General features: G+C 45.5%; 40 protein-coding genes and 1 pseudogene (2 of these 41 cut by a window edge). 28 read left to right on the top strand and 13 right to left on the bottom strand.

The features are described 5' to 3' along the window. From MKY14_RS17210 to MKY14_RS17195, 4 genes are all read left to right on the top strand, one after another. Window positions 1-406, top strand: partial view of an alpha/beta fold hydrolase gene (locus MKY14_RS17210; protein WP_076130474.1) — the 3' portion only. The gene continues 404 nt to the left of window position 1, outside the view; the window shows 406 of its 810 coding nt (coding positions 405-810); its start codon lies beyond the left edge, outside the window; its stop codon occupies window positions 404-406. A gap of 592 nt (window positions 407-998) precedes the next feature. Beyond that, on the top strand, window positions 999-2,060 hold the full coding sequence (gene selD / locus MKY14_RS17205; protein WP_076184790.1) for a selenide, water dikinase SelD: 1,062 nt from the start codon (window positions 999-1,001) through the stop codon (window positions 2,058-2,060). Window positions 2,061-2,118: 58 nt separating this feature from the next. Further along, window positions 2,119-3,156, top strand: a complete 1,038-nt coding sequence (gene mnmH / locus MKY14_RS17200; protein ID WP_340392805.1) for a tRNA 2-selenouridine(34) synthase MnmH — start codon at window positions 2,119-2,121, stop codon at window positions 3,154-3,156. A 35-nt stretch (window positions 3,157-3,191) separates the two neighbouring features. After that, window positions 3,192-4,304 (top strand): cysteine desulfurase family protein, encoded by a 1,113-nt coding sequence (locus tag MKY14_RS17195; protein ID WP_076221014.1) that lies wholly within the window; start codon window positions 3,192-3,194, stop codon window positions 4,302-4,304. Between the two features lie 454 nt (window positions 4,305-4,758). Here the strand turns inward: MKY14_RS17195 and MKY14_RS17190 are convergent, their stop codons facing one another. Beyond that, window positions 4,759-6,627 (bottom strand): exosporium glycoprotein BclB-related protein, encoded by a 1,869-nt coding sequence (locus MKY14_RS17190; protein WP_340976952.1) that lies wholly within the window; start codon window positions 6,625-6,627, stop codon window positions 4,759-4,761. Between the two features lie 200 nt (window positions 6,628-6,827). After that, entirely contained in the window at window positions 6,828-7,820 is a 993-nt protein-coding gene (locus MKY14_RS17185) for a LacI family DNA-binding transcriptional regulator (RefSeq protein WP_076128039.1), read from the bottom strand. Window positions 7,821-8,182: 362 nt separating this feature from the next. Between MKY14_RS17185 and gtfA the strand changes: the two genes are divergently transcribed. After that, window positions 8,183-9,625, top strand: coding sequence for a sucrose phosphorylase (gene gtfA / locus MKY14_RS17180; protein WP_076302404.1), 1,443 nt, complete (start codon window positions 8,183-8,185; stop codon window positions 9,623-9,625). Between the two features lie 86 nt (window positions 9,626-9,711). Here gtfA and MKY14_RS17175 read toward each other — a convergent pair whose 3' ends face one another. Then, on the bottom strand, window positions 9,712-11,946 hold the full coding sequence (locus MKY14_RS17175) for an AraC family transcriptional regulator (protein WP_076128035.1): 2,235 nt from the start codon (window positions 11,944-11,946) through the stop codon (window positions 9,712-9,714). Window positions 11,947-12,449: 503 nt separating this feature from the next. On the opposite strand from MKY14_RS17175, the gene MKY14_RS17170 reads away from it, so the two are divergent. From MKY14_RS17170 to MKY14_RS17160, 3 genes are all read left to right on the top strand, one after another. Beyond that, a complete protein-coding gene (locus MKY14_RS17170; protein ID WP_094903677.1) occupies window positions 12,450-13,325 on the top strand; it encodes an ABC transporter permease in 876 nt (291 codons plus the stop codon). 11 nt (window positions 13,326-13,336) lie between these two features. After that, window positions 13,337-14,230, top strand: coding sequence for a carbohydrate ABC transporter permease (locus MKY14_RS17165; protein ID WP_036685379.1), 894 nt, complete (start codon window positions 13,337-13,339; stop codon window positions 14,228-14,230). 68 nt (window positions 14,231-14,298) lie between these two features. After that, window positions 14,299-15,909: an extracellular solute-binding protein gene (locus MKY14_RS17160; protein WP_139329889.1), complete on the top strand. Its 1,611-nt coding sequence runs from the start codon at window positions 14,299-14,301 to the stop codon at window positions 15,907-15,909. 76 nt (window positions 15,910-15,985) lie between these two features. On the opposite strand, the gene MKY14_RS17155 is transcribed toward MKY14_RS17160, so the two are convergent. After that, window positions 15,986-16,867, bottom strand: coding sequence for an AraC family transcriptional regulator (locus tag MKY14_RS17155; protein ID WP_076128032.1), 882 nt, complete (start codon window positions 16,865-16,867; stop codon window positions 15,986-15,988). A 159-nt stretch (window positions 16,868-17,026) separates the two neighbouring features. Here MKY14_RS17155 and MKY14_RS17150 point away from each other — a divergent pair, with 159 nt between their 5' ends. The 3 genes from MKY14_RS17150 to MKY14_RS17140 all read left to right on the top strand — a co-directional run bounded on the left by MKY14_RS17150 (window position 17,027) and on the right by MKY14_RS17140 (window position 22,091). Then, a complete protein-coding gene (locus MKY14_RS17150) occupies window positions 17,027-18,427 on the top strand; it encodes an MATE family efflux transporter (protein ID WP_445669874.1) in 1,401 nt (466 codons plus the stop codon). Between the two features lie 1,811 nt (window positions 18,428-20,238). Then, entirely contained in the window at window positions 20,239-20,949 is a 711-nt protein-coding gene (locus MKY14_RS17145) for a hypothetical protein (protein ID WP_179087024.1), read from the top strand. Window positions 20,950-21,080: 131 nt separating this feature from the next. Beyond that, window positions 21,081-22,091, top strand: a complete 1,011-nt coding sequence (locus tag MKY14_RS17140; RefSeq protein ID WP_076128027.1) for a ketoacyl-ACP synthase III — start codon at window positions 21,081-21,083, stop codon at window positions 22,089-22,091. Window positions 22,092-22,215: 124 nt separating this feature from the next. On the opposite strand, the gene MKY14_RS17135 is transcribed toward MKY14_RS17140, so the two are convergent. Beyond that, window positions 22,216-23,235 (bottom strand): LacI family DNA-binding transcriptional regulator, encoded by a 1,020-nt coding sequence (locus tag MKY14_RS17135; RefSeq protein ID WP_076128026.1) that lies wholly within the window; start codon window positions 23,233-23,235, stop codon window positions 22,216-22,218. 306 nt (window positions 23,236-23,541) lie between these two features. Between MKY14_RS17135 and MKY14_RS17130 the strand changes: the two genes are divergently transcribed. Beyond that, on the top strand, window positions 23,542-24,678 hold the full coding sequence (locus MKY14_RS17130) for an S-layer homology domain-containing protein (RefSeq protein ID WP_340976946.1): 1,137 nt from the start codon (window positions 23,542-23,544) through the stop codon (window positions 24,676-24,678). A 211-nt stretch (window positions 24,679-24,889) separates the two neighbouring features. Further along, a complete protein-coding gene (locus tag MKY14_RS17125; RefSeq protein ID WP_340976945.1) occupies window positions 24,890-28,729 on the top strand; it encodes a carbohydrate binding domain-containing protein in 3,840 nt (1,279 codons plus the stop codon). A 72-nt stretch (window positions 28,730-28,801) separates the two neighbouring features. On the opposite strand, the gene MKY14_RS17120 is transcribed toward MKY14_RS17125, so the two are convergent. Continuing rightward, window positions 28,802-29,359, bottom strand: coding sequence for a GbsR/MarR family transcriptional regulator (locus MKY14_RS17120; RefSeq protein ID WP_036685364.1), 558 nt, complete (start codon window positions 29,357-29,359; stop codon window positions 28,802-28,804). Between the two features lie 256 nt (window positions 29,360-29,615). On the opposite strand from MKY14_RS17120, the gene MKY14_RS17115 reads away from it, so the two are divergent. The 8 genes from MKY14_RS17115 to MKY14_RS17080 all read left to right on the top strand — a co-directional run bounded on the left by MKY14_RS17115 (window position 29,616) and on the right by MKY14_RS17080 (window position 38,144). Then, a complete protein-coding gene (locus tag MKY14_RS17115; RefSeq protein ID WP_036685362.1) occupies window positions 29,616-30,809 on the top strand; it encodes a quaternary amine ABC transporter ATP-binding protein in 1,194 nt (397 codons plus the stop codon). Beyond that, complete coding sequence (locus MKY14_RS17110) at window positions 30,809-31,642, top strand: ABC transporter permease (RefSeq protein WP_076099393.1); 834 nt, start codon at window positions 30,809-30,811, stop codon at window positions 31,640-31,642. The genes MKY14_RS17115 and MKY14_RS17110 overlap by 1 nt, the downstream gene beginning before the upstream one ends. A gap of 13 nt (window positions 31,643-31,655) precedes the next feature. Then, on the top strand, window positions 31,656-32,525 hold the full coding sequence (locus tag MKY14_RS17105; protein WP_038573223.1) for a glycine betaine ABC transporter substrate-binding protein: 870 nt from the start codon (window positions 31,656-31,658) through the stop codon (window positions 32,523-32,525). Between the two features lie 287 nt (window positions 32,526-32,812). Then, the gene (locus tag MKY14_RS17100; protein WP_076099392.1) at window positions 32,813-33,424 is read left to right on the top strand and encodes a TVP38/TMEM64 family protein; all 612 of its coding nucleotides are present in this window, start codon (window positions 32,813-32,815) and stop codon (window positions 33,422-33,424) included. 154 nt (window positions 33,425-33,578) lie between these two features. Continuing rightward, complete coding sequence (yunB, locus tag MKY14_RS17095; RefSeq protein WP_076099391.1) at window positions 33,579-34,658, top strand: sporulation protein YunB; 1,080 nt, start codon at window positions 33,579-33,581, stop codon at window positions 34,656-34,658. 69 nt (window positions 34,659-34,727) lie between these two features. Beyond that, window positions 34,728-36,212, top strand: a complete 1,485-nt coding sequence (locus MKY14_RS17090) for a hypothetical protein (protein ID WP_340976943.1) — start codon at window positions 34,728-34,730, stop codon at window positions 36,210-36,212. Beyond that, window positions 36,209-37,414, top strand: a complete 1,206-nt coding sequence (locus MKY14_RS17085; protein ID WP_340976941.1) for a hypothetical protein — start codon at window positions 36,209-36,211, stop codon at window positions 37,412-37,414. Before MKY14_RS17090 ends, MKY14_RS17085 begins: the two co-directional genes overlap by 4 nt. After that, window positions 37,407-38,144, top strand: coding sequence for a glycosyltransferase (locus tag MKY14_RS17080; RefSeq protein ID WP_076193397.1), 738 nt, complete (start codon window positions 37,407-37,409; stop codon window positions 38,142-38,144). Before MKY14_RS17085 ends, MKY14_RS17080 begins: the two co-directional genes overlap by 8 nt. Before the next feature lie 25 nt (window positions 38,145-38,169). On the opposite strand, the gene MKY14_RS17075 is transcribed toward MKY14_RS17080, so the two are convergent. The 5 genes from MKY14_RS17075 to MKY14_RS17055 form a co-directional block, all read right to left on the bottom strand. Beyond that, entirely contained in the window at window positions 38,170-40,119 is a 1,950-nt protein-coding gene (locus MKY14_RS17075; protein WP_340976939.1) for a tetratricopeptide repeat-containing glycosyltransferase family 2 protein, read from the bottom strand. 15 nt (window positions 40,120-40,134) lie between these two features. Next, window positions 40,135-41,556 (bottom strand): tetratricopeptide repeat-containing glycosyltransferase family 2 protein, encoded by a 1,422-nt coding sequence (locus tag MKY14_RS17070; protein ID WP_076128016.1) that lies wholly within the window; start codon window positions 41,554-41,556, stop codon window positions 40,135-40,137. Then, entirely contained in the window at window positions 41,553-43,598 is a 2,046-nt protein-coding gene (locus tag MKY14_RS17065; protein WP_340976937.1) for a glycosyltransferase, read from the bottom strand. The genes MKY14_RS17070 and MKY14_RS17065 overlap by 4 nt, the downstream gene beginning before the upstream one ends. 113 nt (window positions 43,599-43,711) lie before the next feature. Beyond that, on the bottom strand, window positions 43,712-45,169 hold the full coding sequence (locus MKY14_RS17060; RefSeq protein ID WP_340976936.1) for a DUF6385 domain-containing protein: 1,458 nt from the start codon (window positions 45,167-45,169) through the stop codon (window positions 43,712-43,714). 28 nt (window positions 45,170-45,197) lie between these two features. Then, a complete protein-coding gene (locus MKY14_RS17055) occupies window positions 45,198-45,536 on the bottom strand; it encodes a DUF6385 domain-containing protein (RefSeq protein WP_076128014.1) in 339 nt (112 codons plus the stop codon). A 383-nt stretch (window positions 45,537-45,919) separates the two neighbouring features. Between MKY14_RS17055 and MKY14_RS17050 the strand changes: the two genes are divergently transcribed. The 4 genes from MKY14_RS17050 to MKY14_RS17035 all read left to right on the top strand — a co-directional run bounded on the left by MKY14_RS17050 (window position 45,920) and on the right by MKY14_RS17035 (window position 51,129). Further along, entirely contained in the window at window positions 45,920-46,456 is a 537-nt protein-coding gene (locus tag MKY14_RS17050; RefSeq protein ID WP_076128012.1) for a hypothetical protein, read from the top strand. A gap of 18 nt (window positions 46,457-46,474) precedes the next feature. Beyond that, window positions 46,475-47,056 carry a hypothetical protein gene (locus MKY14_RS17045; RefSeq protein ID WP_036685335.1) on the top strand — a complete coding sequence of 194 codons (582 nt, stop codon included), beginning with the start codon at window positions 46,475-46,477 and terminating at the stop codon, window positions 47,054-47,056. A gap of 155 nt (window positions 47,057-47,211) precedes the next feature. Next, window positions 47,212-47,880, top strand: a complete 669-nt coding sequence (locus MKY14_RS17040) for an alpha/beta hydrolase (protein ID WP_036685332.1) — start codon at window positions 47,212-47,214, stop codon at window positions 47,878-47,880. A gap of 243 nt (window positions 47,881-48,123) precedes the next feature. Further along, window positions 48,124-51,129, top strand: coding sequence for a carbohydrate binding domain-containing protein (locus tag MKY14_RS17035; protein ID WP_340976934.1), 3,006 nt, complete (start codon window positions 48,124-48,126; stop codon window positions 51,127-51,129). A 533-nt stretch (window positions 51,130-51,662) separates the two neighbouring features. Here the strand turns inward: MKY14_RS17035 and MKY14_RS17030 are convergent. Next, window positions 51,663-52,691, bottom strand: a complete 1,029-nt coding sequence (locus tag MKY14_RS17030) for a LacI family DNA-binding transcriptional regulator (protein WP_076304913.1) — start codon at window positions 52,689-52,691, stop codon at window positions 51,663-51,665. Window positions 52,692-52,813: 122 nt separating this feature from the next. On the opposite strand from MKY14_RS17030, the gene MKY14_RS17025 reads away from it, so the two are divergent. Then, window positions 52,814-54,514, top strand: a complete 1,701-nt coding sequence (locus tag MKY14_RS17025; protein WP_340976932.1) for an alpha amylase N-terminal ig-like domain-containing protein — start codon at window positions 52,814-52,816, stop codon at window positions 54,512-54,514. A 37-nt stretch (window positions 54,515-54,551) separates the two neighbouring features. Here MKY14_RS17025 and MKY14_RS17020 read toward each other — a convergent pair. After that, window positions 54,552-55,677, bottom strand: a pseudogene (locus tag MKY14_RS17020) (M23 family metallopeptidase). Window positions 55,678-55,904: 227 nt separating this feature from the next. Here MKY14_RS17020 and lipA point away from each other — a divergent pair. Beyond that, complete coding sequence (lipA, locus tag MKY14_RS17015; protein ID WP_036685320.1) at window positions 55,905-56,810, top strand: lipoyl synthase; 906 nt, start codon at window positions 55,905-55,907, stop codon at window positions 56,808-56,810. Window positions 56,811-57,046: 236 nt separating this feature from the next. Beyond that, window positions 57,047-57,671: the 5' portion of a YutD family protein gene (locus MKY14_RS17010; RefSeq protein ID WP_081386415.1), read on the top strand. The gene runs 59 nt beyond the window's last position; only the first 625 of its 684 coding nucleotides appear in the window; its start codon is at window positions 57,047-57,049; its stop codon lies off the right edge, out of view.

The following is a 57,671-nucleotide window of genomic DNA, read 5'->3' as shown; positions in this document are numbered from 1 at the left end:
TATGGCAGCATATTGCAGTTTACTAATGTATTATCTCCCAAGCGAGCTGGTGTTGCCTTCGATTCGGATGATGTACCGAGAGCGCTGGAGTCTGGCCTACAATGAGATTAGAAGAGGACTGCTGGACAAACGCCCCCGGGAGTTATATCGGCAAAGGCTGGCTACGAGCCATGTTGATTACACCAGATGTTTAAAGGCTTTTAAACGTCCTGCATTATGTATTGTGGGGGACTTTAATGAATTTGGAGTGAATTGTATGAAGGAAATGGTGTCTCAGCTGCCGCAGGCGCAGTTGGCGATTATTCCGAACGCATTAGATCCAAGTAATCTGTGCCAGCCGGAGCAATTCAATGCGATTCTTCAGCGTTTCTTAGAGAAGCAGCAGGGCAGTCAGCAGATTAGCTGATCTATAGGGAGACCTTCACAAGCGAAGCGTTTAAGTGAGAAAATAGGCGTCCCATAGCCAGGGCGGAATGAGCTGGCTATGGGTCGTCTTTCTGGGAAGAACTTTAGGGGAATTCTCCCTAAAATGAAGGAGATTATGGCTCCTAGAACGTAGATTAGGGAAATCCTCCCTAATAATAGGATGTTTTTAGCCATAAATGGGTATTTGCATGAATTTTTAGGGAGGAATTCCCTAAAAACCTCATTTTAAAGCGATTATCGATGAACATTAGGGAGAATTTCCCTAATATAATGGATATCTAACTAAAGGCTGGCTCATCCGTAGTGAAATCTACGAATGAGCCAGCCTTTGGTTATTTTACTAACCGATGGATGTTGAACATTTACAAGCATATTGTACCTAGAACGCCACTTAATGTCCCTACCCTACCACAGCACCAAATATAGCTCACCAGACGTGGGAAAGAACAATAGACTCTAAATAGTTATAGAAGGAGGCGTAGTAAGCAACGCATCTGCTACTCTTGCATTTTGTACAATGCGATCTACTCGTGTAAGATTAAGATAATTCATACTAAAGGAGCTGAGTCATGATGTCTCAAGCTGAAACTATAAAACTGACTTCATTATCTTCAAAAGGGGGCTGCGGCTGCAAAATCGGTCCCGCCGATCTCATGCAGGTTATTCGTAGTCTGCCACCAACTGTTCCTAACCCGGATCTACTTGTAGGTCTTGATACTAGTGATGATGCAGGGGTGTATCGTTTAAGTGATGAATTAGCGTTAGTGCAAACTGTTGATTTTTTCACGCCGATCGTGGATGATCCCTATTCATTTGGTCAAATTGCAGCAGCCAATGCATTAAGCGATATTTATGCGATGGGTGGAAAGCCGCTTACGGTGCTTAATATTGTGGCCTTTCCTATTTCTGTTTTAGATAAAAGCATTCTCGGTGACATTTTGCGCGGTGCAGCGGATAAAGTACAGGAAGCAGGAGCTACTCTTGTGGGCGGACATTCCATCGACGATAAAGAGCCCAAATTCGGATTGGCCGTTACGGGCCTTGTGCATCCTGACAAAGTAAGAACGAATGCGGGCGCCAAGGTGGGAGACAAGCTGATTCTAACGAAGCCTATCGGTGTGGGGATCTTAACAACTTCCATTAAAAAGGATCAGCTATCTCCTGAAGAAACCACACGCCTTACGACAGTAATGTCTACTTTGAATAAAAAAGCGGCTGAAATCATGGAGCCTTATGATGTACATGCTTGTACAGATGTTACCGGATTTGGGCTACTGGGACATGCCTCGGAAATGGCTAAAGGGAGCGGCACGGGCCTGATCATTCGTCAAGGCGATGTACCGATGCTGCCAAGAGTAAGAGAGCTTGCGGAGCAGGGATTTGTTCCAGGAGGCACTAAGAATAACTTTGCCCATCTGGAAGGCAGCATTCTTTATCCGGAGGAGATGGACCAACTAAGCCGCTATATTCTATGTGACGCTGTGACTTCTGGCGGACTGCTGATCTCTGTGGCCCCTGAACAAAGCGAAGATTTGCTAAAAGAGTTAGTAGATGCAGGGGTAGAAGCGGCATTGATCGGAGAGGTAACGGAAGAGCATCCGGGTCAGATTACAGTTATAGCTGCTGTGGAATAACTGTTGTATATCAGCTTAGAGCAAATTATGAAGGTTAGCCACCAGAGGAGAGAGCATATTGTTTCAGGACATTACACTGGAAGAACTTAGAGTGTTAAAAAACAAGAAGCAGATCACCATTATTGATGTTAGATCTCCTTCTGAATATAAAGATGCAACGCTGCCGGATAGTTTGAATATTCCTTTTTTTGATGATCAGGAACGGGCTGAAGTAGGGACGTTGTATAAACAGACAAGTGTGCAGGCCGCGAAAGAACGTGGTTTGGAGATTGCTGCGGCAAAACTGCCTTCTTTTGTCAAAGAATTTGCAGCGATTCAAGGAGACAAAGCTGTATTCTGCTGGAGGGGAGGTATGCGCAGCCGTACAACTGCGACCGTACTCTCTTTAATGGATATTCATGCTTACCGGCTGATAGGCGGCTATAAGGCTTATCGTAAATGGGTGCTCGACGAATTGGAGTCCTATGAATGTAAGGCGAAGTCTTATGTGATTCACGGAAATACAGGCACAGGTAAAACCAATCTGTTACACCGCCTGAAAGCGCAAGGCTACCCCGTTCTGGATTTGGAAGGGATGGCAGGTCATCGCGGTTCTATTTTTGGTGAGATTGGCCTTCGTGCGAACAATCAAAAAACGTTCGATAGTCTTCTTTTAGAGGAGTTAATTAAGATCGGGGATTCTCCTTATGTACTATTTGAAGCGGAGAGCAAAAAGATTGGTAAGGTAGTAATGCCCCCATTTATGGCCGAGCAAAAAGAGAGCGGAACGCAGATCTGGATTGAGATGCCTTTGCATGCCAGAGTGGAGCAAATCCTTGAGGATTATCGGCCAGAAGAATACAAGGAGCAATGTATTTCTGCATTTCGGAGTATTAAATCCCGAATTCATATCCCTATTGCGGCAGAAATCGAGCGATGCTTGCAGGCAGATTTGTTCGGCGAAGCTGTGGCGCTGCTGTTAGAGTATTACTACGACCCTAGATACGATTATACGTCCACTCAGTATGAAGGCATTGAGAGAGTTACTTTTAAAGTGAATAATCTGGATGAAGCTGAGACTGCTGTGCGTTCTTTTTTTAAACATCAAGAAGTATAAGTTTCGCGTTATGGTTAAAGGGGGCTTTACTTAATATGATCTATTTAGATTACAACGCTACAACACCAGTAGATAAGGAAGTAGCAGAGGTTATGATCCCTTATCTTTACGGTCATTTTGGGAATCCTTCAAGCAGTCATTCTTTGGGGCGGGAAGCTAAACTCGGAATAGAGCAGGCAAGAACACAGGTGGCTGATTTCCTGAATTGTGCGCCGGGTGAGGTGCTTTTTACCAGTGGGGGTAGTGAGTCTAATAATACTGTCATTAAAGGAGTAGCCCAAACGTATCGCCATAAAGGTAATCACATTATCCTGTCTGCTATTGAGCATCCAGCGGTAATTAAACCTTGTCAGTACCTGGAGCAGATGGGATACAACCTGACTTATGTACCTGTTGACTCGTATGGAATGGTGCAGGTTGACGATGTGAAAAAGCAGCTCACGGACCAAACCATTCTGGTCTCCATCATGCACTCTAATAACGAAACGGGTACGATCCAGCCGATCAAGGAAATAGCTGAGGTCTGCCACCAACGGGGCATTCTTATTCATACAGATGCTTCACAATCTGCGGGAAAAGTAGACCTCGATGTAGCGGATTTGGGAGTGGATTTTCTAACGCTTGCAGGCCATAAATTATATGCGCCCAAAGGCATTGGAGCATTGTACATTCGGGACGGCATTCACATTGAGCCTTTGATACACGGTGCGGGCCATGAACAGGGGCGAAGAGCGGGGACAGAAAATACACCCTACATTATTGGCTTAGGAAAAGCCTGTGAGCTTGCTGCTGACTCTGATTCTAGAAAAAGAGTTAAGCAAGTTACGGAGTATTTCTATGGAAGACTGCAGGAGTCTTTTGGCGAAAAAATTCATTTGAATGGTCATAAACACAAGCGCTTGCCTAACACCCTTAACGTTAGTTTTCTTGGAGCAGTGGGTCATGAAATTATCGATTCCCTGGAAGCTGTGGCGGCTTCAACTGGCTCAGCGTGCCATTCCGGTGAAACGTTGATTTCGCCTGTTTTAAAGGCTATGCATGTGTCGGAGAATATTGGACGGGGAGCGGTTCGTTTTAGTGTGGGACGATATACGACTACAGCGGAAATCGATGAGGTCATCGATAAGCTGAAGGTGTATTTGTTATAAGCTGAAATCGTATTAGTTGTGAGGTTCGTTTTTGCAAACAGTGACAAAGTGTGAATCCTAGTGAACGGACTTTGACTTCCAGTGGACGGACTATGACTCTCAGTGAACGGAGTACGAATCTCACTAAACGGGCTATGAATCTCAGTGAATGGACTATGGTTCCCAGTGAACGGAGTAGCTATCGGACTCAGGCGCTCTTATTTGCAATATTTTCCTATTTTTGAGTTGCTATAGGACTCCATAGGCGTTATTAGTACAAAATAGACACTACTGAGCACCATTTCTGCCCAATAGCGCCTCTCAGGTCCGATAATCTCTCTAAACAGTGATAAATTAACGAATAGCGGCATCTGAGTCCGAAAGATCAAGAGTTGAATACGCATATTACAAAAAAAGCATCTGCCACCTCCTTCAAAAGGAATCGCAGATGCTTTTTTTAACTTTTTTTTAGTGATTATACAATCGTAAAGCCAGCACTTGCATAACCAGTGACTGTATTTACAAGGGTAAGACCTGTAGCGGTGGCTGAGAATACCATAAGCAAACGTGTCTGTGGTGTTACAGTAAAATTGATACCATTCGTAATTCCGCTGACAAAAGTTCCAAGATTAATAGTACCGGTGATAGGTGGAAGTGGGACTGTTGCGCCTGGAATAGGAGTAAATGTGTTATTTGGTGTGGCAGATTGGTACAATTGCGCTGTTACATTTATCGTAGTACCAAGCAGCGATAAAGCTATGGTATTACTGAAGTAAGCGGCAATGGAAGTTATTACTCCTGCTCGAGGAGTTGAGAATGCAAAATTGATAAGCGGTCCAAGGAGAGTACCTGTCAAATCAATATTACCGCCAACAAGCGAAATACCTGTGGCTGAACTTCCGAAGCCTACAAGGCTTGTTGTTCCAACCAAACCACCTAAAACCGTGGTCATAATAATAGGTCCTCCGGATGCCAGCGGAATAATTGCACCGTTACCGGTTGCACCAGTGACTCCGGTAATGCCAGTAGCTCCGACCGCGCCGGGATCACCGGTGGCACCCGTAGCTCCGGCAACGCCGACCGCCCCCGGATCACCCGTCGCCCCTGTGGCACCCGTAGCTCCGGCAACGCCGACCGCCCCCGGATCACCCGTCGCCCCTGTGGCACCCGTAGCTCCGGCAACGCCGACCGCCCCCGGATCACCCGTCACGCCCGTTGCCCCCGTAGCTCCGGCAACGCCGACCGCGCCAGGATCGCCCGTCGCGCCCGTTGCACCTGCAGGGCCCGCCAAGCCGGCAGCACCCGTCGAACCCGTCGCGCCCGTTGCTCCTAAGCCTGGACCCGCTGGTCCTTGCGCACCTGTTGGTCCTTGAATCCCTTGCACACCCTGTGGTCCTTGAGGTCCCATCGCACCACCAGCGATTAACAAGTAATCTGGTGAACTGCCAGGTATTCCAGTAGGTCCAGAAACAGTAGCAATATAGGTGCTGCCATTGAAGGTTACTACTTGACCTGCTGGATAAGTAGGACTTTGTGCAGGATTAAAGATTACAATTCCTTGCAGCCCTACCCCTTGCGGACCCTGAGGTCCTTGAAGTCCAGGCGTTCCTTGAGGGCCTTGTGGTCCTTGCGGTCCTTGGGGGCCTGTGGAGCCACCAGCAATTAATAAATAGTCTGGTGAACTTCCAGGTGTTCCCGTTGGTCCAGCAACAATAGCAATATAGGTACTGCCATTAAAGGTTACTACTTGACCTGCTGGATAAGTAGGGCTTAGTGCAGGATTAAAAGCAACAATTCCTTGCAGCCCTGCCCCTGTGGTTCCCTTTGCGCCCGGAACCCCTTGCGCTCCTTGCGGACCCTGGGGTCCCTGTGGCCCTTGAGGTCCAGTCACACCTTTAATAGGTAATCCAATTGCTTGTGTAATAGAAGCTTGAATATGTCTGATCTGAATAATCAACTGATCTTTACAATTAGAGTCAATCTTCGTGGCGAGAATAAAAGATAATAACTCAGTTAACAACAGTTGAAGATTAGTGCCCACGCTTACGACAGAGAAGGGACTGACTTCGGTCGATACAATGGTTATCTCTACTACAGAAAGTAGCTCAGTTCTAAAAGGGCTGCATAACTTAGAGGTATGCAAGAATTCCAATAGTTCTCTTAACACTCTTTGCAGATTGGCAATATGAAGTGTTGTGGGATTCGTAAGTACGGGGGGCACCACTGCAGAGAGATCAGTGACTATTTTTAATAGTGCGTTACACTCCCTCTTTCTAATAGGACTGCTGATCCTTCCATGCTTGTTTAGGATAGTATCGCCTTTAAATGGTCTGTAATCAGGCATATTTCTATATCTCCTCCTTGAACTTCTCCTGTTCATTCCTTTAAAAAATGGGAACCTGCCCAATCAGCATATTCTGAGAAGCGGAAGTGGTTACAAAAATTGCCCTAAAAGCCGTTATTCCTGAAAGTCGTTATTAATGAAGTAATACAAAAAAGGCAGGCCACCGCTAATTACGGTAGTCTACCTTTTTAATAGATACGTTAAGTAGTCTCTCCTTTAATGAGAGTTACGTCTACAGTAGTGTTGTTGATTAGCTCTCCGTCAGCACTTTCGATCATTTGCAGGAGAGTATTGGTCAGCATGACCCCGATCCGATCACTAGGTTGCATAATGGTAGTCAATTTAGGACTCTGAAGCATGCGGGTAAAGCTGTGGTAATCATAACCGATGATTTTCAGTTGCTCGGGCACTCGAATGCCTTGCTGTTCAGCATAAATGTATAAAGCATAAGCCACAATATCATTACTGCAAAATACTCCGTCATATTCTCGAAGTTGGGCCGGAGAGATATTTTCGGTGACGAAGGACCAAAAATAATCAAAGGTAAGCTTGTTGTGCGCGCCTTCGATAATATCGTAAGTTACACCATGTTTCATACTTGTGATGACAAAAGCATCCCGACGGCGATTCGCTAGAATATCCAGATCTAGCGGGCCGGAGATATGTAGCAACCGTTTACAGCCCAGCTGTATCAAATGTTCGGTAGCTAACTCACCACCGCGGTAATTATCCGAGCCCACACAAGGGATATTGGAAGAAATAAAACGGTCAAAAGAGACAATAGGGAAAGGGACCTTTTTATAGCTTTCAATATTCATAGTGTGGCTGCACATGATAATGCCATCTACTTGATTCTGGCGAAGCATGCTAATATAGTTGGCTTCCTTCTCAGGATCGTCAAGAGAATTGCATATTAGCAATTTATAGTTTTTTTCATTAGCACTCATTTCAACATACTTGATGAGATCGGAAAAGAAAGGGTGATTTGAATCTGGAACAATAATCCCAATAAAAAAGGATTGATTCTTCTGTAAGGCTCTGGCGATTTGATTAGGATGATAATCTAAGGCGTCCATCGCTTTTTCAACTTTTTTACGCGTCTCTTTGCTGATATATCCCCGGTTGTTCATTACTCTGGACACGGTAGCTACAGCAACGCCCGCCTCCTTGGCAACATCTTTAATACTTGCCATACCCTCATCCCCGTTTCATAAAATGCTCTAATCTATATTCTACAACTTTCTTGGATTGTTGACACTAATCGAGACTAACAATTGTAAAAGCATAGATAGTTATAATAGGTATGTTATACGTTACCACAAATATATGGATATAATATTAAATTCCAATAATTATAGCTTTATTTTATTGATTTAATTATATGAAAACGTTTGACATATTATTTGTGCATCTATAAAATTGGTTTTGAATAAACCTTCATCTAGGGAGGAACAAGATCGTTAGGAGAACGCTTTCATAAGTTGCATTAGTTTGATGATTTCTCAGACCTTATGAAGCAAGAGTGTATAAATTGAAATAGAAGGAGAACGCCAATATGCAGATTAAAAATGAAGCTATGCTTATCACTTACGCAGATAGCATGGGAAACAATTTAAAAGAACTAAACGAAGTACTGGATACACACTTGCAAGGAGTCGTGGGTGGGGTTCATTTATTGCCGTTTTACCCCTCTTCGGGCGACCGGGGATTTGCTCCGATGGATTATACGAAGGTTGATTCGGCTTTTGGCGACTGGGCGGAAATCGAAGAGATGAGCGAGAAGTTCTACATGATGTATGATTTCATGATCAATCACATTTCACAGCAGTCTCCATACTTTCAAGATTTCCTTGAGAAGAAGGATGCATCGCAGTACAAGGATTTATTTATTCGTTACAAGGATTTCTGGCCTAACGGTGAACCAACTGAGGTTGATGTGGATTTAATTTATAAACGTAAACCGCGGGCGCCATACGTAGAGGTTACCTTTAAAGATGGGACGAAGGAAAAGGTTTGGTGTACGTTTGATGAGCAGCAGATCGATCTGGACGTGACTACGGAAACTACGAAGAAATTTGTAAAAGACAATCTGACCTTCCTTGCTGATAAAGGAGCATCGATTATCCGGCTGGACGCTTTTGCCTATGCCAACAAAAAGATGGGTACCAACTGCTTTTTCGTAGAACCGGATATTTGGGAAATGTTGAATTTGTCTAAAGAAGTAGTGGAGCCTTATGGCGTAACTGTTCTTCCGGAAATCCATGAGCATTACAGCATTCAATTGAAGATTGCAGACAAGGATTATTATGTCTATGATTTCGCCCTGCCAATGTTGGTATTACATGCTCTATACAGTGGAAAAGTAAATCGGCTTGCGCATTGGCTGGAAATCTGTCCGAGAAAACAATTCACTACCCTGGATACACATGACGGCATTGGCGTAGTGGATGTTAAGGATCTGATGACCGACGAAGAAGCTGAGATGACCAGAGAAAGCCTATATAGTCAAGGAGCAAATGTTAAGAAAAAATATAGCTCCGCCGCTTATAATAATCTGGATATTTATCAAATTAACTGCACTTATTATTCTGCACTTGGCAATGATGATCAGGCATATCTTTTGGCCAGAGCTATTCAGTGCTTCGCCCCTGGTATTCCACAGATTTATTATGTAGGTCTATTCGCTGGCGAGAATGATATTGAGCTGCTCGAAAGCACAAAAGAAGGACGCAATATTAACCGCCATTATTATTCTAAAGATGAAATTGCTGCTGAGGTACAACGTCCTGTTGTTCAAAAGCTGTTCGCATTGTTGAAATTCAGAAATAGCTGTCCAGCTTTTAATGGTGAGATCAAGATTGAACAAGGTAGTGAGAATGAGCTGAACATCACTTGGAAAAATGAAAACAGTGTGGCGAAGCTTGAAGCTAATCTGTTGACCAAAGAATACACCATTCTTGCAGGTGAGAATGAAGCAAATATTGCGAAGGTATTTTAATATTTCCTTTGATATCGAAAGGTGTTCCAAAGGCCAATGTAATGGCTGCTGGAGCACCTTTCTTTTTGGGGGATAGGTGATTCATGTTATGAACTGTTTTTGGTCCGTCTGAATTCTATTGGTGTAAGGCTGAAGTTGCGTTTGAACATCCGGTGGAGATAAGAACTGCTGGTGAAGCCAGTTACTTCAGCAATATCCGATACCGATAAATCACTCTCTACAAGCAGGCGGCATACTTCCTTCATCCGTACCTCCATGATGACATCCACAATAGTGGTTAGGGTCTGCTGCTTATAAAGTCTGCTGACATAGATTGGAGACATATTAAGTTCATCGGCAATTTGGTTCAGACTTAAGCAAGGGTCCATGTAAGATTGCTGAATGGTTTGGTTAATTTGCCGGATTAGATCGCTTTGCTTGGAGCTGCGCTTATCCGCTTGGAATTCCTGAATATGATCAAAAAGCTGGTAAAAAGCTGCCTCAAATTCTTCTATTGTTTCATAATGTTCAAGCGAAGGCATCACCATCATCCCTTCGGTGGGGGTAGGACTAAGCTTCTTGATGTTATCGACAATTCGTTTAATCGTTAGCGTCACCCTTGAAACAGTAAGTTCCAGCACATGATAGGGATATTGCTCCATTTCACGTACCATTTCGGAGAAGTGACTGCGGGCTTCGTCTGTTCTGCCACTTGTGAGCGCATCGACCAGCTTTTTTTCGCTGTCAGCCGGGTAGGAGTAAAGATTGTTCTGAAGCTCGCTAATTCGCTCAGCATTGATCAGGCTGCCATGACCATAAAACAGTCTATGTTTGGAAGCTTCTCTGGCCTGACTGTACAGCCGGTTTAGTACATCTGGATTATCACTGATAGGGCTGTACACTAACGACAGTCCGATTTTTAAATAATCACAACAGGCCACACGGATCTGCCGCAGCAGCACTTCAATCAGCTCGGTATCCAGATGCTCAGTGGAGGTCATGCTGCTAAGCAACATGACCACACTATCGTCATTCATATCTACAGTTTCCACCTGATAAGTCTGTCCACAGATCTCTGAGGCAATATTCATGATGGCAAACTTGTACGGAAGGAGATAAGAGCCTCGTTCCTTTCGCAGAGCTTCGTACTCATCAATGCGTAGTAATACTAGCCGGTAGCCCTCGTTTAAATTAAAAGAAATACCCAGCTGTTGAACATCATTTTGCCGGCTGTTATGAGGAGATTTAATGCCAAGCACCAGATTGCGTAATGAGTTCTGCCTGATCGTAAACATACTGTTGCGTTTATCTGCCTCAAGGGTGTTCATTCGGCTTACGATCGAATCAATCGGCAGATAAAGCCGTTTGGACAGTACCCTAGAAATAACAAGACCGAACAATAAAATAATTAAAGAAATCAGAAGCGTAGTATTGCGGATATGATTGGTCTGTTCAGTAATTACCTCATAAGGAGTAATGCGCACATATTGCCAGCCAAGCGAATCGGGCGAAGTATAGGACACCAGTGATTTATTCCCTCTAAAAGGGGCAGTAAAATAGCCGGCAGAACGTGCTTTTACTTGATGCTCCAGCCAACTGTTTTCATCCCCGGAGAGCTTCTCCAATGTCAGCTTATTCCCCGACAGAAAACGGCCTTGGTCATCCAAAATGTAGGTACTGCCACTACCGGGTGTATTGCCGTTAGCCAGTTCTTTATTGATCCAAGCCGCGGATATGTTAACAATAACCGCAGAGTTAATAGAGCGGTCCCAATTGATCGCATCATAGCAAAGGTAAGTATAGACTGAGATGGTTTTTTTCTCAGGTTCATCTATGGAATAGGTTCGCGGAATCGGCGTAAATGTTTTGTAATCCTGATAATGATTCAGCATCTGAATAATTTCAGTGTCCACCAGTTCGCGGGTGGTGAATACGCCATTCTGGCCCTGTGCTGCCGAAATATAAACCGTGTCATTATTCGGATTATATACATAGATGGATTCAATATAAGGCATGGAATTTAAGTAGTTTCCGAGATCGGACATCGCCGCGGTTACCTCATAAATAGAGGGCTTGTTGTAGAACAACAGATGAGAAATCGTGCTGGTTCGATACAGTTGAAATGAAAGCGTTTGCGCGACTTCAGCCATGTTGACCACTTTTTTGCCAGTCTGGGTCAGATCCCTTAGATCGGAGCGAAAGGTTTGCGTCTTCTCGACGCCGATGTAGTACGTATAGTAAACAAAAGTAGAGATAAGAAGGGTTAACGATATGCACAGGGTTATGGTGGTGAGCAGCTTGCCATACAGTAGTCTTTTTCTCCGTAGATCATTATTCTTCATACCGTCCCCCCTGATCATCATATGACTTACTCGGACAAGACTCTGGATGAATTCATATTTTGAAGTTCCTTTATTATAAGTCCCCAAGAGTGAACAGAACAGTGGAGCAACCTTAGAATCCTGCATTTTTCCAATCTGAAGGGAGTGAACAAATTAAATATTCGTGTACAAAACAGTCTTTTCTACAAGGATTATAAGGAGTTAGCGAAGCTTGAGAAGCTCAGTGGGTCTCCGAAGACTTTTACATAAACATCCTGATTGTTCAGTTCCTGTTTCGCCAGTTTGTGCAGTAAGGCTTGTAAGCTTCACTTCTGTGTTCAGAAGAATCCCCCTATAGTGGAATTATGCAGTTTCTATATTAAGGGGAGTGAGAGATCTTGAGCCAAACCTCATCCAAAGGAATTTCAAACGTCGAACTTGGCATCCAGGCTGATGGTAGAGCACGCTTACGAACGACAAGAAAGAAGAAAGGATTGTTGTATGAGCTGGTGCACAATCGGGTAATGTTTCTGATGCTGCTGCCCACCTTGATCTTTTTTCTGGTGAATTCCTATTTTCCAATGGTAGGCATCTATTATGCGTTCACTCAATTCGACTTCAACAGCAGCATGTTCAACTCCAAGTTTGTGGGATTACAGAATTTCGAGTTCCTCTGGAGATCCGGTACGCTGGTGAAGCTCACGATGAACACGATAGGATACAATATTGCTTTTATTGTACTAGGGAATGTGCTGGCAATTGTCTGTGCGATCCTGCTGAGTGAGCTCAATGGAAAATGGTTTAAAAAGATTAGCCAATCGGTAATGTTTCTGCCTTACTTTGTATCCTTTGTAATTCTCAGCGTAATTGTCTACAACTTGTTTAATTATGACAGCGGTTTCTTAAATACAATGCTTACCCAATTTGGCCTTGATCCGGTCGACGTTTACAGTAAACCTTGGGCATGGATCTTTCTGATCATTATCTTTTATCTATGGAAAAATCTTGGTTACAGTATGGTGATTTATCTGGCGGCGATTACGGGGATTAGTGACGAATATTATGAAGCGGCCAAAATTGATGGCGCTAATATTTTCCAGCGGATTTGGTATATAACGGTGCCGATGCTGAAATCAACCTTTGTGGTGCTGCTGCTCTTTGCGCTCGGGAGTATTATGAAGGGCCAATTCGATCTTTTCTATCAATTAATAGGCAATAACGGGCTGCTCTACAATACGACGGATATCCTTGATACCTATGTATACCGTTCGCTTAAAGTAACCTTTGATGTGGGCATGGCAACGGCTGCCGGGGTCTATCAATCCTTGTTCGGCTTCGTCCTCATTATGACGGTCAACTACATTATCCGCAAAATAAACGATGACTACGCCCTGTTCTAGGAGGATAAGAAATGAAAATTCAAAAGGATAAATATACGCGAATGCTTCATTGGATTGCCTATGTGGTCATTATTGGCTTATCGATCGCTTGCCTGCTGCCCTTTTTGCTAATTATCTCTGCATCTTTGACCAGCAATGAGTCCATTATTCGCGATGGCTATCATCTGATTCCGGCACAGTTCTCACTGGAGGGCTACAAGACGGTATTCATCTTCCCGGATGAGGTGCTGCGGGCATATGCGGTCACAGTCAGCACAACTGCTATTGGAACGGTAATGGGACTTTTTTTCATGACTATGGCGGGTTATGTACTGGCGCGTAAAGATTTTAAATATCGAAATAGCTTTTCCTTCTATATATACTTTACGACTTTGTTTGGGGGAGGACTTGTCCCGTGGTACATCATGATTACGAAATACCTCGGTCTGCTGGATTCCTATGCGGTACTGGTGCTTCCAGGTCTGATGACGCCATTTTTGATCATTTTAATGAAAAACTTCATCAAATCAGCAGTTCCTGAGGAATTGTTCGATTCTGGCAAAATAGACGGGGCCGGTGATTTCCGGATTTACTGGCAGATTGTACTCAAGCTTTCCATGCCGGGCATCGCTACAGTCGGTTTGTTTCTGGCTTTGTATTACTGGAATGACTGGTTCACCTCTTCACTGTTCATCAATGATACGCATAAATATCAGCTGCAATTCTATCTGTACAATGTTATTAATTCAGCACAGTTTATCGCACAGATGGGGGCGGGAACCGGGGTGTCACTGGCTACGGAGGTCCCTGCTGAGTCTACCAAAATGGCGATGGCAATTGTCGTGACGGGACCTATTCTTTTTCTGTATCCGTTCGTTCAGCGTTATTTTGTTAAAGGCCTAACCATCGGCGCTGTAAAAGGTTAGAACCGCAACCTGCCCACTACCGGGTTAAGGTACAGTCGGCTAACATAGAAGCATAGTGAAAAGGGAGGATTCAGATGAATAAACAACGGGGCAAACGCATGTCTATTCTGCTTACGTCAGTACTGGGCTTGACGCTGCTGGCAGGCTGCGGGGGGAATTCTAATTCTGCAAACGGAGACAATGCGGCGGTAAAAGAGAGTAATAGCGGAGGAAACACAGCACAAAGTACGAACGCAGGGACGGAGGAGAAGACCGGACTGGACACTTCCAAAAAGGTCGAGCTGCAATTCTATATGCTAGGCGATGCGCCGAAGGACCTCTCAAGCATTGAAGCGGAAATTAACAAAATGGCCGAAGAGGATCTGAATGCAACCGTTAAATTCAACTATACAACCTGGACAGATTGGGATCAGAAATATAAGCTGCTGCTGTCGTCGGGTCAATCAATCGACCTGATCTTCACTGCGGACTGGACACAATATCAGGCTTATGCGAAAAAGGGAGCTTTTTTAGCTATTGATGATCTGCTGCCTAAAGCTGCCCCAGAGCTCCAGCAATTCGTACCACAGGAAATGTGGGATGCTGTGAAGATTGATGGCAAGATTTACACCGTTCCAGCGACTTATAAGGAGTATGTAACGAACGGCTTCGTATGGCGTGAGGATCTGCGCAAGAAATACAATCTGCCTCAGCCGACAGATCTGGCTAGCTATGAAGCATACATGGAAGGAATCAAGAAAAATGAACCGCAGATGTCACCTGCTTCTTTTAACAGTGATGTAAGAGGTAACATTCATGATGTATATTCAACACTTACCGCACAGGTCGGCAGTCCCCTGCCTTATGGTATTGGTATTAAGTACGATGATCCTTCAAAAGCTTATCTGTATTGGGGCTCGGAGGAACATAAAGAAGAGCTGCTGACGATGAGACGCTGGCAGGAAAACGGATTGATTTCCAAAAACGTCCTGAACTTGAAGGATACCATCCAGGCTCCGATTATCGCGGGCAAGGCAGCAAGCATCTTCGGAGATAATCCGACTCGCTTCAACGATACGTTGATGAAGGTGAAAGCAGCACATCCGGATTGGGATCTAGGTTACTATCCTTATGGCAATACCATTGGTTATGCAACACCAGTTCATCCTATTCATAATGGTTTCGCCATTCCGAAGAGCAGCAAGAACCCTGAACGTGCACTGGCCTTCTATGAAAAAATGGTCATGGATAAACGTTATAATCAGCTGACACAATACGGTGTGGAAGGAAAGAACTATAAAATTGATGCGAACGGCTACTATGAACTTATTGGAGATGCTTCAACGAACGGTTTTACACGCGAGGGAATGAATGGCTGGGCCTGGCGGAATCCGGAGTTCATGCTGTTTGATAAATCCTATGATGGCGTGAAGGAAATTTTCGCTGAGCTCGACAAAATTCAGAAGCCGGATATTTTCACCGGTTTTGCTGAGGATTATACCTCCTATCAGGCGGAAAAAGCAGCACTAGAGCAGGTGGAAAAGCAATACCTGTATCCATTGCAAGCTGGATTAGTAGAGGATGTTGATGCGGGTTTAGCCACCTTTATGGAAAAGGCTAAGCAAGCCGGCCTTGAAAAAATTCAGACCGAATATATCAAGCAATGGGATGCTTATGTGCAGGAGAAGGGTTTGAAATAATAAAAGTAGCAAGGGATGTTCCTTAAGCCAAATGGGGGGAGCATCCCTTTTTTTGTGTTCTTTAACGTACTCAGATTTACGAGAAACGTTGGCGAAATTCCCGTGGAGTGGTTCCTTCTATTCGAATAAAGCTGGAGCTGAAGTAAGGGGCCTGATTGAAGCCAACTTCCTCGGCTATACGGGCAATCGTGTAGCTAGTCTGCATCAGCAAAAGTTTACTTTGCTGAATTCGATAATGCAGCAGATATTCCATCGGCGCACAGCCGTATTCCTTCTTCATGCAACGAGCGATATATACAGGGTGAAAGCTTAGACTTTCCCCGAGCTGCTGCGCAGTGATATGCTCACGAAAATGGCTGCGTAAATAGGAGGCCGCTTGCTCTGCACATATTTTGGAGGGCGAGGGGCGCTCATGGCTGAGGGAGGCGGATAACTGCTGAATAACCTCCTGAAACAACAGCTGCTGCTGAAATGGAGTATCGCTTAAATGGGAATTAGGCACAAGCTGATTCAGCTGCGAGAGCAGCTCTTCCATCTTGGACGGCTGTAGCAGAGTTGTATATTGAGGCAAGCGTAAGCTAAACGGCCGGATATCAAATTCGTCAGATTGCAGGGAGTTCTCTATTTTGACGTTGTCTTTCTCAAGCGTAGCAGTCGTATCCTCGGTCATATTCCAGTCGCCCACCGTTTGAAAATGCAGCCAATAATAAGAGGTGGATTCCTTGCAGCTATCCGTACTGAAATGATGGCTGTCTGGACGAAGTAAGAGCGCCTGACCTGCTTTTACTTGAAAAGGGAGACCGCCTTCACTCATATATAAACAGCCTTGTTTAACTACAAGCAAATCGAACACCCGGGTATTATGGCGGCTCATATGATAATGGCCGGGGGAGAAAGTATGGAATCCGCTTACAATGTAGTACAGCAACGGAGGAACGGTGAAGTTCAAGATGTTCATGTCAGAGGCTCCTTTTTGTGAGGTTGGAATAATGTAATAATTGGTTTGAAATCTGTACCATCATCCAAAGTATATCATCTATAATTTAGTCTGACCTAATGAATAAAGATGTTATTTTTTAGGCTAAGTCTGTAGGCATGGTTTACGAGGAGGGTTTGTATAGTGAAAAAAGAAAGACAGGGTTTTGGGCTCTGGGTATTGGCTTGGCCTATATTTATAGAGGTATTTCTACAGACTCTGCTGGGTACGGTAGATACATTAATGGTCAGCCGTATCTCTGATGATGCAGTCGCCGTAGTCGGCATTTCCAATCAATTGTTCGGTGCATTGACCACACTTTTTACAACATTTGCGGGTGGAGCGGGGATTCTGATCGCACAGAGAATGGGCTCCAAACGTTTTGGTGAAGCGCGCACGATTGCTATTATGGGGGTAACGGTTAGCCTCGTGTTGGGGATTGTCGTGAGTATTGTATTGTTTTTCTATGCGGGCCCTATTGGTGGGGTTCTAAATATAGCACCTGAGCTATTGTCACTTTCCAATGTCTATATCTCCTACGTCGGCGGTGGACTTTTTATGGTAGGGATGATCGCTTCCCTCGGTACCGCTATCCGGAACACAGGGAATACCAAAGGGCCGATGTACACAGGGATTATAATCAATGTCATCCATATAATTCTGAACTATATTTTTATATTTGGTGTATTCGGTCTGCCACAGCTAGGCCTTGCGGGCATCGCGATCTCCAGTATTGTCAGTAGACTGGTCGGAGTGATTATTCTCTACTCCTTATTCCGGCGTTCTTTCGAGATCAAGGTTAGACTTAGAGATTTCCGTATATTCAATGGCAAGCTGTTCAAGCAAATTCTGAAGATTGCCTGGCCTCTCGGGATCAATTCTTCCTGTTGGGTATTCTCCCAGCTTATTGTGTATTCCTTTCTGGCTGCACTTGGAGCCGAAGCGTTAGCAGCACGCACGTATCTTAACACCCTGGAGTCCTTTTGCTTCACGCTTGGTTATGCTTTTGCGCTGGCGGGGCAGATACAGATTGCTCATTTATTCGGAGCAGGCAAACTGAAAGAAGCTTACCGCAGTGCATATCGTACACTCTTCATTGGTTTGAGCATTGTGTCAGCTAACATGCTGTTACTATTCCTGTTCGGAAAACAACTGCTCGCTTATTTCACATCTGATCCGAAAATTATTGCGATCGGGGTTTCTTTGTTAGCTCTAAATCTATTGCTCCAGCCCTCCAAAATGCTGAATATGGCCCTCGGCAACGCGCTGAATGCCATCGGGGATACGGTTTATACGATGTATACTTCCATCGTGTCTATGTCCCTCATTGGCGTGGGCTGCTCCTATTGGTTAGGAATCAGCTTCGGCTGGGGACTCATAGGAATCTATAGTTGTATGATAGCCGACGAATTGGTGAGAGGTTTGCTTGTTTTGGCGCGCTGGAGGGGGCGAAAGGTTCTCCGACAAGCGGACACCGGCTTGAGTGAAGAGAATGCTTCACTACATGGAGCGGGGAAAAGAAGCGCCTCGTTAACCACATAAGCGGGACTCTATAAGCCCAGCTTGATGGGCAATGGAGTGGTTTTAGAGTCAGATGTTGTTTGTGGAGTAGTGTTTTTGTTTCGGCAGTAGGGTGGTAGTAGTGCTGCAGTAGTGCGATAGTAGGGCGGTTGCGGGAGGCGGTAGTAAGGCGGTTGCGGGAGGCGGTAGTAAGGCGGTTGCGGGAGGCGCGGTAGTTAGGGCGGTTGCGGGCAGGCGGTAGGTAGGGCGGTTGCTGGAGGGATGACGTTGTGCTTTCGGACTCAGATGCAGTTATTTGCTAATTTAGAGCCTTTTCCGGTTAGTTTCGGACTGGAGGGGCGCTATTCCTCGTGAAATGGCTAATGTAGGGGTAATTTTGCGGCAATAGTGACACTGGAGTCCGATAGCTTATGAAAAGAGACGTTTGTGCGGAAATAACGGCTCTGGAGTCCGAAAGCGACTTTGAAAGCCCAAGTAACACCGTGCACCCAAGCGACAACGAGCACTTCAAGTAACATTAAGCATCCCGAGTAACGTCGAGCACTTCAAGTAACTTTGAACATCCCGAGTAACGTCGAGCACTCCAAGTAACTTTGAACATCCCGAGTAACGTCGAGCACTTCAAGTAACTTTGATCATCCCGAGTAACGTCGAGCACTCCAAGTAACATTAAGCATCCCGAGTAACGTCGAGCACTCCAAGTAACTTTGAACATCCCGAGTAACATCGAGCACTTCAAGTAACATAGAGCAACTCTGTGGCTTAAAAATTGATTAGTTTAGGGGCAGTAGGGCGGTTGCGGGAGGTCTGGCGTTGTGCTTTCGGACTCAACTGCCGCTATTTGCTAATTTAGAGCCTTTTCCGGTTAGTTTCGGACTGGAGGGGCGCTATTCCTCGTGAAATGGCTCATAATGGGTCGTTTTTCACCAATAGTAACTCTGGTGTCCGATAGCTCATGAAAAGAGGCGTTTGTGCGGAAATAACGGCTCTGAGGTCCGAAAGCAACTTTGAAAGTCCAAGTAACATCGTGCACCCAAGCGACAACGAGCACTTCGAGTAACATTAAGCATCCCGAGTAACGTCGAGCACTTCAAGTAACTTTGATCATCCCGAGTAACGTCGAGCACTTCAAGTAACTTTGAACATCCCGAGTAACGGCGAGCACTGCAAGTAACTTTGATCATCCCGAGTAACATCGAGCACTTCAAGTAACATAGAGCAACTCTGTGGCTTAAAAATTGATTAGTTTAGGGGCAGTAGGGCGGTTGCGGGAGGTCTGGCGTTGTGCTTTCGGACTCAGATGCAGTTATTTGCTAATTTAGAGCCTTTTCCGGTTAGTTTCGGACTGGAGGGGCGCTATTCCTCGTGAAATGGCTCATAATGGGGTGATTTTGCGGCAATAGTGACCCTGGAGTCCGATAGCTTATGAAAAGAGACGTTTGTGCGGAAATAACGGCTCTGGAGTCCGAAAGCGACTTTGAAAGTCCAAGTAACACCGTGCACCCAAGCGACAACTAGCACTTCGAGTAACATTAAGCATCCAGAGTAACGTCGAGCACTTCAAGTAACACCGTGCACCCAAGCGACAACGAGCACTCCAAGTAACATCAAATTTGCTGATGTTTTTTTGAAAGAGGTTACTTCATGAGTAGAAATGATTACTTCTGTGAGGGCCTCTTTTTTATGCGCGTATAAAGTTTAAGTTTGACGGTCCTCAAATTTGATTATTCATTCATATAGAGTTTGATTCTATGATATAAATGAGGTAGCCTTTATAGAATGGGTAGCCGTTATATAAATACATGTTAGTGAAGGGTTTGAGGGAAATGTTGTTGTCAAAATGGAGAGGGTTTTCGCTACTAGGGCTGCTCTTAATGCTTGTACTATTATCAGGCTGTTCTAAAGGAACAGCGCATGTCACAGTGAATAAGAATGGAAGCGTAGATTTTGCAGTGAATATGAAAGTGAATTCGCGGGCAGAAGCGTTGATTAGCGGAAAAATGGAAGATGCTCTGGTAAACAAACTTAAAGATCAGGGGATTGAGCTAGAGAAAAGCCAAGATGGAAAATCTACAGTCTATGAATTCATGAAATCTTATGCCTCTTTTGAGGAAATGAAAGCACTCTCTGGTGACTTAGATATTGTGGACCTGAAATTAGATACCAAAGATTATTGGTTTTATACCAAATATGATGTTGAGGCGAAGCCTAAATTAAATAGTTACATAGACACCATAATGGATAATATGGGATCGCTCAGCTTATCGAAGCCGATTATTCGGGCGTTTTTGCAAAACATGGCTTTTGACTTTAAATTAACGTTACCTGTGGATTTATATGGAGACAATAATGCAAATGTGGAGGACGGCAGAACCCTTACTTGGAATGTTACACTAGCGGATACAGAGCCAATTCAAATGCAGGTTTATGTGCCTAATGTATGGAATATCGTGATTGTGCTTATCATTTTAGTGGTGGTTATTGTAACTGCGATTATATTGTTTATCAGAAAAAGAAAGCAGCGTAATAGAAAACGGTTCTAAGTGGGTTCGTAAGGTTTCGGAAGTGCCGGGAAGCTAGGATGCTTTACCGGCCTTCTTTACTTTTTAGCAGGCACAGAGTTATAATTAGTACCAAGTACTAATATCAGATACTAATTGAAGAGGTGATTGGAATGACAGGTGCAAAAATTACCGCTATCGGAACCTATGTCCCAGCTAAAAGACTGACTAATGCCGATCTGGAACAGATCGTAGATACAAATAATGAATGGATTGTGCAACGGACCGGAATCCGTGAGCGTCGAATTAGTCGGCAGGATGAGTATACAAGTGATTTATGTGCAGCGGCTGTGCAGGATCTTATGACTCGTTATGGAAAAAGCGTTCAGGATGTCGATATGGTCCTGGTAGCTACGAGCACACCTGACTTTTCCTTTCCCTCAGTAGCTTCTTTGATTCAAAATCGCTTTAACATTCCACAGACTGCGGGTGCTATGGATTTGAGCGCAGCATGCGCGGGTTTTGTCTATGCACTGCATACTGCTCACAGTTATGTGGCTTCAGGAATGCATCGCAAGGTACTGGTTATTGGTGCGGATACGATCTCCAAGATTACGGATTATACTGACCGCAGTACATGTATTCTTTTTGGGGATGGAGCGGGAGCTGTACTTGTGGAAAGTGATGAGCAGTCGACGGGATTTTTAGGCTTCCAGCTGGCAAGTGATGGCGGTGGGGCACATCATGTTTACCGTACGGGGCTTGCCCATACTGTAAACAATATTGAGCTGGTAGATACACAAATGCTGGTACAGAACGGACGTGAAGTGTTTCGCTGGGCGGTCAGAACGGTTCCTTTAGGTGTGCAACAACTGCTTGAAAAAGCGGAGGTAACTCTGGAGGAAGTAGACTGGTTTATTCCACACAGCGCTAATATGCGCATGATTGAGCCAATTTGTGAGCGATTAAATTATCCGCTGGAGCAGGTGCTGCACAGTCTTGTGAATTTCGGCAATACTTCTGCTGCCACGATTCCTTTAGCACTCGATTTGGGCATCCGCGAGGGTAAAGTACAAAATGGACAAAAGATCCTGATGTATGGTTTTGGTGCCGGATTGACCCAGGCTGGACAATTGATTGAGTTGAATTTGGATCATCAGGTAGGGATACCTACTCCATATTAAGAGGTGGAATTTGGCGAGTTAATGTCCAATGAATGTTTATAACGAAACGTTTCGGTTAATCAATAAAAAGACAACGCCGTTTGCGGAAACCCGCTTACATTGGCTGTTGTCTTTTTTTTGTTGATTACTGAGTATTTAATTGACTGCCACAGGATTCACGTACAATAAGCACAGGCTCCACTACAAACGATCCACCGCCAGACTGATTGTTAATCAAGTCATAGAGCATATGGGCAGCGAGGATGCCAAGCCGTTCTTTGTTCTGGCGGATGGTCGACAGTTTTGGACTGGTATATTTACAGGCTTCAATGTCGTCACAACCGATAATGGCAATATCTTCAGGAACGCTGAGGCCGTGTTCTTTCAAAGCCCGGATGGCTCCCAGAGCCAGCAAATCAGAAGCCGCAAAAATGGCTTTTGGTAAATTTCCGGCTTGAATTAATTGCTGCATAGCCGTATAACCGCTGGGCTCAAAGAAATCGTCGCCATGAACAAACCACTGACGGTTCAAAGTGAGGCCAAAACTTTCAATAGCTTTGACATATCCGGATTCCCGCAGGTTAGAAATATCTGAATCCGCTGCACTTCCGATAAATCCAAGCTCTCTATAGCCAAGTAGATAAAAATGCTCCACGACCTTGGAAGAAACCTGAAAGTTATCTGACATCACAAAGCCGGATTTTTTGCCCTTTAGCTCAAGGTCGACCCCGATACAAGGAATACTGCTCATATCCAGATCGCGGATGGTAGGCTCCATCTTTTGCCCGGAAATAATGACACATCCATCCACATTAAAATGAACAGATCGAGCGAAATAATCGCCGCTGCTGATGAATTTCTCGTTGGAAAAGAAAATGAGATCGTAGCCCAGAACGCCCATCTGCTTTTTAAAGGAATTTAGCACTTCTACGAAAAAGGGATGGGTAAATTCGACATTAAGCTCGCCAGCAAAAATAACCCCGATCAGATTCGACTTCTTAGTTGCGAGTGTCTTGGCGGAGTTGGAAGGTGAATATCCGGTTTGTTCGATGATCTCCAAAACTCTTTGCTTGGTTTTTTCGGAAACATCGCTGTAATTGTTCATAATTTTCGAAACAGTCGAGACAGAAACGCCGGCCATTTCGGCAATCATTTTGATATTCATAGTTAATATAGCCACCCTCCGCTAAATAGTTGAAATTTGAGAAAAAGACTGTTCTAGAGCGGTTATTTGCGAGTTATTATGAATAGGGTGAATGAAAATTCAATTATTTTCAGTCTATTATTATTGCCGAAACAAGTCAAATATATATTTCACTATGCAGATTTATTCCAAAATAATCTATGTAAAAAAATTCAAAATTACATCTTTACAAAAATAGAAAACTAAGCAACAATAGCATTGTCGAAACCGATTTCGATTTTTCGCTTGAATTACGAATATTACGAAATTCGAGGAGTGATGTTTAGGATGAAAAGGAATTTCACAGCGGCGCTTGCTGCTATGCTCCTTGTCACCGGGCTGCTATCACCGGTTGTGAGCATGAATGCTTCAGCGGCAGAGGCGTTAAAGGAAAACTCACCTGATTCAGCAGCAACGAAAGTGGAAAATGAACCAATCAATGGATTGAAAGCGTTTACTGATGTATCTCCAAGTCATTGGGCCGCAGGCCCATTACAGCGTTGGAGCGCAAATGGGATCATAAGCGGATATGACGACGGGTCGTTTCGTCCGGGTAAGGAAGTCACGAAGGCGGAATTCGCAGCTATTATGAATCGTATATTTAATTATCAGGAGCAATCGGATAAGGTTCCCGCTGATGTCCAGGCTACAGACTGGTATAAAAATGATATAGCCAAAGGGATTGCAGCTGGATATTTAAGCAGTGATCAGAAGAACAATATTTATCCTTCAAAAGCACTTTCGCGCGCTGAGGCGGCGTTAGCCTTGGAGAAAGTGTTTCGTTTCAATGCAGACAAAAGCAGTACAGCAGCATTCACCGATCTGAACGGAGTCAGCGATGAAACCGCAAAAGCAATAGCTGTTCTATCGAGTGCAGGTTTTGTAAAAGGATATCCTGGAGGTTTGTTTAAGCCAGATGGTGGGATCACCCGTGCAGAGTTAGCTCTGTTGGCTGATCGAATGGTTTCGGGACTCCTCCTGAAATCAGGAGAGACTTCACTAGGAACAGTTAAGGGCAATGTAGTCATAAATCGGGCTGATGTGATTCTTAAAGACACGGTCATCCAAGGTAATCTTTATCTAACCGAGGGGGTAGCTGACGGGAATGCAAAGCTTGAAGGTGTAAAGGTAACAGGGACTACTTTTGTACGCGGGGGCGGCGAGCAAAGTATCGGCTTACACCATACTTCTCTTGGACTGCTTCAAGTAGCCAAGCCTAATGGTAAGGTTCGGATTTATGCCAACGGGTCAACAGCTGTGGGTACAGTGCAGCGCTATCTGGGGCAATCTTGGAAGAAAGCAGCGATCTTACCGGGGCAGGGTTTGGGGATGTTGAGATGGATGTCGTTCCTCACAATATTTTGCTTCGCGGAACATTTGGAGCGGTTCGTTCGGCAGACTCAGCAGTCAGCGGTTCTTTGTTAAGAATCCTTGGAACTGTCGGCGACCTTACTCTGGGAAGTCCGACCCAATTAACATTGGAGAACAATTCACAAGTGGCGGCACTAATCCTATCTGCGAGCGCTGGAGGTACAACAATTCAAGGCGCGGAAGCGTAACCACAATAGATAACAAAGCCGATGGAGTAACGATTGGCGGTGTAGCATTAAAAAAAGGAAACACTGGCAAAACAACATTGCCAATAGCAAGCTCAGCGCCAAGCAGTTCGGGGAATGTAGGTCCAATATCGACACCAAACTCCACACCTGAAGCAACGGCGACACCTACGGCAACTGCTACGCCAATCGAAACACCAACACCAACCGAAACACCGACACCAACAGCCACACCGACACCAACAGCCACACCAACACCAACACCAACCGAAACACCGACACCAACAGCCACACCGACACCAACACCAACACCAACACCAACACCAACACCAACCGAAACGCCAACACCAACAGCCACACCAACGCCAACGCCAACACCAACACCAACGCCAACACCCACAGCCACGCCAACAGCCACGCCAACACCAACCACTGATCCGTGGACACTGGTGTGGGGGGATGAGTTTGATGATGGAGAGATTGATGCTACAAAGTGGACCTATGACCTTGGAGATGGTTCGCAATACAACAATCCAGGTTGGGGAAACAATGAGAAGCAGTGGTATACCAACGATGAGAAGAATGTAAAGGAACAGGACGGTAACCTGATTATTACGGCCCACAAAGAAGAAAAAGCTGGCAAACAATATACTTCTACACGGATTAAGACTAAAGGGTTGTTTAGTAAAAAATATGGCAAATTTGAAATTCGGGCCAAAGCACCTACTGGAAAAGGGTACTGGCCGGCGATCTGGATGCTGCCGGAGAACGATGTGTACGGGACTTGGGCTGCTTCCGGTGAGCTTGATATTATGGAAGGCTGGGGCAGTCGTCCAGACACGGTAGCGGGGACGATTCATTACGGCGGTATGGCGCCGAACAATGTATACTCCGGCAAAGAGTATGTATTTCCGGATAACGCTACGATTGAGCAGTTCCATACGTACTCTATTGAGTGGGAGCCGGGCGAAATTCGCTGGTATGTGGATGGTGAATTATATTCGACCAAAAATGACTGGTACAGCATCAGCAATGGGCAGCCTGCCAATAATGTGTATCCAGCGCCGTTTAATCAGAAGTTCCATTTGCTGATGAATCTGGCCGTAGGCGGTAACTTTGATGGTGATCCGACTAGCGAAACCGTATTTCCAAAATCGATGGAGATTGATTACGTTAGAGTCTACGAGCTGACAGGTCGTGAGTACCGCGAGCCTATTCCAGTTACACTGGAGAAGGAGGCCTATCCAGAAGGCTCCAAGCTTGCACTGGCAGACGGCAACATGGTCTATAACAACAATTATTCGGAGCAGGTGCCGGGGGATGGCGGTATGGGAATCCCGAATACCGCACATTGGGCACTTTATAAAGAAGCGGGTGCTGAAGCTACGGTTTCTACCGTTCCTATTGGGGAGCGCAATTATGTGAAGGTAGATATCAGCAGTGGCGGCGGGAATTTTTATTCGATTCAACCCCAAGCTATCGTATCTATAGCTAAAGGCAGGTTCTATAAACTCAGCTTCGATGCCAAAACCGATATGTCCCGCAGTATGAGCGTCCGGTTAACAGGTGGAGAATCTCGTGGATTTGCAGCGTATTCTCCATCGCTTAAGGTAGATCTAACTTCAGCGATGACGCATTACGAAACGATGTTTCAAATGAAGGAGAACTCAGATATTGCTGCACGCGTCGAGTTCAACGTGGGTACCAATACTTCACCGGTATGGTTTGGTAATGTCAGATTAGAAGAGATTGAGAATATTCAATTCCCGCATGATAGTGCGAAGGAACCGCTGCCCAACGGTAATCATCTGTACAATGGTACTTTCGATATTGGGGAACCCAATCGGATGAGTTATTGGCATACGGAAGCAGCTGGTGGTGCAACGGTAGAATCAAGCGTTAATGACAATGGCCAGTTAAAGCTGCAGATTGGCGGCAGTGAAAATGGTGAGGTTCGGTTACTTCAGAAGGGAATTCAGCTCATTCAAGGGCAGGACTACGAGGTTACCTTCAATGCTTCAGTCTCCTCTGCACGCACAGGAACGGTCCAACTACTAGGAAAAGACGGCAGTGTACAGGCAGAACAACCGGTTAGCTTAAGCGAAGGTGAGCAAAAAATTAAAGCCACCTTTATCAATCTTAGAGGTGCAACCGATCATGAAGGACAATTCGTATTACTGTTAAACGGAGCTGTGGATACAGTCGTTCTGGATAACTTCCAGATGATACGTACTAGCTTCTATTTTGATCCATCGCTAATATATTACCCGCTCCTGAATGGTGAATTTAACTTTGGGTTTAGCGCCTGGGATCGCCTGTTGACAGAGCAGGGTGGTCAGAGCAGCGCTACGGTTGCAGATGGAGCAGCAAAATTTAGCATTACGAATACCGGCAGTCAGGCGTATTCTGTAATGTTGTTTCAGAACAACTTGAAAGCTGCTGCTGGAATGGATTATGTGGTTGAATTTGATGCCAGTTCAACCGTAATCCGCAAAATCGGGGTGAACGTAGAAAATGGTACGTATCAGGCCTCATTCAGCAATATTGTGGAGGTAACGCCGGAGACGAATCATTACAGATTCGAATTCCGGCAAGGCAGCAAGGATACATTGTCTCTTAAATTCCTGCTTGGGAAGGTTGAGGGGATTAGTATTCCTCAAAACCATGATATTATCATTGACAATGTGAAATTTGAGATCAAAAATGCACCGGCCAAACCGCAGGAGCTGCTAAGCGACAGCAGCAATAACAGAGTTTCGCAGCCGATTGAGCTTACTTTTATCGATAATGAAAATTGGCGGAATCAAATCATGGCGGTAAAGGTTAACGGTACAACACTTAATGCAGAGCAGTACACTATTGAACCGGGGAAAATCACAATTGAAGCAGCAGTATTTCCGGCAGAAGGAAGTTATACCATTACTGTTGAGGCTGAACATTATGTTACTGCAACTGTCGCGCAGACTATTCTAGCTAATGATAACACTCTAGTTATCAATGGTTCGTTTGGCAGCGATAAGACGGGCTGGACTACATGGTCCGGAGAAGGTGGCGTCTCCGCGTTTAATGTGAAGGATGGCGTAGCTGAAATTCTGATTACGTCGGCCGGATGGGAGGTGTGGCATACACAATTTTTCCAAGAGGGTATTCCACTGGAGGGCGGAAAAACGTATGAGGTGAGTTTCAAAGCGAAATCAACGGTTCCGCGCCAAATTGTGTTAGAATACTCCAATACTTCAGCTGCTTCCGCGCAAGCTAAGTTTGATATTCATGCGGATTGGGCTACTTATACAGCACAATTTACGGTGTCGAACAGCAACCCGCTGAAGCTTAATTATCTGATCGGTAAAACGCTGGGCGCTGATCCTGCGGCTAACAATACGCCGCATACGATTTCTTTTGACGATATTGTGGTCAGGGAGGTACAAGGGGGTCCACCAGTAATACCGCCAAGCGGTACGCTGGATAATGGAACCTTCGATGTAGATGCAACGGGCTGGAGCCAGTATTTTGACGGAATCGGATCTGCTTCTGTTCAAGAGGGGGAATTTGCTATCAACTTAACAGGTACCGGGCAAGCCCCTTATAGCGCACAGGTGGATTACGAAAATCTCAAGCTCGTTCAGGGAAAAACGTACACCTTGAAGTTTAAAGCTCGTTCTACAGTAAACCGCAATATTCAGGTAGCTGTGGAGCATAAAGGCGGGGACTACACCAAATATATGGAAGCTGAGCTTGTAGCCTTGACCCAGAATATGGACGAATACAGCTACACTTTTACAATGAATGGGGCAACAGACGCTGGTGTTCATCTGGTGTTTTTGCTAGGGCTTATAGATGGGAATAGTACGGAGACGAATAGTGAAATTAGCGCGGGCAGTACAATTTATTTGGATGATGTAAGCTTGATCGAAGGGTAAACGAAAAAAACGGCAGTGTTTTCCTTTTACAGGAGCACTGTCGTTTTTTTGTGTGTTTTTTGTGGGTTTGATTTAAGTTTCTTTAGGGATAAATTCAAAAATTTTGCCACTCTCAAAAGATTCTATTAGTTTCAGCAACCAGCGGTAGTAGTTAATGGATTCAGTTATTTTTTCTTCATCTGTATTTAAGAGCTGCATAAGTTTACTATCGTCACTATACTCTTTTTTCATATCGTTAATTTCTGCAAGTGATTTCGCTAGTGAGATCATATTACCTTCGACGGCTTTTCTCCATTTAATAGAGAAGTAATCACTGAAGTTCTGATGCCAGTCAGGCACAGTGGTGAACAAGTCTTTGCGCGTCCCTCTCCCCCATACTTTGTCGATCATTTTCAGATCTAGAAGGGTACGGACTCCCGTACTCATGGACGTTTTACTCATTCCCATTGTTTTGCTGAGCTCATCCAGTGTCACTGGACCTTGATTGAAGTACATATAACCGTATAAATGTCCAATAGACAAGGTAATGCCATACAGATCCATGTTTTTGCCGATAGAATCGATCACACGTTCACGGGCTTTACTAATCTTCTCTATTTGTTCGGGCGTAAGCCCTTCTAAATCGTTCATGATGTCCCTCCTGAGGAATAGGTCGATAGACTGCAACCTTATACAATGTATTGTAATCAAATCCCCCTCCATAAGTAAAGAATTCATGAATAAAGGAATTTGGCGTAAAACAGAGTATTCCATACATAAAGTTCGTAAAGTTAAAACTGTACACTAATTTTTATCCGTATATGGTGTTTGCATGAATTTTCAATAGTCCGGTAAACTACTATAAGTGAACTAAACCCGGATAACATTTCGGGAGAAGGAGGACGGCATGGCTATTATAGAGGTGAAACAACTAACCAAAGTATTCGGTCATGATGCGGGACGCGCGATTCCTTTATTAGAGCAAGGGATGTCGAAGGAAAAAATTGCTCAGGAATTGAAGTTGACAGTCGGAGTCAACAAAGCCGAATTCAGCATTGAAGAAGGAGAAATATTCGTCATTATGGGTTTGTCCGGCAGCGGTAAGTCGACGCTGGTTCGTTTGTTGAACCGCTTGATTGAGCCTACAGGGGGGCAAGTTCTTTTTAAAGGGAAAGATGTTGTGAAAATGAATCCGGAGCAGCTGCGCCAATTCAGACGGAAGAACATCGGCATGGTGTTTCAGAAGTTCGCATTATTTCCACATCGAAGCGTACTGGAGAATGCAGCATACGGGCTTGAAGTTCAGGGCGTAGATAAAAAGAAAAGAACTGAACTGGCAACGGAAGCCTTGCATCTGGTAGGTCTGAAAGGTTGGGAGAATCATCGTCCTGATCAACTCAGTGGAGGGATGCAGCAGCGTGTTGGACTGGCACGGGGCCTTGCCAACGACCCGGATATCCTGCTTATGGATGAGGCATTTAGTGCACTGGATCCGCTTATTCGTAAAGACATGCAGCAAGAGCTGCTGGAATTACAGGCCAGAGTGAAGAAGACCATCGTGTTTATCACTCATGATCTAGACGAAGCTTTGCGGATTGGAGATCGGATCGCACTGATGAAGGACGGAGTCATTGTGCAAATTGGTACACCGGAAGAAATCCTCATCCAACCTGCCAATAAATATGTAGAGCGATTCGTGGAGGATGTGGACTTGTCTAAGGTATTGACTGCAGCTCATGTAATGCGTCAGCCGGAAACAGTCAGACCTGAACGCGGGCCTCGGGTAGCGCTTCAATTAATGCGTGACAGTGGTATATTCAGTCTGTATGTAGTGGACAAGGAAAATAAGCTTCTGGGTGTTATTACAGCTGAGGATGCCCTTAAGGCACTGAATGATAATAAATCTATTCTGGAAGTAACGCGGAGAGAAATCCCACGTGTACAACCGGAAACGCTACTCAATGATTTCTTTGAATTAATATCTGAGACACATTTGCCTGTAGCCGTCGTAGATGAAGCGGATAAATTGAAGGGTATTGTGATTAAAGGAGCCGTTCTTTCCGCACTCGCCGGCAACGCGGTACCGGAAGGAGGATTATAATGGACATTCCTAAACTGCCTTTGGGAAAGGCACTCGAGTGGTTGGAAAATTGGCTGACGACTTATTGTGGGCCCCTGTTTGACTTCATCCATTCGATTATCGGTGGTATGGTGGCTGGCATTGAAAATGCACTTACCTTCCTGCCAGCATTAGTACTTATCGTGCTTATTGCAGCTTTGTCTTATTGGATCGGTAAATGGCGCATGGCACTATTTGCGGTCATTGGGCTGCTTCTGATTGATAATCTTGGATTATGGGGACCTTCTATGCAGTCCTTGGCCCTTGTTCTAACCGCCTCGATATTGGCTGTAGTAATTGGTGTGCCGATTGGTATTTTATGTGCGCAGAGAAATACCGTTAGAAATATAGTTACGCCTATTTTGGACTTTATGCAGACGATGCCGGCTTTTGTATATTTATTGCCAGCAGTATCCTTTTTCTCATTGGGCGTAGTTCCAGGGGTTATTGCTTCGATTATTTTTGCAATTCCGCCAACGATTCGCTTGACCAATCTCGGAATTCGTCAGGTTTCGGAGGAACTGGTGGAGGCAGCAGATGCTTTCGGATCGACACCTACTCAGAAATTGGTTAAATTGCAGCTTCCAATCGCTTTACCAACAATTATGGCAGGTGTGAACCAGACCATTATGTTGTCACTGTCAATGGTTGTTATCTCATCGATGATTGGTGCACAGGGCGTGGGTGCCTATGTATACCGTGCGGTATCACAGGCTAAGACAGGAGACGGATTCGAAGCAGGGATTGCGATCGTTATTATCGCCATTCTGCTGGACCGTTTGACACAGAACGCACTAAAACCAAAACAAAGATAGGAGTTTTAAATAAATGAAGAAGAAAAATATAGGGGTATTCCTGTTAGTTATTATGATGATTGCTGTTATTGCTGGATGTTCTTCATCAAGTAAAGAGAAGGTAAAATTAGCATATGTAGCATGGGATTCGGAAATTGCGAGTACTTATGTAGTAAAGGAAGTACTTGAAACTAAGCTTGGAGCTACCGTTGAAATGCTGCAGGTAGATGCTGGTCCAATGTGGGCTGGGGTTGCAGACGGTAGTGCGGATGGAATGGTTGCAGCTTGGCTGCCAAGCACCCATGCGGCTTATTTAGAGAAGTACGGTGCAAAAATTGAAGATTTGGGTGCAAATCTAAACGGAACTAAGGTTGGCTTGGCTGTTCCGGCCTATATGGATATTAACTCTATTGAAGACTTGAAGAACAGTGATATGGCAGCAAAGCTGAACAATCGCATTATCGGCATTGAGCCAGGTGCCGGCATTATGACAACCACAGAAAAGGCTATCGCGGAATATGATCTTAGCGATTACACACTTCTTGAAAGCTCATCCGCAGCGATGGCTCAGGAACTGCAAAAGGCTTATGACAATAACGAGCCAATCGTTGTTACAGGTTGGACACCACACTGGATGTTCGCCAATATGGATCTGAAATATCTGGAAGATCCAAAAGGGGTTTACGGTGCGGATGAACAGATCCACACGATGGTTCGCCAAGGTCTGAAAGATGACATGCCGAATGTCTACAAATTCCTGGATCAATTCGAATGGACAGCAGAAGATATGGCCAAAGTAATGATTGAGGTTCAGGGTGGCAAGTCACCAGAAGAAGCCGCTAAAACTTGGGTGGAGAGCAATCCGGATAAAGTGAATGCTTGGGTTGCAGGTATAGAATTGTAAGTAGATTAAAAACTGTGTTATGATGTGAAGAATAAATGGAAACAAAAATGTAACTTGTACGCTAACTACTGTTCTTTACACATTACACTTCATAAGCAAGCTCATTCAATAAAACACCCCGTAAGGGGTGTTTTTCTTGGGAATATAAGCAAAGTATTACAAGCTCTTAGTGTACCCTGCTTATATTTCAATAAGAATGGATACCTAGTTTACACACTTAGACTTATGCTTTGTCAAAGTAAATCAGGAGGCAGCTGCTGCAAGGAGTCAAGAGAGGAGACTGCTTCATGACAGAGACCATAAATACCTGGATTGATTGGCTGCTGCAAACGCTGGGCCTTAGCGGGCCATCTATTTTATTCGTGACCATCCCGCTCGCACTTTTGCAGAGTATATTAGGATTTTTTCCATTCGTAATTTTGATCGTGCTGCATGTCTCTGTTTTTAACGTAATTGGAGGTATGCTGATCAGTTGGCTGGCCTGCAATCTGGGCGGAATACTGATGTATTTTCTCATTCGGCGATATCTGTATAACTGGTTTGACCGAAAATGGAGAAGCAAACTGAAGCGCTATGATAAATGGCAACGTTACTTGGATCGATATGGGATTTGGACACTGGTGCTATTGCGTACGATCCCGATTATTCCGAATAATGTAATCAATTTCATGTCTGCTGTTTCACCGATTAAAGCCTCATCTTTTATATGGGGAACCGTACTTGGTAATTTGTCTTATATATGGTTATTCGGTACGATCGGATCCACCTTAATTGTTCCGCGTGAAGAATGGAATGGTTATCTTACCTGGTATGCGGTGTTTATAGCTATTCTCATTGGCATCTTTATTCGGCGTCATTGGGACCATTTGCAGGAGGATAAGCGGAGCAGAATGCACTAATATCATCTTCCCAGTTCATGATCTAAAGGATGAAGAACGTTACTTCAGGCGCAGTTTGCCGGAGGGAACGTTCTTCTTTTTTGTCCTCTTAGCGAATACCTTAAATTAAGTGGAGGTGGCTTGACCTCTGCGTAAGGCGGGAGGGACTATTGCAATGGGCAGATTGAAAAAATGGGGGAACCGAAGGCTGAGAATACCTGATCTAGGCCATTTTCGGCTGCCAAAAATAAATGGGGACACGAATCGGAGATTCTCAGCGAGAAGCTCTGCATTCAAGTCAAAACCCAGCCGGGCAGCGGTTAGGCCGCAGCGTACGCGCTTTGAAGCCAAACGTAGCAAAGGCCGCTTTAGGTTATCCAGCCGGCCAGAGAGTAAGGTAACGGTTGCAGGCGGAAGAACACATAAGCCAAGAAGCCGACGCAAATTTTGGCTGATAGCCTCCTTAGTAATACTTGTGCTGGTGCTGCAATCCTTGCGCTATGTGGAGCTGCATATGAAGCCGCCCATCCTGCATTTAGCACAAATACGTGTGAAGCAAATCGCTACGGAATCGATTAATAAGGCGATTACCTCTCAGGTTGCGAATGGAGGGAATGCGGAAGAGCTAATTGATTGGAAGACGGATAAGAACGGGAAAATATCAGGGTTCATGCTCAACTACGCGGAGCATATGCGTATTACTTCGCAAGCGGCACAGGTCATTCAGTCTACGCTGCAGGAATTGCATAATCGAACAGAATATATTCCGCTGGGGCAAGCGCTGGGCAGTCCCCTTATTGCTTCTTATGGACCCGATATTCCGATCAAGATTGAACCACAAGGTGCGGTTAAGGTTGAACTCAGCACCCGCCAGCAAAACGCTGGGATCAATATGATTCTGGTCGAGGTATACATTCATATTGTGACAGAGGTTGCAGTCGTCATTCCTTTTGATATGGAGCCGCAGGTAGTGGATACAGAAATTCCTGTGTCTTATCTGATGGTTGTTGGAGATGTACCTATGTATTATTACGATAATCAAGGTCAACCTGTGGGGGCTAACGGCAGCAGTGCTCCGGGAATTGCCATTCCTGCTCCAGCTGTAGGCGGGGATAAGAGTGGAGTAGTGGATCAGGGCAAGGATACCTCCAGCAACAGTCAGAAAGATAACAGCTCGTCTCCAGCGGCAACCGATCCCGCGAGTACGGGTGCAGAGCATACGGAAGAAGACAAAGGCGCGGGCGGAGGAAATTAAGGGGATATCATGCTTCAGTGCTCATAGACTATAGGTAGAACAGCTTTAATAAATGGAGCGTGAATCCTAATGTCGCAAGAATCTCTGAATGTGGAACGCTTGGCGGGAAGGTATGGGTTCTTGGAGCGCACGGGACTACTTCCACTGCCGAGTAAAGATGGGCTTACCCTTGTAGTTGAGCTAAGCCGCCTGGAATGTGCCGCAGCTTGCTTACCCTTGCTGCTGCTCCATTCTGGAGAGTCTGTGCGCATTATTGCTGTGGCGATGACTCCTGATTTTCCTATGGAAACTTTAGCGGGACAGTTCTCACCGGAGCAGCCGATTCTCTTTCTTCCTTATGAAAAGGAGGAGTACATGCCTAACCAGGCTTTGGCACAGATCGAAACCAGTTTCGCGGTTTTGCTTGAAGATTCGATCATGGTATCACCTGGCTGGCTAAGTGAGCTATTGTGGGTTCCTTTTGATGACGCTGTAGTTAAGGTGGTGGCCCCTCGCTCTTCAACCGAAAGAGGGGAAGGGAAGAAACGTCTTCACTTCGGCACCTATGATGAGTTTGCTGCTCATGTAAGCTACAGTCTTGGCCGGCATCAAGGAGAATGGCGAGAGATGGATGTACTAACGGGTTCTTGTCTCCTGTTCTCTAAAGAGCTGCTTCAGCGTATTGGAGGGTTGGACACCTCGCTTCAAGCGCGGCCTTTTATGATTGCCGATTGGTGTCTTCGAGCGCGGCAGTCTGGAGCCAAGCTGGCGCTAAGTGATGCTGTGTATGTTCATGCTATACATTCACTTGATAGGGGCCAGAGAAGGCTGAACGGACCAACACTTGCGGATGGCTGGCAGTCGTACAGTACAAAATGGGCGCTGGAAGATGTCTTAGAAGCCGAAGAACATCTTGTACCGCAGAATGGATTCTTACAATCAACACAACCTGTTATTCCACTCGGTAAGGCAACCTTGGCAACGCCATTAGTGACGGCGATTGTTTATTGTGAAGAGGATGGGAATGGGGACCATCTTCCGCAGGAATGGGCAGCTACACAGGAGCAGCAGAGCTACAAGAATATTCGCTGGATCTGGATCAAGGACAGCTGGATGAACACAGCTTCCGGCTTGCCAGTAAATGAACAGGATGTAGTGATTGCAGTTCGTGGTCAAGAGGCTTGGCTGCGGGCTTTGAAGAATGCATCTGCATTATTTGAGAGTGAGATAACTGTGTATTTATCAGACTCTATCAGGTATGAGAAATATTACGTTGAACGGGTAGTGAAGGCGATCACCCAAGGTTCCGCGGATCTGATCGTTAGTTTATCTACGGATATGGACGAAGAGGTGGGGCGGTTGCTTAGGGGGGACCCTTCGGGAATTGTTTTTCCATTAGAGCGAGTTGCTCATAAAGGCGGGAATGTGCCTGGAGTGATTACCTGTAAGGCGTCTACTTCGCACCAATTGCAGCTTCACCCTGAAGCTTCACTAACTATAGGTTATGTGGGGGATTTGTCCGAACCGCAGGGGAAGAAGGCAGATAGGAGCAGGGGCAAGGAGGCGCAGTCATGAAATATTTAATTCTGAGCAGAGGCTCCTGGGAGGAATACGAATATAAAAGACTGTTGGATCTTCTGCCCGAGCGGGAAGAGGTCTGTTTTGCCGGAAGAATGACTCTTGAGCAGCAGACTAACAGCCAGATCAAGCCGGTAATGATCGCGGATATTCATACTCTCAAGGCGAGGGAGTACACACTTCTGGTCTCTTCTCCCTATTGGCTACCAGAGGTTCTTTCTTTGCAAGCGGGATATATAGTGGCTTTATTAGAGCGCTGTCCGGAAGAAGAAAATAAGGTCTTATGGGATAAATACAGCGGCTTGCTTGGAGCAAAGGCCGATCTAGTAGGAACCCGGTCAGAACGGATCTATTTGGAGCAGAGCTTGTGCAGGGAGAATGTTATTTATCTCGACGGGGATCAGCAGGAATCGTATGGAGTTGTATGTCAGCGCGAGCGGATTTATTTTCTGACAGATTATGAGATGTTGTGGAGTAAGGCGATTGAGAACTTATGGCAGGAGGAGCCCCTCCTTGCTACGGACTGGTTTAGGATTCAACTCCAGTTTAGGGCGGATTATTATACCTCGATGTGCGCCAAGCTGCCCAGCCAGCCTGTTGTACATTATTTGGCAGCATCTTATTTGTATTTGCTTGGGGACTCCACAGCGAATCGATATCTGGCGCAATCCTTTGAGTTAATGGTGCTGTATGAATATTTGGATTGCCTTATTTCACACTTCCGGTTTTTTTCTGCAATAGAAGCCAAGACAGGGAATTTGGAAACGGCGGTCCGCCAATTTGCGATTACAGCATTTACCGCAGAGGAGAAGCAAGCAGTAGAAAGGATGGAGGGCTGGCTCCATTCCGGGCAGGATGAACTGGTTCGCGCGGAGTTGTTCCACCGGAATGAGGATGAGGCAGCGGCGGTTAGAATTTTAAGTCCGCTAACTTCTTCCGAGGCAAAAGCGTTGCTGGTGCAAAATTATGTGCGGACTTTTCAATGGGAAAAGGCAATAGTGCTGCAACATGAGCAGGAAGAAAATGTGGATGAAGCCATGGAAGGCACCATACACTTGCTGTATGGCAGGCGGCACGAGGCCATTCGCAGCTTTTTAAATGCAGGAGGGCAAGACAATCAGGCATGGCCACTTTTGTCAGAGATGGCAGATCTCGAAGAGGCTGTAAGACGATTGAGAAGGAGAGTGGAGGATGAGTAGTCATAGAGGGCCACTCCGCAAAACATCAGGCAACCGTCTGACCGCTATTATGCAGGTTAGGAACGAAGCCGGAAGGTATTTAGAGCAGGTGCTGGAGGAATTAAGTGAGTTCGTGGATGATATTGTGATCGTGGATGATGGAAGTACAGATCATACGGCTCAGTTATGTCTCTCTTTTGCCAAAGTTAAGAAGCTCGTAACCCTGCAAAGCTCTTTGTTTAACCGTGAATGGGAGCTACGGCAAACATTGTGGGAGCTGGCGGTATCTACGAATCCGGATTGGCTGCTGTCTGTGGACGCCGATGAGTTCTATGAAGAGTCTGCTAAACGGGAGATGAGGCGACTCATCGATCAGGATGTGTATGACTGGGTATCCTTCCGATTATTTGATTTTTGGGGCGGCACCACACATTACCGTGAAGATGAGCATTGGAATATCCACACGAAGCATACCCGTACACTAGTCCGCTATTTGCCGAACTTTCATTATTTTTTTCCGAAAATGGATCATCATGTGCCAAGACTTCCGCTCTCTTATTCGGTATTGCCGGGGTTTCTTACCGAGCTGCGTGTGAAACATTATGGTTGGGCGATATCCCCTGAGGAGCTTCGGCGAAAATACTCGCGTTACCTGGAGCTTGATCCAGAGGGGCGCTGGGGTAGTCTGGAGCAGTACGAATCTATCCTTGATGAGCAGCCCCATCTGGTGGAATGGCAAGAGGAGCTTTGAAATCCGCATCTGATCTGCCAACCGGCTAAGTCCGGCTGGCAGATCTCAGAAGCAGCGCAGAAGGGATATGAGCTGATGGTATCCCTTGCGGATATACTTCTGCTGCGAGCTGCAGCTTGTAATAAGCGAGGCTCACGGCTGCGGTAGCCCCCCCGACTCTACGCAAAGCGGCTTCATCCTCTACATGAAGGATGGGCATCTCTCCACAGGAGTAGGCTATCGCAGCGTATAATTGCCACTCGGTACAGTCCGCAGGTGTATGATATTGAGGGTGCTTGCTGACATAAATAGAGCACCATTGTTTTTTTATGGAGGTGGGGGCTTCAAGTAATCCGTAGAGTAAGGGCTGTGGCAGACTGGACCAGTGTAAGGAAGATCCTTCCGAATGGCGATAAAGTGCTAATAAACTATTCCAAGCACCAGTCTGAAGCAGCAATTGTGCTGCATAGCTTAGATCCGAAAGATCAGCCTTAAGACTATAATTCCCTGTTAAAATATGATGGATCGATAAAATCGCCGGTCTGTAAGGCAATAGACAGACAAGCCAGCGCATGGCAGACTCAGTATCTCCAATACGGCAAGAGAAAGCCCACAGGTAGCCAAGTACAAAGGATCGGTTGGAAAGATGGGAAGGATCATGAAGCAGCTGTTCAAGCGGTGCGAGTGTCTGAAAATGTTCCGGTTGATTGTTTATTTCCAGAATCGCCTGCAATGCAGCCTGAACAGATGAGGGTAACTGGCTGGCTGTAGAAAGCTCAGCTTGCCATTCCGGATCGCGGGCATTGAGCGCTGCGGGCAGAAGATAACTCAAAGTATCAGGAGATAAAGAGTGCAGATAGTAGTGGGTCAATGCTCGTAGTTGTGCCTTCTCTCCAGATAGAAGGCTTAGTGGGACGAGTTCTTTCCACGCTTCGCTATAATCAGGCTTATGTTGTATAGCAGCCTCGTAATGTCTCCACGCATCCGGATATTGGTATAACTTCTCACAGACTCTTCCGGCTAGTAGTTCTGTCCGATACGTTCCACTGCCTGAGGAAGAAGGGTATTTATGTGCTGTATTCCCGCTCTGAAGTGCGTTCTCCAAGAAGTGCTTGGCTGAGCTGAGCTTCCCTTGTTCCAGTAATAGGAGGGCATAGCTTTCTAATAAATCCGTGAAATCAGGAAAAAGACCGCTCCCCGTACGAAAAACTTCCTCGGCTTCCTGCTTTCGGCCACATAGTTGTAAGGCGTACGCCGTCTTAAGGTAAATATCTGAGACATAACCGGAAGGGGCTGGAGCATCGGTGAGCAGCGGAAGGAGGACCTCTGCCGCTTCTTTATATTGTCCATGCTGATAATACTCTGCCCCTAACGCGTAACGAAGAAAAAGATGGTACGGTTGAAGCCGCAGCCCCCTGTTGATAAGTGCTAAATTGCGGTTATATTTATTTTTACGCATCAGTTCATCTTCTAAATATCCGTAGTGGAAAATACGCAAATCTGCATAAGCGATCTCCCCAGCTGGAAGCTCCCAAATGCTGCTGGCAATCTCCTCATGAATACTTCCGCGAAAAATAATTCTTTTATCATTTTTGAATAATCGACAGACATGATCTGTAACAAAATCCGCTTCAGGTATTTCACCGACATAGTGGATAATGGGCAGCCAATACCCATGAATATACTCGGCACCAAGCAAGGGCTGGAGCAGCTCCTCACTCCAATGATCCACAGCCTCATCAGCATCCAGTACCAGAACCCAAGCGGAAGTTGCATACTCTAGGCTTATATTCCGCGCTTTGGAAAAATCATTTTCCCAAGGAATGTCGATAATCTTTGCACCGAACCTCTGAGCGATTTCTTTACTGTTATCCTCTGAGCCTGTATCCGCAATGATAATCTCAGACACTAGCCCGCGCACAGAGGATAAGCATTTCTCCAGATGGTTTGCCTCGTTCTTAATAATCATGCAAAGTGTAATATCCGGTGTGGTCATAGGAATACGTCCTTCCTAATCTGAAACTCTGGGCAGTGGAAGTGCGAGCCGCACTCTTTTAGCCGCTGGAGAATAGGGGGTTGAAGAGGAGAGGGAGGCAAGCAGACGATCCGCCAACAAAAGCTCCGAACGCCCTGGGTGATAGGCTGGGTTGAATAACGAGTCATTAGATGAGGACTGCCCTGTGGTCTTCATCAGCTGTTTTGCTGCGTCTTCACATCCCTCAATCCGCAATAAATCTAAGAGAAGTCCGCTTTTAGCAGCTGTGTATTCGGGTAGATGAGCGTGAAGCCAGCCCAAAATTTCATTTTCGGGCTCAGCACATTTTAAGGCTCGGATCAGTCGGGTTATGATGGGCGTTGGCTCGGGATGAAGCTGAGCAGCTTTGGTATAACAGGCACAGGCTTCGGTCTCATCGCCTATTTCTTCGCATAACTGTCCCAGCAAATAAAATGTCAAATAAGATCCGAATCCGGACTCGGTATGGTAACCGGAAGGAGCTTCTCCAATGACTAAGGCTTGCAGCAATGCTGTTTTGGCCTCAGCTAGGGCCCCCATTTGAAACAGCAGCACACCTTTGATATGAGCCAAGTCAGGATAATCCGGATGTAAGGTTATCCCTGAGTCGCAAGCTTCCAGCGCCGCGTTGAAATCTTTTAATTCTGCCAGGCAGCGGATTTGATATTTGTGCAGCAGATGAACGTAACTTGTGTCGGGTGGAGCTTCGTTAAGTGATCTTTTGATATGCTCTAGAGCCGGTTGATATTCACTAAGCCGCATATATTCAACAGCCATATTGAAATGGTGAAAGGGGTCATTGGGATTTAACTTTAGCTGTTCCTTGAGCAGCTCTACATTTCGTTTGATCTTATCTTTTTTTGCTACTACGCCGTCTGCATAACCGTAATGATGGATGACTACGTTGCTTAAATGCATAGCTGCTTTGGGTGTAGCTCTTACGATCGTTTCTGCAATCTGTTCGTGGATGATGCCGCTGAAACGGTACTGCGGGCGGTTACGGAATAGCCGGATAATCGGATTAACAGTAATGGTCTGGGAAGCTGCGGTTAAACCTTTATGATTATGAATGCGCAGAAAAAAAGCTTCATACTCCAAATGCTCCGCACACAGCAACAGCTCCCCCTTACTTTTCGCATCCAGTTCCTCGTCTCCATCCAGAATGAGAATCCATTGTCCGTGGGCTTGCTGAAGACCCGCGTTGCGGGCAGCGGCAAAATCGCCATTCCAAGGATGGTGAACAACTTTAGCTCCAAAGCTTAGAGCAATTTGTAGCGTGGAGTCAGTAGAGCCAGTATCGACTACAATAATCTCATCGGCGACACCACGTACACTTTTTAAACATTGGTTTAGGTTATCTGCTTCGTTCTTAACGATCATGCATAGAGAAATCAGAGGTTTTTGGCTTGGCATGCTCATTTGGCTGTCCTCCCCTCACTCTGGCGGAAGCTCCATTGTGTGTGCCACGGTGTACGATTTAGTAAAAAGATGGATTTATGGATGGCACCAATATCCGTTTGCAGTGGACCATGAACGTTAGCTGCATCCAAGCTGTTCAGTGCCTCCTCCATGCTAAGCTTCGCTTGCTGAAGGTAACAGAGTGCTAAACCCACTCGGGCAGCCTCATGCTCAGGCATCTGCTCCAGCGCTTGTTGAAACCATTCACTGGCTTCCGTGTAATGCCCCTTGTCAAAGACCATCTCACCTATATAAAAAAGAACCTTCGCATCAGCCGCTTGATCGCTAACTAACCTGATAAAATGCTCACCGGCTGCATTCCTATTCCCTTCTTTATATAATGCTGCGGCTAATTCAGACCGAAAGGTAGGGAACAGCTTTATCAAAGCTTCGCTTAACGCGGGCTGGTGTAGTTTTACTGATTGTTCGATCAAATCTGAAATGAATGAGGAATGTAATGTTAATGAATCTACCTCTGCTTCAGCGGGATCTACCTTTTGTTGCTGGTGGCACTTCTGAATGTATTGCAGTCCGAAACGGAGTTCGTCTGGTGCATAGGTTAGCAGGTCATTGTGGAATTCTCCAAAAAGCGCCCAAGAGCAAATAGCCCAGAGGGTAGCCCACTTTTTCAGATATTCTAAATCATGGTTATCTTGCGTAGCTAAGGAGGTCATTTGTCTTATGGTTGCATAGGCGTCCTCTAGCTTGCCGGTGATCAGGAGTGAAGAGATCATCCAATTTGCCGTATCTAATTCCAAGGGAAAAGTGTCTCGGGATAAGTTAGTGATGGTCTCATTAGCATTTATCTCAAATAAGCTGTCAATGATTGCAGCTCGTTGGGCAGCATTAGTTGGGGGGACGAGTTGTATCAGCAAGCTGGCAATCTCCTCGTCGGGTACAGCTAAGCGTTGAAAAGCAGAAGCTATTCCCTGCAAGGCAGGCCTATATAAAGAGTGGTGTTGAAGCGCACGGTGGTAGAATCTCGCAGCGTCCTCCTGAAGCTCAAGCCGCTCTGAGATTAAGCCTAGTCGATAAAGTGGGCGGAAGGTGTTCATCCCTTGCTCAGATACATATTTTTGACTAACCTGATCTCCAGAAATGGATGCTGCACGCTGATAAGCTTGAAAAGCACGTTCTAACAAGCCTTGACTCTCCAAAGATTGGCCTAATAAAAAATGCAGGTCAGGGTAATCCTCATAACGCTCCAATTCAGGCAACAGCAAGGGATCTATGATATTGGTTTTTCCTTGAGTCAGATAAATTTTACAGAGATCTCTAATCATCGTAGGACGGTAAGAAGCTTCAAGTGGCACATGGTGAAGGGTCTGGCGAAGTAATGCCTCTGCTTCCTGAAGACGACCGTCCTGACAGCAGGTGACTGCTAAATTATACGAGTGAAAAGGATCTTCCGGTTGTTCGGCTAAAGCGAGTCGCAGCAGCTGCTCATTGCGTTTGATTTTATTTTTTCGTGCCATGATTTCCGGCAAATATCCGAAGTGTTCAATCTCAATATCACTATGCACAATCGCCGAGATGTTATGTGATTTAAGAATTGCAGCGTCAATTCCTTCATGAATTCTTCCGCTATATCGATAACCCTGTCCATTTCGGAATAAACGAACCGCACTGTGCTTTACCTTATCCTCAGGCCGAACGCCAAGCCAATTATCAATGTGTACTGTAAAAGCCTGAGCTTGCGTGTTTTGCAGGAGGCTGCGGAGTTCCGGAAGTGGAGTTTGCAGGCGTTCATCGGCATCAAGGACTAGAATCCAATCGGTATCCGCCTGATCGAGACCTTCGTTACGTGCTGCAGCAAAGTTTTCTGTCCATTCCCGTTGGAATACTCTAGCCCCGTGCGCTTGGGAAATAGCTATGGATTCGTCAGTAGAGCCTGTATCTATGACCACAATCTCGTCAACACCTGCTACGCTTGTGAGACAGTGGGGCAGAAGATCAGCTTCATTGTTAACGATGAGGTGGACGCCAAGCGTAATATTGTTCACGTTGTTTCCTCCTTGTTACATATGTAGAAGTAGAAATCAGCTTTTGCTATCAAAAGAAAAAGCACATGGATATCCATGCACTCTTTCGTTACAACATATGATGGGCATCTGCATTACGTTCCCTGTGCGTTGAAACTTACATTGATTGTTGAGGCGGCCCCTGCATTCGTTGATTGATAGGATAAGCGTGTATATTTCAGGAATCTGGCTGGAACTATGACATCGATAGAACCTGCTGCTAAAGGATTATCTCCTGTGGTATCGACGAAATAGTTCGTTCCGTCAGCACTGATTTCTACTCGTGTGTTGACCGGGTTAGCTCCAGTGTTATTGATGAAAAAGGAATAGGTCCCCAATACGCTCGTAGTCACTGCTGGCAGTGGAGTATAGGCATTAGCAGTTGCTATACCCGTCGTTGTCTGTTCGATAAAGCTGCGTTGTGAAATAGAGGTCACACTACTGAGCGTACCAGCCGTAATGGTGGCTCCAAGCACGCTGGTAATGGTCCCGTTTAAGAGGTTGGTGACCGTACCTGCGGAGGACAGAGTACCCGCAGTGATCGTAGCTCCGAGCACGCTGGTAATGGTCCCGTTTAAGAGATTGGTGACCGTACCTGCGGAGGACAGAGTACCCGCAGTGATTGTAGCTCCGAGCACGCTGGTAATGGTCCCGTTTAAGAGATTGGTGACCGTACCTGCGGAGGACAGAGTACCCGCAGTGATCGTGGCTCCGAGCACGCTGGTAATGGTCCCGTTTAAGAGATTGGTTACTGTACCTGCGGAGGACAAAGTACCCGCAGTGATCGTAGCTCCAAGTACGCTGGTAATGGTCCCGTTTAAGAGATTGGTTACTGTACCTGCGGAGGACAAAGTACCCGCAGTGATCGTAGCTCCAAGTACGTTAGTAATCGTGCCTTCGAGAATGTTAGTAATGGTACCTGCTGAGGATAGGGTACCAGCTGTGATCGTAGCTCCTAGCACACTAGTAATGGTCCCGTTAAGGATATTGGTGACCGTACCTGCTGAGGACAAAGTCCCCGCGGTAATAGTTGCGCCTAGTACACTAGTAATGGTACCAGCCGTAATCGTAGCTCCGAGCACGCTAGTAATCGTGCCTTCGAGAATGTTAGTAATGGTACCTGCGGAAGACAAAGTACCCGCAGTGATGGTAGCCCCGAGCACGTTAGTAATGGTACCTTCGAGAATGTTAGTAATGGTACCTGCGGAAGACAAAGTACCCGCAGTGATGGTAGCTCCGAGTACGCTAGTGATCGTCCCGTTAAGAATGTTGGTAACCGTACCTGCGGAGGACAAAGTACCCGCAGTGATGGTAGCTCCGAGTACGCTAGTGATCGTCCCGTTAAGAATGTTGGTAACTGTTCCTGCTGATGACAAAGTACCCGCAGTGATGGTAGCTCCGAGTATATTGGAAATCGTACCATCTAGGATAATTGTCGTTAGATTTCCGCCTGGATCTGTAGTGAGCGGATGATCAATCAGCGAGGCATCCCGGCCAAAAATAAGCGTTCGTAGATTATCGGGATTAGCTTGAAAAGAGCTGTAGTTAGGCAAAGTTCCTCGTCCCTCTCTTATAAAATTGTTAACTCATACCTATAGACTGGGCTTGGACGTATACATCAATTTTGCCTAAACCCGTTGACTGTTGCGTGGAGGCGGATATCCGAGTCCACTTTAAAAATCTGCTTGGCACTAGCACCTTCATTTCTTTTGCAGCCACGATCTCTTCTGAATCTATAAAAGAATCAAAACTGTTCGGACTAATCTCCAAGCGGACGCTAACAGGGTGGTCTCCTTGGTTCATAACTGCGTAAGAGATCATCGTTTTGGTTCCGCTTTTTTGCCAAGGCAGAGGTGAAATGGAGCTGGACACGGGGAATCCGATAAATTGATGCTCGGAAAATAAAGGACTGATCGTCACCTTACGGCGGTTTCTTCGACCCTTTGGAGGTGGAAATGATTGCGGATTTCTAGAACAATTCCCCTGTTTTTTTGAGTGTTTTATTTTGCTGCGCTTTTTTAGTTCCAGACCGTTATGGATTTCATTCACCTCCTACGGGTTTTCTGGAACCCTATCCATAAAAGGACCCTAACCGTCGTTTGAGCCCTGAGCATCAATAAACCGCAGTTCAATAAGCCGCGAACCGTTAGGGACAATCCTTAGCCATTCGAATGGTGATAATAATATATGGTGAAAAATAAGAGGTGATTGGGCTGGAAAAGCAAAAATACGCACATTCCCAAACAACCTGTTACTTAGAGCGGCATAAAATAAGATAAGCTCAAGTACGGGGAGGATAGCGCATGCCAAACGATTCAGTCTTTAATCAGAGTAGCCAGCCACTCTTTACAGAACAAGTCAACACGTATGTTGCACCTGGTATAGATTCAGCTCCGGAGGGAGGAGCGGCTAAGGCGGGGCTATTGTTTGGAATCCCTTTTACTTCTACGGTAACGACTGCTGCACCGTTAGTTGTTCAGATTAGTAATCCGGCAGGCAGCGGACGTACATTGTATGTATCCCGGGTTGCAGCTAGCTCGGCAACAGCTGCTGTTACTTTATCTCTGCTTCGGAACGCTACGGTCACCGGGACTACCGTTACACCGATAAATTTTAATTTTGGAAGTGCGTTAACCAGTGTGATGACGGCCAGAACCTCGACTGCTGCCCCTACGGGAGGTCCGGCCACTCTAGTATCTTTATTACTGGCAGCGGGGCCCGTCATTGTTGATTTTACTGGACAAATCGTTGTTCCTCCCGGAAATTCTATAACCACGTCCATCACGATTGCATCGGGAACTTCAGCAGCGACAACATCTATTAGTTGGTGGGAATATTAGAAATGGGAGGGGATAATCATGCCTAATCAATATGTGTTTAACGACAATGATCAACCTCTTTTTGTGGATATGGTCAATACCTTCCAATCTCCGGATATCAGCGCGCCACCTGAAATAAGTGCTTCGAAGGCTGCCGTCTTGTATTCTACCAACACATCCGCGTCTAGTTTGGTCGTACTTAGTCTTATTTCTGCAATTACTTCTATTCGGATTAGTAATGCTGCTGGTAGCGGGAAAACCGTATATATCTCTCGTATTAGCGGCAGTATCGGCGGATCTTCTCTGCTATCGGCTATGTCTGGAAGCTTTACAATTGTAAAAGGAGGGACGTTAACCTCTCCTGCAACCTTGACACCAACCAATAATAATCTCGGAAGCGCGGCTACAAGTGCGATGACCGTTCAATCTTCAACAGCGGCAATTAGCGGGGGGACGACGCTTTACAATTATCAATTAGCTCCAGGCGCTTTCTCACAGAACTTTACGGGCAGCATCATCGTTCCGCCGGGGACTGCTATTTGTGCTAACGTAACTTCATCTAGCTCGGCTGTAGGCTTAACGATTACTTCTGCACTTGGTCTTCTTTGGTGGGAGCAATAGAGTTTATATTTTTTTTTGAACCTATAACGGTGGTAAACCTTGACATCATTTGGTTAAGGTTTTACATAGAAGGTTGGAATGAATAGAAAATAAAGGGGATTGGCATTATACAATAAAGTTGGAATTCAGTATGGAATGTGAAAAGAGGGACAATTATGGAAAGTTGTTTATTTATTCATGGCTTTACCGGAGGTGAGCATGAAATCTCTCCCTTGTCCCAGTTTATGGAGCAGCATAATTATCGTTCCAGAACATTTACCCTGAAGGGGCACGGGGGCAGCAGGAATGATCTCCTGCATTCGGATCGACATGATTGGCAGCAAAGTGCTGAGGATGAATTAACAGAGCTGTTAAAGACAAATGACGGCGTTCATCTGATCGGTTTTTCAACCGGTGCTCTTATTGCTTCACATCTTTCCGTGCGCTATAAACCTTGGATTAAATCTCTCACTTTGTTGTCTACCCCTGTGTTTCCGCTGAATCCTGTAGAAATTATTAAGACCCTTGGGAGCTTTTCCATGCTAAAAACTTATATTAGTAAATTCAGTTCAACGCCTCCAAAAGCAACTCGAGAGTTCCAGCGATTGGTTCGTGAGAGCTTTTCTGTCTATCCGCATATTGAGACTCCAACCCTGATCGTGCAAGGAAAAAGAGATCATCTAGTGAAGACTAGAAGCGCCGATTACCTACGACATCATATGATCAAGGCGACCCAAAAACAGGTGCTGATGGTCGACAACAGTGGTCATATGGTGTGCCATTGTGAAGAGAAGGACCGAATTATGAATGAGGTCTTGCAGTTTATTCAGACGGCGGGACGCTGAACTCAAACAGTAAATATTCAACTCCAAGAGCTTCCTAAATAGGAGCTCTTTTTTTGTTGTACATTTCAATTTTAAGGCTTGACAACGCGTCTGGAGTCATGGTAATTTTTAGTAGGGAAACCGGTTTCCCTAAAATTCGTTTGTTTCTATGCCAAAAACATCGCTGGAAAGGTCGTTTTTAATCCAAGAAGTAGGTTTTAGTGTGTTATGAATACGCTTTAATAAGAGAGGGAGATGCGCGCGATGAAACGTAAGTTATGGTACGTGCCCGTTCTGATTACATCTATTCTTCTTTCTACTGTGATTAATTTATTCGTCTTAGCGCCACAACAGGCAGATGCAGCCAGCATCGGTACGATTAACGAGAATGATACTATTTATCAGATTATGGTTGACCGGTTTAATGACGGGGACTCTTCCAACAATGCTACGGGAGCGGCAATTCGCTATGGCGAGAACTCTGAAGAAGATTTCCGTTATATGAAAGGCGGAGATTGGCAAGGGGTGATCGACAAGCTGTCTTATATTAAAAATATGGGCTACACCGCGATCTGGATTTCCCCAGTGGCGGAGCCGCAAATGACGAATCGGGAGAACAACGGCAGTGGTAAAAACACGGCGTATCACGGGTACAACGTTAAGGACCCTAACGCAGCCAATCCCTACTTCGGTACAAAGGAGAAGCTGAAGGAGTTAGTGGATTCCGCACATGCGGTTGGCATCAAGGTGGTTATAGACGTTGTGCCAAACCATATCGGGGATTATATGCTGGGTACCCAAGCCTACTATGATATCCCTAGTTTGCAGCCAGCAGCTCCTTTCAATAACCCGGCTTGGTATCACCATAACGGAGATATCAACTGGTCTTTGGCAGACGGAAGATACGATCAATGGGCACAGGATTACTTAGAAAATCATGATCTAGGCGGACTGGATGACATTGACTTCGATGTCCCTGCTGCTAAAAAGGCCATATTTGATTCGATTAAAGGCTGGTTTGACTATACAGGGGCAGATGGTGCGCGTGTAGATGCAGCCAAGCTGATGAAGCCGACTGATATTGGTGAATTGCAAAATTATCTGGGGGTTAATACCTTTGGCGAGAATTTTGACGGCAATGCTGAATTTGTCTCGCGCTGGGTCGGCAACAACAAGGAGTGGGGCATGCTTGATTTCCCAATGTTCTTCTCCGTTCTAAATAGCTTCGCATATGGGCAGTCTTTTGACTCCAATATTAAAAGCACCTTGGCACAGGATTCCTACTATAACGGAAATGCCAATCACATGGTTACCTTTATCGACAATCATGACCGCAATCGTTTTCTCACAGAAGCTGGAGGAAGCGTAGATAAGCTGCAGAACGCTTTGAGTTTTATTTTTACAGTGCGTGGAACACCCGTTGTCTTCCAAGGTACGGAACAGAACAAAGGCAATGGTAACGGGCAGATTATGACGGGAGGCATCGCCGATACCTGGAACCGCTGGTCAATGGTGAAACGGGATGCAAACGGCAATGTAATAGAGAATTATTTTAATGAGAATGCCAGCACCTACAAGCACGTAGCCAAACTTAATGAGATTCGGAAAAATAATCCGGCACTCCGTACAGGCACTCAACGTGAAATGTGGTCTGCACAGAACTTATATGCTTTTTCACGTCGTATTGACACTGGAACTAATCTGGGGCAGGAAGTTATCTCCGTATTCAGTAATAAATCCAGCGGCTCGCAGACCGTTACCATTCCACTGCGTGCAGAGAGCAGCTTGGCAGTCGGGACGGTTCTTTATAACCAGTTGAACACTTCGGATACGGTAACCGTACAATCGGGTGGAGCAACTGGCAAGCAGATCACTGTAACCGTGGGTGCAAATGCAGCCAAAATCTATGCAAAACAACAGCTTCCTACAGATACAGTTGCTCCAACTGTACCCACTAACGTGACCGCAACCGTTCAAAATGCATCCAGTGCTTTAGTAAGCTGGACCGCTTCCACCGACAATGTAGGTGTGACCGGATATGAAATTTATCGCAACGGCGTAAAAGTGGGTACATCCGCAACTACTTCATATACAGATAACGGATTATCTGCCAGTACTACGTATGACTATACGGTAAAAGCAATGGATGCAGCAGGCAATCTATCCCTCCTTAGCGCGATTGCTTCAGTGACAACACCAGCGGGGAACAGTGTCACTATTTACTATAAGCAGGGCTATGCCTCGCCTTATATTCATTATCGTCCTGCAGGAGGAACTTGGACGACATCACCGGGTGTGGCGATACCTGTCTCTGATGTAGCAGGCTACAACAAAATAACGATTAATATTGGCTCAGCCAGCCAGCTTGAAGCTTGCTTTAACAATGGCAGCGGCACTTGGGACAGTAACGGGGGCAGCAACTATTTATTTAGTGCCGGCACCTGGACCTATACACCAACTGGCAATATTCAATCGGGTGGACCCGTGACGCCGACACCAACGGTAACGCCGACACCAACACCAACCGTAACGCCGACACCGACACCGACGGTAACACCAACGCCAACTCCGACGGTAACGCCGACACCGACACCAACCGTAACGCCAACACCGACGCCAACGGTAACGCCGACACCCACCGTAACGCCAACACCAACGGCAACACCTGTCGGCAGTACGGCAACGATCTATTATAAGAATGCGGCTTATAGCAGCTCTTATATCCATTATAAGCTCGATGGTTCAACGGTCTGGACGACGTCTCCAGGCGAGCAGCTTCAAGCTTCTGCTTTTACAGGATATAAGGCGGTTACGATTCAGTTGGACACGGCGGCTGGGCTGACCGCAGCCTTTAATAATGGCAGTGGCACATGGGATAACAATGGAGGCAATAACTATCATTTTGCTGCGGGCACCTGGAGTATGGTGAATGGCAACATCACCGCAGGAGAGCCACAAGCAGATAGTGTTACATTCCGAGTAACTGTTCCTGCGTCTACTCCTGTGAGTGGTCCCGTTTATCTCTCCGGTTCCTTTAATAGCTGGAATGCGGCAGATCCGAACTACCAACTGACGAAGGGTAGTGACGGTATTTACTCCATCACACTAAGTCTACCGGCGGGAACAGCAATTCAATACAAAGTTACACGAGGCGCTTGGACTAATGTGGAGGTGAATTCGAATGGATCGGATCTTTCCAATCGAACCCTTACGCCATCAGGCGGTGCACAAACCGTAAATCTGACGGTTCAGCGCTGGAAGGATCTATAAGCTTCATAATATCTACAGCTTAAACACAACAAGGAGCGGCTCCCGTATGGGGCCGCTCCTTGGTAAGCAGTATGAAGCTTTTTAATTGCAGAAAGTACAATTAAACTTTCTGTTTGAAGCTGGTAGAAAGAATTAACTGTATTTTGTGCAGTAGAATTCAGGAAAAAGGCTGTTTTTTACCGATTTTATGAGTTTTGACTGCACAAAGTGCAATTAAATCGAATGTTATCCATCCTATAAGGATTTCTATTGCACAAAATGCAATTAAATCCGATGTAGCCATGTTAGCTACTCAAATTCGATCAAGCTAAAGCAGTTACTCCAGACAATCAAGCCGAATCAGCACGCAGCGCAATAAAGTTCAGTCAACTATACAAGCTCAATCAAGCTCAGTTACTCCAGACAATCAAGCCGAAACAGCATGCAGCGCAATAAAGTTCAGTCAGCTATACAAGCGCAACCAAGCTCAGTTAGTTACTCAAGACAATCAAACCGAAACAGCACTCAGAGCAACCAAGCTTCCCGCCTCTTCACTACGTTCCCGCCGGGAACTGGGATCTCATAGTTGACTCACGAGGAATGAGTTCTGGCTCGAGAAGCAAATGCCTAGAGGGTATGTTGTTATTACGAATGCGTTGCATCAGCAGCTCGCCTGAAGATACCCCCAGCTGGAAGGTGTCGATATTTAGCGAGGTTAGAGGAGGCGTAGTGTAACGGGACAGAGGATATTCATCAAATGCGGCAATGCCGAGCTGTGAGGGAACATGAATATCCAGTGATTTTGCAGCTTGAAGCACCCCGAAGGCAACATAGCTGTTCATGCATACTACGGAGTCTGGTCGATCTTCGCTCTGTAGAAGCTCAAGTGCAGCATGATAGCTCTCATGTTCATCAGCCTTACAATTGATAATCCATTGCTGCTGATCGGTAAGATCTGCTTGCTGCAATGCTTGCAAATATCCACTCAGACGATGGGTATAAATCTTTTCCTGCTGCTGCCCGCCTATGAAGGCTATTTTGGAGTACCCCTGCTTTATTAAATGTGAGGTCAGCATGCTGCCGCCTGCTTCATTATCGAAATCAACCCAGCTTCCGGGAGTCATAATTTCGCCGATGGAGATGTAGGGAAACTCCAAGCGGTTCAGTTCTTCGCAAAGCTCTTCCGTGAGTACGGAGTTATTCGCTATGATTCCGTCGACACGTTTGCTGAATACAAGTCTATTTAGAAAATGTCCTTCCGGACTACTATGCTGTACATTGGAAATAGTCAGCTCGTATTTTAAAGGCGCAATTACACTTTCTATTCCACCGATGATGTTGTAGAAAAACTGGTTTAGAAATTCACTTTCCTTGGACATATCGACCAGGAGACCAATATTACAGCTGCTTTGTCTGGCTAATCCGGTAGCGATACTACTTGGTGTATAGTTCATCTGCTTCATAATTTCGCGAACTTTGTGTTTCGTTTCCTGTGATATTTTGGGGGAATCGTTTAATACTTTGGATACGGTAGATTTAGCCACATTGGCTGCTTTGGCAATATCAGAAATGGTTACTTTCATTGTCTTCCCCTCATAATCCGGAACGGTATTTGTAACCATAATAACACAAATTTAGCAGTCTCTCTAATTACAAAGAGTCTTATAGATTTAACGATAAAAGCATAAAAAGGAGTTTAGAAGTTATGCCTCATACATGGTTTTTATATCATACAAGTGAAGATCCGTTTACCTATCCTATGGGTACGGGCATCTTGAAGCTCAGACTGTTCACGCAAGCTGGACAGCAATTATCCTGTACCGTCATCTACTCAGACCGTTATGATTCTCCGGGGCATGAAGTTCCTTTGCAGATGGAGCGGATTGGGTCGGCAGGTGTTTATGAGATACATGAAGCGGTCATTGAGACCCCTACTAAAAAATGCAGATATCTATTCCATGTAACTAATCCTGCTGGTGAATATGTCTGGTATGGAGAGAGAGGGGCGTCGGAGAACCGGGAACGTGCGGGTTCTTTTCAATATGCATATCTCCATCATTCTGAGGCGTTGAAGTTACCTTCATGGAGCATGGATGCAGTAACCTATCAAATCTATCCCAGCAGTTATAACGAAGGAACCTTACAAGGCATCTCTGACAAAATGCCCTACCTGCAACAGTTAGGAGTAAACGTTGTTTATATGACGCCTGTATTTGAGTCTCCTTCAGAACATAAATATAATACCTCCGATTACTATAAGGTTGATCCAGTATTTGGGGATACGGAAGGATTGAAGGCACTGGTCAGCCAGGCGCACAGACATGGAATCAAAGTGATTTTAGATGCTGTGTTTAATCATTCGGGAGATCGCTTTTTCGCGTTTAAGGATGTGTTGGCAAAAGGAGAGCAATCTCCGTATAAAGATTGGTTCTTCATTCATTCCTTTCCGGTTACGCAGACCCCTGTACCCAATTATGAAACGTTTGCCAAAGCTGAAGCGCATATGCCAAAGCTGAACATGGACAATCCGGATACGGCGAATTACATGATTGAGGTTGCGAAGTATTGGGTGCGCGAGACAGGGATTGACGGCTGGCGTCTGGATGTGGCCAATGAAGTTAATCCGCGTTTTTGGTCCCGGTTTCGGCAAGAACTCAAATCTGAATATCCTGAAATCCTGCTGATCGGTGAGATTATGCATGCTTCTGGGCCATGGCTTAGAGGGGATCAGTTCGATGGAGGAATGAATTATGTGCTTCGTGATGCAGTGTTAGAATTTTTTGCGGAACAATCGACGGGGCCAGTTCGCTTTATGGAGCAATTGCTCCATCAGGAGGCGTTGTATAATGACCAGGCGAATTCAGCTATGTTTCAGTTGCTTGGCGACCATGATACCCTGCGGTTTCTTACAGCGTGTAAAGAAGGTGGGCGTGGTTGGGACCGCTTGGGTACCGCTGTTGAACGTATGATGCTGGCTGTTTTTTTCCAGATGACCTATATCGGCATTCCAATGATCTATTACGGGGATGAGGTTGGGATGGAAGGGGCGACGGACCCCCACTGTAGAAAAGCTATGATATGGCAAGAACAAGCTCAGAATGCAGTGCTGCATAAGTGGTATCAACAGTTGATTTCTCTGAGAAAAAGTCATGAGGTTCTGCGCAAAGGCTCCTTCCGTCCTTGGTTTACTGATGAAGTTCGTAATGTGCTTGGTTACATACGAGGTGTGGAGCACGAAAAGATAGGGCTGATTATCAATAATTCTCCAAACCCTTACCAACTAGAGCTTAGCCCATATCGAGCTGATAAGAACGAATTAACTGATTTATTGTCTGGAGTAATTTTTAAAAATAATAATAAGCTTACGGTCAGCATTGAACCATTCGGCTGTTTGATGTTGTATTAAAAAAGAAAGGCCCCTCTCTAAGGAAAGGGACCTTATTCTAATTTACGGCACTTTTTTTGCTTCTTTTGTTCTTTAAGTCTCTATATTCCTGATTCTCCCATTGTTTCAGCAACGGAAACGGATCAAAAGCCCATTCGGTAATTCCGCGATCGCGGTAAATGCCAAAATGTAGATGCGGAGGAAATTTCCCTTGAGTTCCGGGATTGCCGTAACCCGAGCTGCCTACCCAGCCAATAATTTCACCGGGGGTGACTATATCTCCGCGAGAAATGGTTTTGTTATATCCAGATAGATGAGCGTAATAATGGTAACGGTTCTCAATATCGCGAATCCCGATTCTCCAGCCGCCGTACCGGTTCCAGCCTTTTGTCTCCACTAAGCCAAAGCAGGTGCTTCGGACTGGCACTCCTTGAGGTGCAAATAAATCTGTTCCTTCATGGATACGTGCTCCACCCCAGCTTCTTCCAGTGCCCCAAGTGCTACGATAAGAATAAAGGTTACTTAAGGGAAGCGGGAAGGCATTGCCGGATAGGTCCAGCCGTCCAAAATGTTCATATAACTTCGCGAACTGGGTAATGCGCTGAGGCGCGGCCATTGTGATAATACTCCCAGACCCCGATACTGAAATCACTAGCGGATTGTCCATACTTCAATAAGTGTCTAGCCATACTATACAGAACGTCCGCATCATTCTCTGGATCAGCAATGCCGTCTCCTGAGCCATCACTGCCAAAACCATCAAAGAAGCTAATGGAGTTCGGGGAAGTATCCCCTTGATCCGGATTGAGTGGACCAGCCCATACCGGTGCCGGGATCTTTATGGCTGTAAGGCGCGTGGAGACAGGCTGCCCTGAGGCTCCCTTTTTGGCGAGCGTGCGTTCATATTGATCAATGGCTGCGAACCTAAACCACGGGATACCAGTAGCTGCGCTCATTTGCTCATAAATCTGTCTTCGGCCAGACCATTGCGCTTCTTTGCTAGCACTAGCGGGATCCCCGCTGCTCATCACCGGTTGGATTGTAGGCCGCGCTACAGCCGCTGAAACGGGAAGGTTTAAACCACCCCAGAGGATAGCGGCCGCGGACAGGCATAACAGGGTTCTCCGGTCTTTAATATTCTTAAATAGGGCCAGCAAGATAACAGCCTCCTTTTGTCCGGGCATTAAATTGAGTGTAGTCACTTCGGATGAAGCTTTTTTATAGATTGGTGCAAAATGCTACTTTTTATCCGTTCTTGTCTAAAGGTACCAGAAAAATCTCGCTGGAAACTCCAGATGATACACCCTGCATATTTCACAAAAACAGGCAATTGTAAATCGCACATGTTATAATATGAGGCAGCAACTTTCATCTGCAGCATCACATTCAGGAGGAAGCGGGGTTTATCATTTTGTCTAATAAAACAGCAAAGCAACCTAAACCGGATTGGATTAAGATTAAGCTAACTACCGGTGACAACTATCAGGAAATCAAAAGCATGATGCGTTCCAAAACTTTACATACCGTATGTGAAGAAGCTAGGTGTCCGAATATTTATGAATGCTGGGCAAACCGTACGGCTACCTTCATGATTTTAGGTGATATTTGTACACGCGCATGCCGTTTTTGTGCAGTGAATACAGGGATGCCTACAGAACTGGACCTGCAGGAGCCTGAACGTGTAGCTGAAGCTGCAGAGAAAATGAATCTTCGTCACTGTGTGGTGACTAGTGTGGCCCGCGATGATCTTGCGGATGGTGGCGCTCAGATTTTTGCTGAGACGGTAGCGGCGATTCGTAAACGCCTTCCGTTATGTAGTGTTGAAGTGCTTATTCCAGACTTTTTAGGAGACCGGAATAGTCTTGAGATTGTCATGAACAGTAATCCAGACATTCTTAATCATAATATTGAGACCGTGGAACGGATGTCAGATCGTGTACGGGCTAAAGCGAAGTACCCTCGTTCCTTGGAATTGCTGCGCAGAGCCAAGGAAATGAAACCCAATATTCCAACCAAATCGAGCATCATGCTTGGTGTCGGTGAAGAGTGGAATGAGATTTTACAAGCAATGGATGATTTGCGAGCCGTAAATTGTGATATATTGACTTTAGGACAATATTTGCAACCCACTCCAAAACACTTAAATGTGGAGAAATATTATCCACCGGAGGAATTTGCATTGTTGAAGGAAGAGGGAATGAAGCGTGGCTTCAGCCACGTGGAATCAGGCCCGCTAGTTCGCAGCTCTTATCATGCGCATGAGCAGGTGAAGTCTGCAGCTCAAGCTCGCGAGGAGCGTGCGGTTTCTTCTAGCTAATTATTGCTTTTCTGTGGTTTAATTCACGGAGAATGTTAGTAAGAGGAGGAAGAAGCGACAGCGTTCTGATATCTCTGCTCTTAGGTTACCCATAAAAATCGTTGATTTGCGTCATCGGAGGGGAATATTGGTGCTGTAGGAGCGGTTCTAGAACAGCGACCGAAAGCCCAATATTCCACATAGATGGCGGTATAATCAACGCTACGATACCCAAAGAAAGGCAGGCGACAAAAGGTTTGATCGTAATAGGCGGAAAAGGCTATGAACTTATGTTGGATCATAAGGATGGTTGGAATCCGGAGGCGTTTCGCGGGAGATATAGCGAGGTGCTGGAAAGATACGACTATATTATCGGTGACTGGGGTTACAGTCAGTTGCGTTTGAAAGGTTTTTACCGGGACAACCATCCTAAGGTGAATCGGGATACAGCGATTTCGGGTATGGTTGATTATATTAATGAATATTGCAATTTTGGCTGCGCTTATTTTGTGCTGCATAAATTGAAAGAGGTACCACAGGAAGGCATGTTCAAGGATATTTTAATCAAAGAAATACCAGAGCCGAGTGATGAAGAGGCCTTGGAGCAAGAAGGGGAAGCTAGTGATGAAGCGGCTGCAGATAAAGAGTTCTCTGTTAAAGAAACATCCTCTAAGCAAGGCTCGAATCACTCATTGGCATTTAAAGAGATGACTTCTTCTAAGGACAATATGGTGAAGGATAGACCTGTGAGAGAACATCAGAGCCGAAATCACCGGGGCAAGGATTCACAGGGCAAGAAATCCAAAAAGGATTTCCAAGGCAGACCGCCACAAGGTCAGTCTCAGAAGCCCCAAAACACACCAAAACCTCAAAGCGCTCAAA

Origin of the sequence: Paenibacillus sp. FSL R5-0887 (assembly GCF_038002305.1) — a bacterium.
Lineage (GTDB): Bacteria > Bacillota > Bacilli > Paenibacillales > Paenibacillaceae > Paenibacillus_AQ > Paenibacillus_AQ odorifer.
The sequence above is the reverse complement of the archived record's forward strand: the minus strand, read 5'-3'. Positions and strand labels throughout refer to the sequence as shown.

Bases quoted from the DNA above. Each gene is read 5' to 3' on its own strand.
- selD (WP_076184790.1), top strand. From the start codon at position 999: ATGTCTCAAGCTGAAACTATAAAACTGACTTCATTATCTTCAAAAGGG.
- MKY14_RS17195 (WP_076221014.1), top strand. From the start codon at position 3,192: ATGATCTATTTAGATTACAACGCTACAACACCAGTAGATAAGGAAGTA.
- MKY14_RS17190 (WP_340976952.1), bottom strand. From the start codon at position 6,627: ATGCCTGATTACAGACCATTTAAAGGCGATACTATCCTAAACAAGCAT.
- MKY14_RS17185 (WP_076128039.1), bottom strand. From the start codon at position 7,820: ATGGCAAGTATTAAAGATGTTGCCAAGGAGGCGGGCGTTGCTGTAGCT.
- gtfA (WP_076302404.1), top strand. From the start codon at position 8,183: ATGCAGATTAAAAATGAAGCTATGCTTATCACTTACGCAGATAGCATG.
- MKY14_RS17175 (WP_076128035.1), bottom strand. From the start codon at position 11,946: ATGAAGAATAATGATCTACGGAGAAAAAGACTACTGTATGGCAAGCTG.
- MKY14_RS17170 (WP_094903677.1), top strand. From the start codon at position 12,450: ATGTTTCTGATGCTGCTGCCCACCTTGATCTTTTTTCTGGTGAATTCC.
- MKY14_RS17165 (WP_036685379.1), top strand. From the start codon at position 13,337: ATGAAAATTCAAAAGGATAAATATACGCGAATGCTTCATTGGATTGCC.
- MKY14_RS17155 (WP_076128032.1), bottom strand. From the start codon at position 16,867: ATGAACATCTTGAACTTCACCGTTCCTCCGTTGCTGTACTACATTGTA.
- MKY14_RS17140 (WP_076128027.1), top strand. From the start codon at position 21,081: ATGACAGGTGCAAAAATTACCGCTATCGGAACCTATGTCCCAGCTAAA.
- MKY14_RS17135 (WP_076128026.1), bottom strand. From the start codon at position 23,235: ATGAATATCAAAATGATTGCCGAAATGGCCGGCGTTTCTGTCTCGACT.
- MKY14_RS17130 (WP_340976946.1), top strand. From the start codon at position 23,542: ATGAAAAGGAATTTCACAGCGGCGCTTGCTGCTATGCTCCTTGTCACC.
- MKY14_RS17120 (WP_036685364.1), bottom strand. From the start codon at position 29,359: ATGAACGATTTAGAAGGGCTTACGCCCGAACAAATAGAGAAGATTAGT.
- MKY14_RS17115 (WP_036685362.1), top strand. From the start codon at position 29,616: ATGGCTATTATAGAGGTGAAACAACTAACCAAAGTATTCGGTCATGAT.
- MKY14_RS17110 (WP_076099393.1), top strand. From the start codon at position 30,809: ATGGACATTCCTAAACTGCCTTTGGGAAAGGCACTCGAGTGGTTGGAA.
- MKY14_RS17105 (WP_038573223.1), top strand. From the start codon at position 31,656: ATGAAGAAGAAAAATATAGGGGTATTCCTGTTAGTTATTATGATGATT.
- MKY14_RS17100 (WP_076099392.1), top strand. From the start codon at position 32,813: ATGACAGAGACCATAAATACCTGGATTGATTGGCTGCTGCAAACGCTG.
- yunB (WP_076099391.1), top strand. From the start codon at position 33,579: ATGGGCAGATTGAAAAAATGGGGGAACCGAAGGCTGAGAATACCTGAT.
- MKY14_RS17090 (WP_340976943.1), top strand. From the start codon at position 34,728: ATGTCGCAAGAATCTCTGAATGTGGAACGCTTGGCGGGAAGGTATGGG.
- MKY14_RS17085 (WP_340976941.1), top strand. From the start codon at position 36,209: ATGAAATATTTAATTCTGAGCAGAGGCTCCTGGGAGGAATACGAATAT.
- MKY14_RS17080 (WP_076193397.1), top strand. From the start codon at position 37,407: ATGAGTAGTCATAGAGGGCCACTCCGCAAAACATCAGGCAACCGTCTG.
- MKY14_RS17075 (WP_340976939.1), bottom strand. From the start codon at position 40,119: ATGACCACACCGGATATTACACTTTGCATGATTATTAAGAACGAGGCA.
- MKY14_RS17070 (WP_076128016.1), bottom strand. From the start codon at position 41,556: ATGAGCATGCCAAGCCAAAAACCTCTGATTTCTCTATGCATGATCGTT.
- MKY14_RS17050 (WP_076128012.1), top strand. From the start codon at position 45,920: ATGCCAAACGATTCAGTCTTTAATCAGAGTAGCCAGCCACTCTTTACA.
- MKY14_RS17045 (WP_036685335.1), top strand. From the start codon at position 46,475: ATGCCTAATCAATATGTGTTTAACGACAATGATCAACCTCTTTTTGTG.
- MKY14_RS17040 (WP_036685332.1), top strand. From the start codon at position 47,212: ATGGAAAGTTGTTTATTTATTCATGGCTTTACCGGAGGTGAGCATGAA.
- MKY14_RS17035 (WP_340976934.1), top strand. From the start codon at position 48,124: ATGAAACGTAAGTTATGGTACGTGCCCGTTCTGATTACATCTATTCTT.
- MKY14_RS17030 (WP_076304913.1), bottom strand. From the start codon at position 52,691: ATGAAAGTAACCATTTCTGATATTGCCAAAGCAGCCAATGTGGCTAAA.
- MKY14_RS17025 (WP_340976932.1), top strand. From the start codon at position 52,814: ATGCCTCATACATGGTTTTTATATCATACAAGTGAAGATCCGTTTACC.